Source organism: Rhodonellum sp., assembly GCF_030656585.1.
Taxonomy (GTDB): domain Bacteria; phylum Bacteroidota; class Bacteroidia; order Cytophagales; family Cyclobacteriaceae; genus Rhodonellum; species Rhodonellum psychrophilum.
In genome coordinates this window covers 1-56,587 of sequence record NZ_JAUSPP010000074.1, presented here as the reverse complement: position 1 = coordinate 56,587, position 56,587 = coordinate 1, and the positions used below count along the sequence as shown (strand labels likewise).

63 protein-coding genes (1 of these 63 cut by a window edge) are annotated in these 56,587 nt (G+C 42.5%); 35 read left to right on the top strand and 28 right to left on the bottom strand.

Annotation, left to right across the window (positions count from 1 at the left end):
* From Q7J63_RS18800 to Q7J63_RS18760, 9 genes are all read left to right on the top strand, one after another.
* On the top strand, positions 1-363 hold the 3' portion of the coding sequence (locus Q7J63_RS18800; protein WP_304888425.1) for a hypothetical protein. The gene continues 249 nt to the left of window position 1, outside the view; the window shows 363 of its 612 coding nt (coding positions 250-612); its start codon lies off the left edge, out of view; the stop codon is at positions 361-363.
* Positions 360-602 carry a hypothetical protein gene (locus tag Q7J63_RS18795; RefSeq protein WP_304888423.1) on the top strand — a complete coding sequence of 81 codons (243 nt, stop codon included), beginning with the start codon at positions 360-362 and terminating at the stop codon, positions 600-602. Before Q7J63_RS18800 ends, Q7J63_RS18795 begins: the two co-directional genes overlap by 4 nt.
* 57 nt (positions 603-659) lie before the next feature.
* Positions 660-1,025: a hypothetical protein gene (locus Q7J63_RS18790; protein WP_304888422.1), complete on the top strand. Its 366-nt coding sequence runs from the start codon at positions 660-662 to the stop codon at positions 1,023-1,025.
* Positions 1,026-1,094: 69 nt separating this feature from the next.
* Positions 1,095-1,313: a hypothetical protein gene (locus tag Q7J63_RS18785; protein ID WP_304888420.1), complete on the top strand. Its 219-nt coding sequence runs from the start codon at positions 1,095-1,097 to the stop codon at positions 1,311-1,313.
* Between the two features lie 179 nt (positions 1,314-1,492).
* Positions 1,493-1,759, top strand: a complete 267-nt coding sequence (locus tag Q7J63_RS18780) for a hypothetical protein (RefSeq protein ID WP_304888418.1) — start codon at positions 1,493-1,495, stop codon at positions 1,757-1,759.
* Positions 1,760-1,951, top strand: coding sequence for a hypothetical protein (locus tag Q7J63_RS18775; RefSeq protein WP_304888416.1), 192 nt, complete (start codon positions 1,760-1,762; stop codon positions 1,949-1,951).
* 207 nt (positions 1,952-2,158) lie between these two features.
* Positions 2,159-2,569 (top strand): hypothetical protein, encoded by a 411-nt coding sequence (locus Q7J63_RS18770; RefSeq protein WP_304888415.1) that lies wholly within the window; start codon positions 2,159-2,161, stop codon positions 2,567-2,569.
* A gap of 262 nt (positions 2,570-2,831) precedes the next feature.
* The gene (locus Q7J63_RS18765; RefSeq protein ID WP_304888413.1) at positions 2,832-3,209 is read left to right on the top strand and encodes a hypothetical protein; all 378 of its coding nucleotides are present in this window, start codon (positions 2,832-2,834) and stop codon (positions 3,207-3,209) included.
* Between the two features lie 301 nt (positions 3,210-3,510).
* Entirely contained in the window at positions 3,511-3,750 is a 240-nt protein-coding gene (locus Q7J63_RS18760; protein ID WP_304888411.1) for a hypothetical protein, read from the top strand.
* A 90-nt stretch (positions 3,751-3,840) separates the two neighbouring features.
* On the opposite strand, the gene Q7J63_RS18755 is transcribed toward Q7J63_RS18760, so the two are convergent.
* From Q7J63_RS18755 to Q7J63_RS18725, 7 genes are read right to left on the bottom strand one after another with little or no spacing between them, the layout of a single operon-like run.
* Positions 3,841-4,278: a hypothetical protein gene (locus tag Q7J63_RS18755; protein ID WP_304888409.1), complete on the bottom strand. Its 438-nt coding sequence runs from the start codon at positions 4,276-4,278 to the stop codon at positions 3,841-3,843.
* A gap of 2 nt (positions 4,279-4,280) precedes the next feature.
* Complete coding sequence (locus Q7J63_RS18750) at positions 4,281-4,823, bottom strand: phage virion morphogenesis protein (protein ID WP_304888407.1); 543 nt, start codon at positions 4,821-4,823, stop codon at positions 4,281-4,283.
* Complete coding sequence (locus Q7J63_RS18745) at positions 4,823-7,378, bottom strand: DUF935 family protein (protein ID WP_304888405.1); 2,556 nt, start codon at positions 7,376-7,378, stop codon at positions 4,823-4,825. Before Q7J63_RS18745 ends, Q7J63_RS18750 begins: the two co-directional genes overlap by 1 nt.
* A gap of 5 nt (positions 7,379-7,383) precedes the next feature.
* Entirely contained in the window at positions 7,384-7,797 is a 414-nt protein-coding gene (locus Q7J63_RS18740; protein WP_304888403.1) for a hypothetical protein, read from the bottom strand.
* Between the two features lie 28 nt (positions 7,798-7,825).
* Positions 7,826-7,969, bottom strand: a complete 144-nt coding sequence (locus Q7J63_RS18735) for a hypothetical protein (protein WP_304888401.1) — start codon at positions 7,967-7,969, stop codon at positions 7,826-7,828.
* Between the two features lie 43 nt (positions 7,970-8,012).
* On the bottom strand, positions 8,013-9,587 hold the full coding sequence (gene terL / locus Q7J63_RS18730; RefSeq protein ID WP_304888399.1) for a phage terminase large subunit: 1,575 nt from the start codon (positions 9,585-9,587) through the stop codon (positions 8,013-8,015).
* Complete coding sequence (locus Q7J63_RS18725) at positions 9,584-10,081, bottom strand: hypothetical protein (RefSeq protein WP_304888398.1); 498 nt, start codon at positions 10,079-10,081, stop codon at positions 9,584-9,586. The genes terL and Q7J63_RS18725 overlap by 4 nt, the downstream gene beginning before the upstream one ends.
* Positions 10,082-10,149: 68 nt before the next feature.
* On the opposite strand from Q7J63_RS18725, the gene Q7J63_RS18720 reads away from it, so the two are divergent.
* From Q7J63_RS18720 to Q7J63_RS18640, 17 genes are all read left to right on the top strand, one after another.
* Positions 10,150-11,133, top strand: coding sequence for a hypothetical protein (locus Q7J63_RS18720; RefSeq protein ID WP_304888397.1), 984 nt, complete (start codon positions 10,150-10,152; stop codon positions 11,131-11,133).
* A 72-nt stretch (positions 11,134-11,205) separates the two neighbouring features.
* The gene (locus tag Q7J63_RS18715) at positions 11,206-12,141 is read left to right on the top strand and encodes a hypothetical protein (RefSeq protein ID WP_304888396.1); all 936 of its coding nucleotides are present in this window, start codon (positions 11,206-11,208) and stop codon (positions 12,139-12,141) included.
* Between the two features lie 8 nt (positions 12,142-12,149).
* Entirely contained in the window at positions 12,150-12,707 is a 558-nt protein-coding gene (locus Q7J63_RS18710) for a phage holin family protein (protein ID WP_304888394.1), read from the top strand.
* Positions 12,704-13,075: a D-Ala-D-Ala carboxypeptidase family metallohydrolase gene (locus Q7J63_RS18705; RefSeq protein ID WP_304888393.1), complete on the top strand. Its 372-nt coding sequence runs from the start codon at positions 12,704-12,706 to the stop codon at positions 13,073-13,075. Before Q7J63_RS18710 ends, Q7J63_RS18705 begins: the two co-directional genes overlap by 4 nt.
* 33 nt (positions 13,076-13,108) lie before the next feature.
* Positions 13,109-13,513 (top strand): hypothetical protein, encoded by a 405-nt coding sequence (locus Q7J63_RS18700; RefSeq protein ID WP_304888391.1) that lies wholly within the window; start codon positions 13,109-13,111, stop codon positions 13,511-13,513.
* Complete coding sequence (locus Q7J63_RS18695) at positions 13,514-14,017, top strand: hypothetical protein (protein WP_304888390.1); 504 nt, start codon at positions 13,514-13,516, stop codon at positions 14,015-14,017. It begins immediately after the preceding gene.
* Positions 14,014-14,400: a hypothetical protein gene (locus tag Q7J63_RS18690; RefSeq protein ID WP_304888389.1), complete on the top strand. Its 387-nt coding sequence runs from the start codon at positions 14,014-14,016 to the stop codon at positions 14,398-14,400. Before Q7J63_RS18695 ends, Q7J63_RS18690 begins: the two co-directional genes overlap by 4 nt.
* Before the next feature lie 3 nt (positions 14,401-14,403).
* A complete protein-coding gene (locus Q7J63_RS18685) occupies positions 14,404-14,916 on the top strand; it encodes a hypothetical protein (protein WP_304888387.1) in 513 nt (170 codons plus the stop codon).
* A gap of 8 nt (positions 14,917-14,924) precedes the next feature.
* Entirely contained in the window at positions 14,925-15,404 is a 480-nt protein-coding gene (locus Q7J63_RS18680; RefSeq protein ID WP_304888385.1) for a hypothetical protein, read from the top strand.
* Positions 15,405-15,617: 213 nt separating this feature from the next.
* A complete protein-coding gene (locus tag Q7J63_RS18675) occupies positions 15,618-19,598 on the top strand; it encodes a hypothetical protein (protein WP_304888384.1) in 3,981 nt (1,326 codons plus the stop codon).
* A complete protein-coding gene (locus Q7J63_RS18670) occupies positions 19,598-20,548 on the top strand; it encodes a hypothetical protein (RefSeq protein WP_304888382.1) in 951 nt (316 codons plus the stop codon). Before Q7J63_RS18675 ends, Q7J63_RS18670 begins: the two co-directional genes overlap by 1 nt.
* Complete coding sequence (locus tag Q7J63_RS18665; protein WP_304888380.1) at positions 20,545-22,746, top strand: hypothetical protein; 2,202 nt, start codon at positions 20,545-20,547, stop codon at positions 22,744-22,746. Before Q7J63_RS18670 ends, Q7J63_RS18665 begins: the two co-directional genes overlap by 4 nt.
* Positions 22,747-22,749: 3 nt before the next feature.
* On the top strand, positions 22,750-23,073 hold the full coding sequence (locus tag Q7J63_RS18660) for a hypothetical protein (protein WP_304888378.1): 324 nt from the start codon (positions 22,750-22,752) through the stop codon (positions 23,071-23,073).
* A gap of 1 nt (position 23,074) precedes the next feature.
* The gene (locus Q7J63_RS18655) at positions 23,075-23,263 is read left to right on the top strand and encodes a hypothetical protein (RefSeq protein ID WP_304888376.1); all 189 of its coding nucleotides are present in this window, start codon (positions 23,075-23,077) and stop codon (positions 23,261-23,263) included.
* A 1-nt stretch (position 23,264) separates the two neighbouring features.
* A complete protein-coding gene (locus Q7J63_RS18650) occupies positions 23,265-26,090 on the top strand; it encodes a hypothetical protein (RefSeq protein WP_304888374.1) in 2,826 nt (941 codons plus the stop codon).
* Between the two features lie 179 nt (positions 26,091-26,269).
* Positions 26,270-26,599, top strand: a complete 330-nt coding sequence (locus tag Q7J63_RS18645; RefSeq protein WP_304888372.1) for a hypothetical protein — start codon at positions 26,270-26,272, stop codon at positions 26,597-26,599.
* Between the two features lie 40 nt (positions 26,600-26,639).
* Entirely contained in the window at positions 26,640-27,095 is a 456-nt protein-coding gene (locus tag Q7J63_RS18640; RefSeq protein ID WP_304888370.1) for a hypothetical protein, read from the top strand.
* Between the two features lie 238 nt (positions 27,096-27,333).
* On the opposite strand, the gene Q7J63_RS18635 is transcribed toward Q7J63_RS18640, so the two are convergent.
* The 7 genes from Q7J63_RS18635 to Q7J63_RS18605 all read right to left on the bottom strand — a co-directional run bounded on the left by Q7J63_RS18635 (position 27,334) and on the right by Q7J63_RS18605 (position 32,044).
* The gene (locus Q7J63_RS18635; protein WP_019599261.1) at positions 27,334-27,540 is read right to left on the bottom strand and encodes a DUF2892 domain-containing protein; all 207 of its coding nucleotides are present in this window, start codon (positions 27,538-27,540) and stop codon (positions 27,334-27,336) included.
* A gap of 162 nt (positions 27,541-27,702) precedes the next feature.
* Positions 27,703-28,635 carry an L-histidine N(alpha)-methyltransferase gene (egtD, locus tag Q7J63_RS18630; protein WP_304888367.1) on the bottom strand — a complete coding sequence of 311 codons (933 nt, stop codon included), beginning with the start codon at positions 28,633-28,635 and terminating at the stop codon, positions 27,703-27,705.
* 5 nt (positions 28,636-28,640) lie between these two features.
* A complete protein-coding gene (egtB, locus tag Q7J63_RS18625; protein WP_304888365.1) occupies positions 28,641-29,801 on the bottom strand; it encodes an ergothioneine biosynthesis protein EgtB in 1,161 nt (386 codons plus the stop codon).
* Entirely contained in the window at positions 29,798-31,285 is a 1,488-nt protein-coding gene (locus Q7J63_RS18620; RefSeq protein WP_304888363.1) for a BCCT family transporter, read from the bottom strand. Before Q7J63_RS18620 ends, egtB begins: the two co-directional genes overlap by 4 nt.
* Positions 31,286-31,331: 46 nt before the next feature.
* Positions 31,332-31,613, bottom strand: a complete 282-nt coding sequence (locus Q7J63_RS18615; protein ID WP_019599257.1) for a DUF427 domain-containing protein — start codon at positions 31,611-31,613, stop codon at positions 31,332-31,334.
* 93 nt (positions 31,614-31,706) lie between these two features.
* Positions 31,707-31,853, bottom strand: coding sequence for a hypothetical protein (locus Q7J63_RS18610; RefSeq protein ID WP_304888361.1), 147 nt, complete (start codon positions 31,851-31,853; stop codon positions 31,707-31,709).
* 65 nt (positions 31,854-31,918) lie between these two features.
* Positions 31,919-32,044, bottom strand: a complete 126-nt coding sequence (locus Q7J63_RS18605; RefSeq protein ID WP_304888359.1) for a hypothetical protein — start codon at positions 32,042-32,044, stop codon at positions 31,919-31,921.
* A gap of 364 nt (positions 32,045-32,408) precedes the next feature.
* Here Q7J63_RS18605 and Q7J63_RS18600 point away from each other — a divergent pair, with 364 nt between their 5' ends.
* From Q7J63_RS18600 to Q7J63_RS18580, 5 genes are all read left to right on the top strand, one after another.
* Entirely contained in the window at positions 32,409-32,924 is a 516-nt protein-coding gene (locus Q7J63_RS18600) for a DinB family protein (RefSeq protein ID WP_304888357.1), read from the top strand.
* Positions 32,925-33,301: 377 nt separating this feature from the next.
* Positions 33,302-33,976 (top strand): haloacid dehalogenase type II, encoded by a 675-nt coding sequence (locus Q7J63_RS18595; protein WP_304888355.1) that lies wholly within the window; start codon positions 33,302-33,304, stop codon positions 33,974-33,976.
* A gap of 17 nt (positions 33,977-33,993) precedes the next feature.
* Positions 33,994-35,133: a hypothetical protein gene (locus Q7J63_RS18590; RefSeq protein WP_304888353.1), complete on the top strand. Its 1,140-nt coding sequence runs from the start codon at positions 33,994-33,996 to the stop codon at positions 35,131-35,133.
* Positions 35,134-35,684: 551 nt separating this feature from the next.
* Positions 35,685-36,233, top strand: coding sequence for a carboxymuconolactone decarboxylase family protein (locus tag Q7J63_RS18585; protein WP_304888352.1), 549 nt, complete (start codon positions 35,685-35,687; stop codon positions 36,231-36,233).
* Positions 36,234-36,305: 72 nt separating this feature from the next.
* Entirely contained in the window at positions 36,306-37,160 is an 855-nt protein-coding gene (locus Q7J63_RS18580) for an AraC family transcriptional regulator (protein ID WP_304888350.1), read from the top strand.
* Between the two features lie 8 nt (positions 37,161-37,168).
* On the opposite strand, the gene Q7J63_RS18575 is transcribed toward Q7J63_RS18580, so the two are convergent.
* A complete protein-coding gene (locus Q7J63_RS18575; protein ID WP_304888348.1) occupies positions 37,169-37,375 on the bottom strand; it encodes a GDCCVxC domain-containing (seleno)protein in 207 nt (68 codons plus the stop codon).
* An 8-nt stretch (positions 37,376-37,383) separates the two neighbouring features.
* Complete coding sequence (locus Q7J63_RS18570; protein WP_304888500.1) at positions 37,384-37,680, bottom strand: heavy-metal-associated domain-containing protein; 297 nt, start codon at positions 37,678-37,680, stop codon at positions 37,384-37,386.
* Between the two features lie 462 nt (positions 37,681-38,142).
* Here Q7J63_RS18570 and Q7J63_RS18565 point away from each other — a divergent pair, with 462 nt between their 5' ends.
* Positions 38,143-38,838: a DoxX family membrane protein gene (locus Q7J63_RS18565; RefSeq protein ID WP_304888346.1), complete on the top strand. Its 696-nt coding sequence runs from the start codon at positions 38,143-38,145 to the stop codon at positions 38,836-38,838.
* Here the strand turns inward: Q7J63_RS18565 and Q7J63_RS18560 are convergent.
* The 7 genes from Q7J63_RS18560 to Q7J63_RS18530 form a co-directional block, all read right to left on the bottom strand.
* Positions 38,835-39,872: a hypothetical protein gene (locus tag Q7J63_RS18560; RefSeq protein WP_304888344.1), complete on the bottom strand. Its 1,038-nt coding sequence runs from the start codon at positions 39,870-39,872 to the stop codon at positions 38,835-38,837. The genes Q7J63_RS18565 and Q7J63_RS18560 overlap by 4 nt on opposite strands.
* A gap of 5 nt (positions 39,873-39,877) precedes the next feature.
* Complete coding sequence (locus Q7J63_RS18555) at positions 39,878-40,618, bottom strand: DUF6503 family protein (RefSeq protein ID WP_304888342.1); 741 nt, start codon at positions 40,616-40,618, stop codon at positions 39,878-39,880.
* Between the two features lie 113 nt (positions 40,619-40,731).
* Positions 40,732-41,472, bottom strand: coding sequence for a hypothetical protein (locus Q7J63_RS18550; protein WP_304888340.1), 741 nt, complete (start codon positions 41,470-41,472; stop codon positions 40,732-40,734).
* Positions 41,473-41,475: 3 nt separating this feature from the next.
* Positions 41,476-42,789, bottom strand: coding sequence for a carotene biosynthesis protein (locus Q7J63_RS18545; RefSeq protein ID WP_304888339.1), 1,314 nt, complete (start codon positions 42,787-42,789; stop codon positions 41,476-41,478).
* A gap of 131 nt (positions 42,790-42,920) precedes the next feature.
* A complete protein-coding gene (locus Q7J63_RS18540; RefSeq protein ID WP_304888337.1) occupies positions 42,921-43,808 on the bottom strand; it encodes a hypothetical protein in 888 nt (295 codons plus the stop codon).
* Positions 43,809-43,824: 16 nt separating this feature from the next.
* A complete protein-coding gene (locus Q7J63_RS18535) occupies positions 43,825-44,934 on the bottom strand; it encodes a Gfo/Idh/MocA family protein (RefSeq protein WP_370691934.1) in 1,110 nt (369 codons plus the stop codon).
* Positions 44,935-45,244: 310 nt separating this feature from the next.
* Positions 45,245-46,636 (bottom strand): exopolysaccharide biosynthesis polyprenyl glycosylphosphotransferase, encoded by a 1,392-nt coding sequence (locus Q7J63_RS18530; RefSeq protein ID WP_304888333.1) that lies wholly within the window; start codon positions 46,634-46,636, stop codon positions 45,245-45,247.
* A gap of 405 nt (positions 46,637-47,041) precedes the next feature.
* On the opposite strand from Q7J63_RS18530, the gene Q7J63_RS18525 reads away from it, so the two are divergent.
* From Q7J63_RS18525 to Q7J63_RS18515, 3 genes are all read left to right on the top strand, one after another.
* Positions 47,042-47,944: a polysaccharide lyase gene (locus Q7J63_RS18525; RefSeq protein ID WP_019599237.1), complete on the top strand. Its 903-nt coding sequence runs from the start codon at positions 47,042-47,044 to the stop codon at positions 47,942-47,944.
* Between the two features lie 571 nt (positions 47,945-48,515).
* Positions 48,516-49,634 (top strand): glycosyltransferase family 4 protein, encoded by a 1,119-nt coding sequence (locus tag Q7J63_RS18520; RefSeq protein ID WP_019599236.1) that lies wholly within the window; start codon positions 48,516-48,518, stop codon positions 49,632-49,634.
* Between the two features lie 18 nt (positions 49,635-49,652).
* Positions 49,653-50,777 (top strand): glycosyltransferase, encoded by a 1,125-nt coding sequence (locus Q7J63_RS18515; RefSeq protein ID WP_304888330.1) that lies wholly within the window; start codon positions 49,653-49,655, stop codon positions 50,775-50,777.
* Positions 50,778-50,944: 167 nt separating this feature from the next.
* Here the strand turns inward: Q7J63_RS18515 and Q7J63_RS18510 are convergent, their stop codons facing one another.
* From Q7J63_RS18510 to Q7J63_RS18490, 5 genes are all read right to left on the bottom strand, one after another.
* Complete coding sequence (locus Q7J63_RS18510; RefSeq protein WP_304888328.1) at positions 50,945-51,856, bottom strand: polysaccharide deacetylase family protein; 912 nt, start codon at positions 51,854-51,856, stop codon at positions 50,945-50,947.
* A 373-nt stretch (positions 51,857-52,229) separates the two neighbouring features.
* Positions 52,230-53,264 carry a DUF354 domain-containing protein gene (locus Q7J63_RS18505; RefSeq protein ID WP_019599231.1) on the bottom strand — a complete coding sequence of 345 codons (1,035 nt, stop codon included), beginning with the start codon at positions 53,262-53,264 and terminating at the stop codon, positions 52,230-52,232.
* A 90-nt stretch (positions 53,265-53,354) separates the two neighbouring features.
* Positions 53,355-54,290, bottom strand: a complete 936-nt coding sequence (locus Q7J63_RS18500; RefSeq protein WP_304888326.1) for a glycosyltransferase family 4 protein — start codon at positions 54,288-54,290, stop codon at positions 53,355-53,357.
* A gap of 82 nt (positions 54,291-54,372) precedes the next feature.
* Positions 54,373-55,644, bottom strand: coding sequence for a hypothetical protein (locus tag Q7J63_RS18495; RefSeq protein ID WP_304888324.1), 1,272 nt, complete (start codon positions 55,642-55,644; stop codon positions 54,373-54,375).
* A 21-nt stretch (positions 55,645-55,665) separates the two neighbouring features.
* Positions 55,666-56,587 (bottom strand): lipopolysaccharide biosynthesis protein (locus Q7J63_RS18490; protein ID WP_370691932.1); only part of this gene is annotated, 922 nt, incomplete at its 5' end.

The window sequence follows — 56,587 nt, the reverse complement described above, 5'->3', positions numbered from 1 at the left end:
GAAAAGATCGCACTCTTTTGTAAAATCTACGAAAAGCATGTGGGGATCAAGTACAAGGTAAGCGCTTCGGATTCGGGTAAGATCAAGACGGTACAGGTGGATGATGCATTGCTGGGGCATTACTTCAGGAGTGAAAATTTCCTGTGGAAAGGCAAGTACAGCATCGGCAATCTGGTGAAGTATTACAATGAGCTGCGGGCGGACATGAATACCGGAGGAAAGCCAAGGCATCCTGACGAATGGGACAAGGCCTATTTCGCCAAGCTCAAGGGAGAGCAGGTCTCGGAATACTACAGGCATCTGAAGAGCCTGGGCATGAATGCAATCAAAAATCAAACAGGATCTATAATCGACTGGAAATGAAAAAGGGAATTCTTTTACTATTTATTTTCCTCAGTCTTGCGGCATGCAAGACTGAGAAGCTACTCACCGATCACAAAGGGATCGTGCTGATCGTAGAAGGGAATGCTGTATTTGTGGCCTTTGAGGTCATCTCGGAGAGTGAAAAAACGATTGCCACCAACTGGTTTAACCACAAGGATGGACACAGTTACAAAAAAGGAGATGCGTATCCGGATCCGAGTAAGGAGAAAATACCCTGATCATGGTATTTTTGAGGAACTTAAATTTTCATACATTGCAACCTAAATTCTTTCAACATGAAAAATCTGATTCTATTATTACTCTTCTCCCTTTTTATCAGCTGCACAGAAAAGGAGGAGCCTATTCCAGTTAATGAAATGAAAAACACAACTTGGGAAGCTACAGACCCAATAGCTGATATGGTCGTAGGCGGCACCAATGTGCAGCAGTATGAATTTACCTCAGACACCGAGGTGCAGTTCATCAAGATCAGAAACGGGGGCGTGAGGAGTTCCGAAAAAGGAACATACAGCTGGAACAAACCTACCCTGACGATCATGATGGGCAATGATCAGCGGGCATTTGAAATAAGCGGTAGCCTGATGATCTCCGGGACACAGCGAACGCCAAGCGGTGGTTATCTCACTTTTCAGAAAAAGTAAATCATAAAAAGCTTAAAACTATCTTAAAACTTTCTTTACCCTGCCAGATTGGCAGGGTATTTTTGTTTTATGCCTTATGTACGTGACAATTACATCAAGAAAGCCCAGCACATTAGAGAAGTGTATTTGGCTGTCAAAGAAGAGGATATTCCTGATACCAGGATCGTCCGCCAAGTTTTTCCAAAGTTTCACATTTTTATTTCTTACCGGCAATGGATGAATGTAAAAAATATGAAAGTCAACCGCTCCGAAACCGTGGATACTTCCCAGATGATTTTGTTCGGATAGCCTGGTAAAAGTGCTTAAATGCCCAATCAAAGCCCCTTCAGAAACGTCGGGGCTTTTTTCGTTTGTTGTCTTGAAATATTTCTAATAAATTTATTATAAAAAGTATTGCTTTCTAATAAATTTATTATAAATTTGTTTATACCAAAAGAGAAATGGATCTCTTTTTAAAGAAAACGAAAATGGAAAAATACAAAATGACAATCGCAAAAAAATTAATTAATGGTTTCTGGGTTTTAAATTCTACCCGAGAATATGCACAAATAAGTAAAATTTCTGAGGCTGTAGATTATGCCTGGAATAACTGGGATGAAGCAGTTTTGAAAACATATTATGAAGGGGAAAAGCCTGAGCAACCAACAGAGGAATTCATTAATCATTGGATTGAAAATGAAGATTTTGAAGCAGACGGATATGATGTTGATGCCCTAAAGGAAATTTTTGCCTAAATGACTGAACACGAGAAATTTGAATCCCTGCTTAACAAAGCTGGGATTTCAAGACAGGAGCTGGCCAGGCGGATGGGCATGCAATACACATCTGTCACCAACCAGCTGGCTCCTGCCAAGCCACTCCCGAAGTGGGCAAAGTCTATTCTGATCTTTGTCGAGCTGCTGGAAGAAAAACAAAAGGAAAAGTAAAATTGATCTGTGGGGACACAGGCCACGCAATGACAATAAGCCCGCTGCAACGGGTATTTTAAACAATCAAACAATTCACATCTAAACAATCACATCATGAAAATCACATTAGAAAATGTTCTCGTAGTAGTAGGTTTCGCTATTTTCTTCACGGCTTGGATCGCTGTCACCGTCAAAATGATAATGGTACAGCCGATCATTTAAAATATGGAAATCCATAAAATAATATATGATTCGACCAGAGAGATTTTAAATGTCGAAGATAAATTGAGGATTGCTACCGTTTTTATTTTTTGTGAACAAATCGGCATTGAAAAAATGAGCGAATTACTTTATTCAAAAAACCATGCTAAATTTATAGAGGATTTGAACAATGAGTATTTAGAATACGAAGTTGATTTCACTGTAAACTTAAATGACCTAAATGTTAGGAATTCATTTTTCAAAACACTTGAAAAGGTAAAAAAGAAAGTTGATTCTGATGGGTTCTTAAAAGCGTTGTTTGAAGGAGATGAGTATGCATTGGCTATTTGTGGGATAGTAAATTTCAAATTTGATAAATTTGAGTTTAGGAAAATCACAAAAAAAATAGCTGATCAATTGTCCCTTTGGAATTGAATGATAATACGAGTATAGGCGTTCGGTTGGCGTGTAAAAGCGGTGCTTTGGGTTTGGAGATTACCAAAGATGAAACACGAAGGCAACAGTTGACCGACATAGCACAATTGACGTTTATACTTTAGTTATCAGTCGTTTTCCCCTCCTAAAAAACAAGCCCCGGACCACCTGCAAGCGGTCACGGGGCTTTACTCACATCGGAACAATCACGATCCGATGGTGGAAAGTTAAGTAAAAATTCAAATTATTAAATCACAGTCCAATGGAGAAAGAATATTACACGAAACTTGGGGAGGTTGCCTTTGATGCTTTTCATGATGCAAGGATTAATTATTTTGGAACAACTCATGTCCCTTTGGGACAAGCAAGATGCTACGTACATCCAGAAATATTAAAAGCAATACTAGTCTATTTGGATCAGAAACAGTTTATTGTTTTTAAAAACAGAAAGCCTTCTGATCCAATATATATGGCAGAAGTGGAAATTGTTCCCGGCTATGAGCTACCCTTGGTATTCACTTCAAAATTTGAAAACCTGCGAGCTGCTTCATTGATCAGAAGATATTATATTAATGGTCTGGGTCTTGAGCCAATTGAAGAGTATGTTTTTGAATTTAAAACTACTGACAAACCCTTGTGATATGAGAAAAATATCAGCTAAGCTATTGACAAAAGCAATTCAATCACTTCCTGATTGCTCTACATACCCTGATTCTAGGATAATCATTCCTGCTCACGAAATGATTGTTGTTTTGCGGAAATATCAATATCCAGAGTCTTACGGATTTAGAATCACGTTTGAGAAAAATATTAAAAACAACGAGTAGGATTTAGTTGACATCAATTGAAATAGTCGTTTTAATAACGTCCGACATCTTGGTGAGGTGTGGGAGTAGAAAGAAATTACAATCGAATTTTAAAAAATCTAAATTATAGAAATTATGTCAGAATTAGAGAAAGTGTCCACATCTCATCAAGATGGTGTTAGCAAAAGTTTTAATCCTGTGGTTAAAACAGAGTTTATTTACGACACATTAAAAATAAAAGAGGTTTATTTTATTTATAACTCTTTTGGCGCATCAATTCATATTGATGGTTTTAATTATAAGATAAAAGAAGTAGCAGATTTTTTTGAAGGGGAGAATTTCACAAGAAAAATAAAAGTTAGCAAACTTTCTTAATTTTTGCTAACATTCCACTTTACGCAATGCGTACAGCATGCTCATAGAACGGTAACCGCCATCAAAGACAAACTTTAATGGCGGTTTTTTTTATCTGGCGGAATCATCCACAAATACGGTTTCGAAAGTCATCTGGAGGATCTTGATGCGGTCGGGTCTGGCGCTTTCGATTTGGGAGGTGCGCTTCATGGGGCTTGTGCCGATGCGTTGACCTTGTAATTTTTTGTAGACGCTTTTCACAATCGGATAATAAGAAAGCGCTCTGATCCGGGTGTTTGGCGGTGCCTTTACGGAGGTTTCTCCCTGGTAATCAAAACAGAGCTTTACATTGATCAGGACCTTGGGTTTTTGGACGTTATTGCCCAGGTCGCTGATCTGTGGAAAGTCGATGCTGATCAGTGCGCAGGGATATCCCACGGGCGGACGCTGATCGCTGTCCATCTGCCCAAAGTCCATATCGATCCACTTGATGTCTGTCACCTCTCCGATCATGTCGGTGATGCCTAAGAATAATTCATCTATTTCCATGGTTATTTGAATTTGTATGCGTCCTTGAATCTTTGTATAATCTTCTCGTTCAGCGATGCGGCATAGCCCATAAACTGCCGCTTGGGTATGCTGATGGTGTAAGCCTTGAATGACAATCCCTTTCCGGGTTCCACGCCCTTCCTGAACAATCCCATGCCGCCAAAGGCCTTAGATTTGGGTCCTTTTTTGTATCGGTTTCTCACGAAGGTTTCGGAGCGTGCCCCTCGGGTGATGGTGCCGCCTTCGTTGTGGATCTTGGCATAAGGGACCTTGCTGTTCCCAGCGCTGATGACTACTTTGGTCTGGGTGGTCTGGGTGTCCCGAATCGAATTCATGAGCTTGGAACTTCTTACCATGAGTGATCCACGCTTTGGCTTGTAGGTTTTGGAGATTTCGGGCCATGCGTTTCCATCCCAGTTTTTTTCGGTGAAACGTGCCTTGTAATATTCCACCGCAGTCTTGGCAATGATAGCCGGTGCCTGTTTGTCAAAGAACCTTTTGTGTTCTTGGAAAAAGGCTTCAATTTCCTGTTTGTTTTTGCCCATTACTTTTTGATTAGGATCCCTTTCCTATTGGGCTCGATGCTGTCGGGACTGATTTTGGAATAAGAAAGGATGCGCATTTGTTTTTCCTTCATTTCTGCCTGTACCTTGAAAGCCTGCCCATCGAAATAATGGAGATACTCGATCTTGTATTTGTCCTTGATCCCGATGGTCATCCATACTTCGTCTGGATTGGAAAGGGTCTCTTTGAGCGCATCCAATATGGCTGTCTCCTTGGGTGTGGAATTAGGGAATACCAAAGGCCGTTTGTTGTAATCGGTCAGCACAGGCAGGCCGTTTAGCCTTTCCAGGGCTGCAAGGAAATCAGGCTTTGTCCCTTCGTAAACAGGCATTGGCTTATTGGCTGCTTGCATTGCTTCAGCTGCTGTGCGCAATTCGTAATCGGAGGCATTGAGCGCATTGAGGGCCTTGTTTGTCTGCACCAGATTCTTGCCTGTGATATACTGCTGATTGGCGGTGAATACTTCTCCTGTCTTGCCCCTGTTGACTCCAAAACCAGCCTTGACGGCATTGTCAAAATCAGTGGTGCCGAAGTAGTCGGCTGCCTTTTCCCGCATGGCTGCAAAGTCCACTCCTTCCACTTCCTTGGCGGTCCTTGCCACTACATAGCATCGGCAGTTCCAGCCGTTTGGCGGGAATAGGATATCCCAAAGGGGATCATCTGCCGGAAGGATAAGACCATGCAGGAGCATGTGAGCATCCCTTACATTCTCGTCCCCTACGGTCTTGTATTCCCAGAATGGAAAGGTTTCGATATCCCTCATGAGGGAATGGTAAGTGGCTGCACTTTCGGATACCAGGATGGCGGTGTCGTATTCTGTTTGAAGCCATGCTTTGTTGAATACATCTCCAATTCGGTTGGCATTGATCTCGAAGGTTCTGAAATCAGGAGCATTCTTGAATGCCTGATTTAGTGCCTGTACCTGTGCCAAGGTCTTGCCTGCGCTGAACCTAAACAGGTTCATTTCGTAGGATGCGAGCAAATGCGGATCGTCTATGCCGTATGCGAAGGATGATCCTGCCGAAAGGGTTCCGGTCTGTGTTCCGGTCTGTGTCCCGGTCTGTGTTCCGGTCTGTGAGGACACAGACCGGGGATTGCTGACTGACAGTTTGATCTTTCTCCCATCCAGTTTCTTGTTAAAGCCCTGGGTAAGGACTTTGACAGTAGCGGAAAAGGTTTCTGGATCAAAGGTCAGCTCTCCTTTTGCTTCCGCTATCCTGCTGATCAGCCCTTCACTTTTTGGAGCCGACTTTGGGAGTGCCAGTGTGATGGGGTGATTTCCACAGCATGCCCCGTCCTGCGGGGCTGGGAGAAAAAAACCCTGTTCCTCTAATTCCTTTATAGCTCCTATTGAACCAGCTTTTGTCATTAGTTGAAGAGTCTCATTAATGGTTCCTTCTTTTGCTTTTGGCCCTTTAATTAATACCCCAAATTTTTCATTAAGCCATTCATGATCTATCTCGTAAAATGGCAAGAGTCCCTGGACAAATTTCCAGAGCTCGCCTGTATCCTCAGCTTGCTCAAACTCGAAGGTCAGCTCTCCCTTCAGCACACCATGCTTCACCAATGCCGGAATAATGATACTGTTCCAGGCTTCTTCCAGCATGGCCATATCCGATTGGACGAGGAGCCAAAGTACTTCGAAAGAAACTTCATCCTTGCTCCTGCTACCGTTTTGGGTGTCCTGACCGATCAGACCTCCTGAGATGAGCATGCAGATTTTGTTCACGCATCGGCTCACAAGGTTTTTGTACACATCGCCATTGGTGCTGACACCCTTGGCAAATTCGAACTCCTCTGTTTCGTCAATGATGAACCAAGAAGCGGAACCCATGTCTCGCATCATCTTTTCGGCACGGCTAAGTGCGGCAGCATCCTGAGTGTTGGTCTTCATGACCCTTGGAGGAATGCCGTATATCTCGCACAGCTCCGACCAGCAGGCTTCGGCAAATCGCATAAACAAAGCTGGAGAAACGAGCTTGTTCATCAATCCAAGTTCGCCGGTATTGAATTCAAGGATCCAAGTTCCGAACTCGGCCAATTCCCGGTACTCAATGAACTTGCTGGTGTCGTTGTAATCCTTATAGAAACGGCCTGTCTGCGGCACGATATTGTACCGAGGGACCAATTCAGGAACCAAGGTCATGACGCCGTTTACAGGCTTCATGCTCAGCTCCACGACGTTGTATCCAAAATAGAGGCTGTCCAATACGGCTTTGTTCATAAAGCGGTAAATCGGAAGTTTCTTCAACAGCTTGGTTTGCTCCTCATCGATGTCACCGTTTGGTTTCTTCAATGAAAAATCGGAGCTGTTGATTTGGTTGGAGCGGTTGTTTTTCTGGGCAGTGACATCTGCATCCAAATCAACCTCATCAAAGAGGAGTTGGAGTTTCCAGTTTTGAGGATCCTCAGCCGTCCGGGCAAGGTTCAAGGCTTGATTCCAGCCCTTCATATCCTGTCGGGTCCTTGATACTGATTTTGGCAACCAGGGAAGGTGTCTTTTACCGATTCTGCTCTTGGTGTCTTTCGTTTCCATAATTTTTAGAAGCCTTCGTGGTTAAATTTGGTATTGGATCCGGATCGGAAAGGGCGGTCAAAATCTGACTCCAAGAGCGGCCATCCAGCCATCGTTGTTTTGGAGATCATGATGAGGCCTTTGATTGCTTTTTCGTATCGGACCTGTGCAAGCTCAAGGTCTACGCTGACATTGGCGACTGCTATAAAATGCCACTTGGCAATGTCCTTGATGTAGGTGATGAGCATGGCGTATGGTTTCTTTTCATCCCCTGTGCTTTCATAAATCATTTCGGTATTGTATCGGGTAAGATACATGGAAGCCTCGGTGATGGCCCCGTCTATTGCCTCTTGTACAATGTTGTCATCTTCCCGGCTGATGGCGGCCATTCCTTCAGGGTAGATGTGTGTGGAGAGGTCTTCTATGGTTATGATTGGCATAATGGCATGAGGTGTTTAGTATTGAGCATCAAGAGACAAGAGAGGTGACGTATATCCATCTTCTCCCATTTTTGGGATTGGAGAGCAGAAGTCCTTTTTGGTCGGCTTCTTCTACCTGCTTAGGATCGGCAAAGTCGGCATCGATGATCATTCCTCCTTTTGATTGGATCATCAAGCATATTTTTTGAATGATTCTTTTGTTCATGGTCTCGCTATTAAAAATGGTTGTCGACTTTTGCGCCAAAGGCGTAAGTACTGCTCTTCTGATGCGTGCGCTTATTGACGACCGAAAATCCACCATGACAGGCATCGGGTCCATCATCGTGTGCCTGGCTTCCTTTTTCGAAAGCAAGGAACTGATCTATGAGTGTCTGCTGATCGACTGTCTTGTAATCGGCATTGAAAAAGACAGTGTGTTTTTCGAAGAAACCCGCAAGTGATTCAATTCGCTGAAACTTGTCAATCTTGGTTCCTTTGTCTGCCCTGACGGCAATGTGGTATCCCCTGCTGTCTCCTTCCGCATCAAAATCATTTGTAAACTCATCCATGGCGAATAGGCCCTCTATGAGGTATTTGATATTGAGCTTGTCCAGCTGAAACTTCTCATAGGTATCATAGAGCCAATTGGCAATATCTGCCCGGCTCTTTTGCCTGAGATACACGAGGAGAATGTGAAACTCCCTGCCTTTCTTCCCGATCAGGACCATGGCCTTGTAATCGCCATTTGCCTTGTAAGACAAATCACCATAGAAGCACAAAGCCTCGTATTCTTTGAGCCAATAAGGACTTTTGAAAAGAATGTCTTTGTGCTTGAATATTTTGCCCTCTTCGATATGGACGTGCATGTACTCCCGCATGAAGGAGCGGTAAGGCATGTTGTCATATCTGTCCTGCCAAAATTCCTTGCCACCTCTTTCCGGCCACTCGGGCTCGAACGTGGTGAGGTCTTTTACTGCGCATACCCGAAATACATTGAATAAAGTGAAGGACTTCCTTCCCGATTCCTTTTGCTTCTTCAGCTGCTCCAAAAAGTAATTTCGCAGCCTGTTGGTGATGCCATTTCTATGGAAGTTGTTATTGGCAAATATGAATCTGTTGGTCGCATCGGCATCCGAATCAAAGCAACCCCATACGTCCTCTGTGATAAAGTCCAAGGCTTCACCCATCATGCGGTCATTGTTCACATGCTTTTTGGTGTCGACATCATCGATGACGATGTAGCTTGGCCGCTCGGCATCTTCTCTGGACCCTCGGGGATCCTGCCCGAAACCCAAGCTAGTGAACCTCACACCATCCGTGGTGACAAAATCCCCATCCGACCAATTGCCATGCTGGTGCTTTTCGCCATAGTCATTTTTCAGCCTGTTGTTGTGGGTAAGTTGGGACTGGATGCCAGAGAGGAGTTTGTTTGCTTTCTCGGCAGTCTGCCCCATGAGCAGCATGTATTTCATGTCGTTCTTTACCAGATACAGGTATAAGGGCAGACCCATATCGATGTGGACGGACTTGGCGGCGCCCCGGTACCACTCAGCCAGGAGCCGGATGGATTTGTTTGCCACGACCTTTTCGGCCAGCTCACGGTGAAACCATGCGGACTTCTTTTTTGCGAAGTTGGGGAAGTAGTATTCAAACCAGTGGATGTAATCCTTTTCCAGCCGCTGTACACGCTTGCTCTTGTTTTCGGCAGTTTCGTGTATGTCGATGGATGTGGACTTGCTTATGCGTGCGCAGTGCTTGTCATAGTCTGCCAGGAGCTTGAGATATTTCCTGTTGTCTATATCGCTGCTCATGATTCGAGATTGATCCGGTGAATAAGGAATTGCTTGTGAAAGTGGACGCACTTCACAGAGAAGGCCGGATCTACTTCAGAGATGAAGTTGTCGAGGTCTTTTAGGATTTTGGAAACGACGATAGGGTCTGCTTTCTTTTCGAGTCGGTCGAGCGCGGACATGAGCTTTGCAATAGAGTCTGCTGGCAGTAAAGCCTTATTGCCCTGGACGACACTGAGCAGTTCCTTTTGGATGAACTGTTTGATCTTGACAGGGCTGGAATGATAGTCTAACCTCTTGCCTTCCCACTCATCCGCATTTGACCAGGTGCCGATCGTCTTTTCGGTAACTGAAAATAGGGAAGCGATCTCCTTCTGTGTTGCGTCGATATTTTCAACATAATAGTCTTGCGCCTGCTGCCTTATTTTGTCCTTTTTCCCAGCCATATCCCTTTTTTCTTCCAAAAGTGCGGCAAAACAGGGCTGATTGAAAATAAGAGCGCAAGCATTGCACAACTATTTCATGTTGAGATAATTACCCTCAATATTTGGGTTCTCTAAGGCAAAAAAAGGACAGCGACCGTATGGCAACTTGGGTATTAAATGATGAAACGAAAATCAATAGCTACGGCTTCCGGCTGCTCAATGCAGGCCTAGACCTGGAAAGGTTCAAGGAAAATCCGATGATGCTGGCGATGCACAAAGATTGGGACCTAAACAGTGTCATCGGTCGCTGGACTAATATCAGAATTGAGGGAAATCTTTTGTTGGCGGACGATGAGTTCGACATGGAAGATCCAGAGGCTAAGAAAATAGCCGGCAAGGCAGCAAGGGGATTCCTTAAAGCGTGTAGTCTGGGTTTTTTATTCCTTCAGGAAAACTTCATTAAGGCGATCGACGGTGTATTTGATCTTGTAAAATCCGAGGCTTATGAAGCCAGTGTGGTAGTCGTAGGATCCAATGCAAATGCCGCCAGGCTTTATGCTTCACCGGGTGTCTTGATGAATTCCGATCAGATCAAGCTATGTATAGCCGACCTTAAAAAAGCAACCCTTTCTGTTGACACAAAACAAAAACCAAATTCAAATAAAATGGAAAAATTCACTTTGAGCGGTGCTGCACTATCTGTGCTCCTTACCACAGGATTGAACAATCAGGATGATGCGGGAGCTGTAAACTCCTCGATCGCAAAATTGGGAGCTGACCTGAAACAAGCGCAGGACGATCTTGCCTTGGCGAAAACCAGTATCCAGACGATGAAAGATGCCCAGTTGGCATTGGCTAAAAAAAATGCAACCGATTTGGTGGACAGTGCGATCACTGCTGGTAAGCTGACGGTGGATAAGAAGGAGCAGTTTGTCAACCTTGCCTTGAATGACTTTGATCTTGCGATCAGTATCCTTGGCAACATGCCAGGCAAGCAGGGGCTATCTGTGACTGGAGGCAATCCACATGGCCACTCCGATGATCCAAAGGATCTGGAGGCATTCACCAAACTGCCTGTTTCCAAGCAGCTGGCTTTCAAGGAGAGCAACCCCGAAGGATATCAGTCGCTTTTTGCGAAGTAACCGGAAGTTTTGAAAGAGACCCTGCCCAGGATTTTAATCAAGCTTTAAACACAATTTAAATTCAAATAAGATATGCCAAATAATTTTCCTGAGGTATGGTTGAACAGGGTTGAGACCAACTTAAGAGCGACAGACGAAGCCCCTTGGTTGGATGGTGTCGAAGAAATGGACACTGCTGTCCTGGAAGTAGGTAGCGGCTCAGCAAGTGAGCAAAATATCATCCACATTCCGACATCGGAATTTGAGCCTGATGTATTGATCAATAACACCACGTATCCCATAGCGCTACAGATCTATGATGATGACAAGGTGACGATCTCTCTTGATAAGTATCAGACCAAGGTCACGACTTTGAGTGATGATCAGATCATGGGTGCTGCCTATCCACGCATAGACAATGCGACAAGGACGCACACGTCCTCGCTTTTGAAATCGAAATATGGGAAGGCAATCCACGCCATCGCCCCTGCTGGAAATACTGCCAATACCCCAGTGGTATTGACTACCGGAGCGGTAGAAGGTGGCGCTGCTACAGGTCGTAAGACCCTGAAGTATGAGGATCTCGTGGCGATGAAGAAAGCATTTGATGTGCTTCAGATGCCAATGGTAGGGAGAAGGCTTGTGCTTTCGACTGATCACTGGAATGATTTGCTTTTGGACCGTGAGCGCTTCGGGGACAATTTCTCGAACTACCGTACAGGTGCTGCGGCTCCGATGATTGCGGGATTTGAAGTGTACCAGTATGTGGCCAACCCTTATTACACTGCTACAGTGAAAAAGGCTTATGGTTCTGTGCCAGTGGCTAATGAGGATTTCCAAGCTTCCATTGCTTTCTATGTGCCTAACATCGCAAAGAAGACAGGCTTGACAAAGCAGTACTTCGCCCTTGCGAGCGCTGATCCAGAGAATCAGACCAATAAAATCAATTATCGCCATTATTTCATTGCGATTCCTAAGCGGGCAATGTACATCGGTGCAATCGCATCAGGGGTAGTCACTGGCGTCTAAGGTTGATCATGTCTGGGATTTTGAAATACTTCCTTACGGTCCTTTCTGGGATTTTGAAATACTTCCTTACGGTCCTTCACGGATTTGGATATAAAAGTGTAGGGGCCTTGACTGACAGTCTGGCCCCCTCACTTAAGTATTCTAACATAACAGTAACAGCGATAACCGTGAGTGGAATGGGAGCGACAATCATTCGTGTGTTTGGGATGGACAGTGTAGCCTTCCTGGTATTGCTTCTCATCTTCATTTGCGAACTGGTATCCGGACTGATGCGGGCAAATTTTGTAAAGGAGGAGATCACATCGGCAAGGCTCAGTAGATTTTCATTTAAGGTTTTCTATTACCTACTGCTGATAGCGATCAGCTACCTTCTTTCCCAGAGTTTTTTTGGGAGGGGAAAAGATACCGCAGCGATCATATTCGACTGGATGCACTTATTCTTTGTGGTGCAGATAGTCCTGGAGAATGTGGTCAGCATCTCTGAAAACATGGCAGTACTGGAAGGAAAACCAAAATCACACTGGATCACTGCATTGCAGGAGAAAATTAACGGGATATTCAAATGAGACTCAAGCATTTTAAAATATCTGAATTCGATTCAAAGGATGCGGACGGTAGCGGCAAAGGTACTGGAAGTAAAATGCAGCCATGCACCTTGATCATGTTGGACAGGGCAAGGGAAATCGCTGATATCCCCTTTGCTGTCGCCTCTGGATACAGAACCCCCAGCCATAATAAAAAAGTGGGTGGAGTGAGTAATTCCGCACACACACTAGGCTATGCTGTAGACATCCGGACAACTCCGGCAACACAACAAAAAGTAATAAACGCCTTAAGAGAGGCAGGATTTAAGCGAATTGGGATCTATAGGACTTTTGTCCACGCAGACAATGACCCAAGCAAGCCAAGCCCTGCAACTTGGAAAGGCAAATGATTTTAAATTTTCATAACCAAAACCCCTACTCAAATGAAAAATTATGTTTTTGCCCTCTTGATGGGCTTGTTTCTGACAATCGGTTTTACTGCACAGGCAGTGGAGAAGATTGAACCCGTATCCACTTATCTGGACAACTCCGATCACATGGGCATCATGGAATTGGCAGCGCTTAAAGTGGCTATTTACTCCATCCCGATTGAGAACCGGATTATCCTGGTGAAGGATCCCAAAAATTTTATCATCAGTGCGAAAAGGCACGGCATGGAATACATCATGGTGAAGCCGTCAGATAAAGGGGATTACTGGGAATTGTTGCCATTGTTCTACACAGAAAAGTCATTTTCCCTTAAGCCAAATTCGGATGATGATCCCGATAAGGAAGGGGAAGAAAAGACATACACGGTATTGGTAAAAGATTTCCTCCGCTATAATTAGATGAATATCAGAAGGGATTGGGTCACTGGGTTGGGAATAGTGGTGATTGTCCTTGCGTCCTCATGCGGATCAGTTCGGAGGTTGAAAGCTTCGAAATCAGATCATCAGAAGGAAACAGCAAAGTCATCGGAAAGGAAGACGATCAGTGAGCTGAAAAGCTTCACTTTCGGAGACACGCTGGCGGGGATGGTCCCACTACCTTTCAAGCTGAACAGGCCCTTTGTCATCCCTGTGGAGAGTGCGGGGATCAAACTCGAACTTACCCTCACAGACAGTACGATCAGCTACACGGCAGTGGCAAAACCCGTGGCGAGATCTACGCTCTCATACCGGGAGGATGTGAAGGAAACGGAGACACACAAGGAGCGTGTGACTGAAGAAACCACTTCTGAAGTGATCAAAAAGAGGGCTTTAATTCCCTGGTGGTTCTGGATCCTTATTGCCTTGATATTGGCAGGATGGATACTGCTGAAGACAACAAAACTTAAAATTCCATTTCTATGAATTTAGCAATAAAAGCAAGACAAGTATTCGGGATACGTCCTAAAGAAAAGAGTTTTCACTTCACCTCGGATGGTCAGGCCTTTACGCTAGTAAGCGATGCTAGGAATCATGCCAAAACGCTTGAAGACAAGAGTGTGGTGTTGGTGACAAGAGAGCAGGCAGCCTCTGGCGATATCAAAGCGCCAAAAGCGGCTAAAATCTCAAAAACAATTTTGGGCGGTGCTCAAAATGAATTCCAGGCGAAAGGTTCAAAATCTGAAACTGGATTAGGAGCTGACGATTCGACTCATGAGGCGAATGCGGCAATGGAAGCAAAAGCAGCTGAGGAGGCGAAGGCCAAAGAAGCAGCTGAAAAAGAAATCGAAAACCAAAAATCTAAATAAATTATGGCAGCAGTAACCTATGGTGCATCAAAAATAGAGTTGGGCGTATTCTCAGCTGTAGATGGCAGTGCTTCGGGATTTGTCGAAATCCCTGTGTACAAAGACACCTTCACGATGACTGAAGCAGAGCCTAACAAGACTCAGCACTATCAGCAAGGAAGATCCAATCCGAGATTGGAAAGATTCAATGCCAATCCTTTGGACATTGCATTCCAGATCATGGACACAGATCCAGACGTATTGCTCCAGTTTCTTGGCGGCACGGTGGCAACGGTGAATACCAAGAAGGTTTGGAGATCACCGAAGACAAAGTCAGAGCAGGTAAAAGCTTTGCGGATCACCTGCGATGATGGAAGTATCATCGTTATCCCAAAATTCAATTTTTATGCCCGACCTAATCTGACGATTACGGATGCGAATATCAACTTGATTGATATATCAGGATCCGTGAATGACACAGGATTTGTCGAGGTGCCGGACATCACGTGGGGTGAGGCAGGATATGACACTGTCTAATCAGGCCTATGAACACTGAGCTGCACGCAGCCAATGCGATTTTAGAAAGAGGGGTCAGGGCAAAAGTTCGAGCCCCTTTTTTTTGTCGCTGGATTGGCATTAAGAATATCAACCTGACTCTCAAAAAGCTGTATGCCGGGACATTGTTCAGGATATCTGCCTACTATGTCCAGACTGGAATTACTGAAGAGCAGCTAAAGGAAGTGACGGCACATGAAGCAATATTGCTGATGGCAACTCACGGTGTGACGATCAGCAAGGCGGTTGCCTGTGGGATCATCAACAGTCAGTTTCGTGGATGGATGTTTACCAGGCTATTGGCTTGGTATATCCGGGAGAATATGCCCAATTCTAAGATATTGATGCTGTATGAAATCTGTCTCCTTCACAACGGCACATCGGATTTTATGACTATTACCAGATACGTTCGGATGCTAAAGATAACGGATCCGACCGGACTGGGTCAAAAGGCAAAGAAGGGGAGTTAAAGCCGAAAGGCTTACATAGCCCTGCCGGTATCATCATGCACCTGTGCGAAAAAACAGGTTGGAGCTGGAAATATGTGTTGTGGGGAGTGCCGTGGGGAGTTCTCATGTGGGGGCTTTCGGATTCACCAGGCTTCGTGAATGAAAAGGATGCAGCGCCAGTAATGGGCAAAGCAGAAGAGGGCAGAAAATCAATTCAAAATCGCAAAAGATAAAATGGAAACTCTAGGACCCATAAACGTTGAATTCCTTTTAAACTCAGCTGAGTTTAAGTCCGACTCCAAAAAGGTGCAGGATGAAATCAACGGCATCGGTGACACCGCTGAAGCGATGAGCAGCAAAGCAGCGGCGAGGATGAAAATCATTTTTTCGGACAGCGCAAAGGAGATTGCAGATTATCAGAATCAGATCAATGATGCATCCAACCGCACAGGTCCCCTTGTAGAATCAAAGGGAATAGAGGAAGTAAGAAGACAGCTTGAAGCCCTTGTGTCAGCGAAAGCACAGGTGGAAGATTTTTTTGCGAGTGGTAGAATCAGCGCTGAGCAATACGAAGAGGCTTTGCAAAAAGTGCGGGTATCTGAAGAGCAGCTTCGCAAAGCGATGAACGATGAGACACCCGTAAGTCAGGGCGCCAGCCAGGAGACCGTCGTGCTGGATGAGAAAGTCAAAAAGCTGATGGCTGTATCCGATGAATATCGTGGTGTGTTGGAATCGGGAATGATGGCTTATGAAAAATTGGGTCCAGCTTCTAAAAGGCTAGTCCTTCAGCTTACGGATATGGATCAGGAGATCAGAGTCGTGGGACAAGCACAGGCCGATCTGAATAAGCGATTTGAAGAAGGGACAGTCGATGCAATCGCCTATGGCAATGCAATGGCCGCACTGAATCTAAGAGAAGCAGAGCTGAAAGGGAATATCAAAGAAGCGACACAAGGCCTGAAGGATCAAAGTGCAAACTTTGACAAGATGGACAAAGGTCTTCAGAAGGTCAACCGTAATTTTTCAAGTTTCACCTATAGCGCACAGCAGGGACTTTCGGGATTGGCAAATAATCTACCAAATCTGGTGGAAGAAGTCATCCGCATGGATGCAGCCACAAAGCAGCTGAATGCTCAGGGGCAAAAAACACCGAGTGTATTCAAGCAGATAGTTTCGGGCGTGCTGAACTGGCAGACCGCTCTGGTGGTAGGCATCGGCATCATTATCTCCTATAGGAAAGAAATAGCAGAATGGGTGAAGGGTTTGTTTTCTGCAAAGAAGCCAATCGAAGATTTCGTAAAATCCCAGAATGCAATCAATGAGGCCTTCAAAGGGTCTGAGGTAAAAGGTGCGATAAAGGAAATCATTGATTTGAAATCCAGTCTTGACCTTGCGAAAAAGGGAATGATCGATCAGAAGACGGTCATCGATCAGTACAATGAATCTATCGGATCGGCAGGTAAGGAAGCCAAAACACTTGCTGATGTAGAGCAGGGAATGATAGACAATGCGGATAAATATGTAAAGGCCACGCTCTTCAAAGCAGCGGCATTGGCCGCACAGGAAGAAATCGTCAAGGAGATGCTCGAACTCGCTAAGGAGCAGCAACGCATTGAGGATGATCTTACAAAACAACCTGAAAAAATATCAAGATCCTCTTCTTATGCAGGAGGCGGGATGGGCGCTCCAATTTTCTCTGATCGTCAAATAGCGATAGCAGAAGAAAAGGACTTGCAGAAAGAGCAAAAGGAAAACCTGAAGCTCCAGGATGAGAAAATCAAAAAGGGATCCGAGCTCGTGCAGAAGCTCAAAGAACAAAGCCTGGCAACTGGTCTTAATCTATTTGATGCCAAAGGAAAGAAAAACATATTGGATACCCGCGGCGATCTGCTTAAAAAAATAGCCGCACTGGATGCAGAATATAGCCGGAAATCATTCTCAAAAGACGAGGAGGAGTTACAGGCATTGCGAGACAAATTCTCTAAAGTCCGGAGCCTGGTAGATGCCTGGAATGCAGACCCAAAAAACCGAGCCAACCGAATTGATTTGGCGGGGCTTGACGGGGCAGAGGCAGGAGCCATCCGGGATCTTGCATACAGGCAGGAAACGGGAGCATTGAAATCAAGACTGAATGAGGAGAAGGAAATCTACAAAGAATTTGCGAGGGTAAAGGCAGATTTTGGGATAGAAGAAGCAGAGCGGAGGTATAAGGGAGAGCTGGACATTTCGAAAACCTATCTACAGCGGATCCAGGAAGAGTACAGCAAACTGAGCAGCATAGAACCTTCCCAGCTGACAGGCGGGCAGGGAGAGCGGTTGAAATTCCTACAGGATGAATTGGCAAAAGAAGAAGGACAGCAGCTGAAGCAGTATGATGCGCTGTTGAAGGGATTGAAAACATACAATGAAGAGCGATTGCTTACGATCGAGCAGTATGAGGAAAAGCGGCGTCAGCTGATTGCAAAAGGTGATGATGGTGCAGCGGCAGAGCTGGACAGATTGCACAAGATAGAAATGGACGATCTGGATGACAAGAACGTCGAGAAACTGGAAAGCTATAAGGAGCTACAAAAGGGAATAGAAGCCCTCAGCGTGAAAGCGGCACAAAGCCTGGTGCAGCGGGTAAAAAATATGCTGACAACTGAAGTGATGTCAGAGGAGCTTAGAGCCGAAATCGAAAGGCTGATCAGCGAATTTGAATCCGATATCAATCAGATCAAGCTGGAAAACATTTTCAAAATCAGTGGTGCCATAGGCGTACTGGGGGCATCTCTTCAGAATCTTGGGAAGCTGAGCGGAAAGAGCGGCCTTGAAGAAATCGGGGGATTGCTGGCAGGCATCGCCAATGGCTTGGAAGATGTATTTGTCTCCTTCGATAAGGACGCAAAGGATATCGACAAAGTAATAGCAGGTGTGAGCGGTCTGATCAAAATCATTGACATGCTTGGGAGTGCTGCGAGTCTGCGAAGGGAAAAAGAACAGGAATACTTCCTTTCGATGATAGGCTTGCAAAATCAGTATAATCTTAGCCTGAATGAGCAGATCAGGCTTCAGAGCATTTTGGGAGAATCGGTCTTTTTAAAAGACTTTGAAGGGCGAATTAAAGACGGTTTAAAATCGATCACCGTTGCGAATGACGAATACCAGAAAGCGATAGATTCACTTTCAAGCGGCATGGCCAAATCAGGTCAGCGGAATGCAATCGACTGGAAGAATGTCGGTCAGGCAGCGGGATCCGGAGCGGCAGTAGGTGCAGCGATCGGCTCTGTGGTTCCAGTCATCGGCAATGCCGTGGGCGCAGTGGTAGGCGGTATTGTGGGAGCGATTGCCGGGATATTTGGAGGCAAGAAGAAAGTGGATAATTTCCTACCGATCCTTGATGAGTATCCGGAATTGATTTCGCAGACAGAAAGCGGCATTGTGAAATTTAATAAAGCCTTGGCACAATCGCTTATTGCCAATAATCTTGTCAGCGAGGAGACAAAGCAAATTCTGAACAATATCATTGAATGGGAGGATGCCCTTGAAGCAGCTAGGGCACAGATCAAGGAAGTGATATCGGAGCTTGCGGGTGGATTGAGCAATGATCTTAGGAATGCGCTAGTGGATGCCTTTAAAAATGGAGAGAATGCCGCTATTAAAATGGGAGAGACAGTTGATAAGGTATTGGAAAACATCCTTTCCCAATTGATTTTCAACAGGATATTTTCAGATGCATTTGCAAAGCTAGAAGAAGAAATGGCCTCTAGTCTCGATGCGGGAGGAGACAATAACTGGATAGATGATTTTGAGCGATTCTTCAAGACCGCATCAGGCTTGAGTGATGACTTCAATAAGGCAATGGAGGAAGCGATGGCTGCGGCAGGAAATGCAGGTTTCAATATTTTTAAGCCAGAGGGAGACACAGAAAAGCAAAAGGGACTTACCGGAGCGATCAGGCGGGAGCTGACCGAGGCGACAGGATCAGAGTTGGCAGGCTTGTTTCGGGGTTTTTTCGATGTGAGCAAGAGAAGTTTTCAGGTGAGCGAGTCGATGTTGTCTGTTGAAAAGCAACATTATGAGGCGACGCTTGAGGGGTTGAATTATTGGGCATCGATCGATCGGAATACCCAAAATACAGTTGAAAAACTCGACGAGGCTGTGACTGAATTGAAATCAATTGTAAAAAATACGAAGCCGGGGCAATCGGGAAGAGATTTAGGACTTGACGGATAATGGAATACTATATCAACGATATCGCATTGTCAACATTTGGGATTATACCAGGTCAGGCAAAAACAAAAGGGAGCAATTTGGCGCTTTCCGGTCATTTGGATTTTCCAAAAAGGATCAATAAAACATCCCATTCCTGGGGTGATCGGGATGGTATAGAGCCTTATGTGAGTACAGAAGAAATGCAATTTGCAGGAAGGGATATCGACTTTCATTTCCTGCTGGAGGCTGATAGTGTGACTTCGGCTCATGCTAAGATATTTGGCCTCTATTCACTTATAGAAGGATTGACGGGACTGGCTACGCTGAGTTGTGATTTTGGGTCTTGGAGTGTTTTTGTAAGGGATGAAATCCAGATTACGGATCTTGGGAGAGGGGCGCTTTCGGGTGTTATTCCGTTTAAGGAGCCAGTTTGTGATTTGAGTGGATTGGTTCCCACAGAGCCCAATCCGGATTTGATAGAAGGAATAGACGGTGTGAGTTGGAGTAGTTTGGGATTTGCCCTTGTGGATTTTAGACAGCTTGGAATTTCTTCTTCTTCTATCGAAGGTATGCTGAACAGGCCAAAGCCAAAATCGGGAGAATTTAACAGTTATGCGACAGAAGGATTTCAGATCACCAAGACAGGAGCAAGAAAATACAAATTGATAGGTGGAATCGAGGCAGTCGATTATGAGACATTGAAGACAATCATCAGCGGTTTGTATGCACTGTTTGGATCCGCAGGAACCCGGGTATTGTACCTATCGGGTGATTTGATCAGGATTGTGTATTGTGAAGAAGGGTTTGAAATCGATCAGGTGGTATTGGATTATAAGGCAACAGCAAGAATCACTATAAATTTCACAGAAGCAACCGAATATGTGAGTTCTGAAAACTGGCAGTTTTTGGGAGATACGGTTGGTAATTATGTAGGCACTACAGAAGGTCAAAAAATACTGATAAGGATATGAGCGGGATAGTAAGTTTTGATGATTTATTTCCACTGAAGGCCATTCCAACGGCATCGGATCGTGTGTTTGGATTTGATAATGGGGATGGAAAGAGCAGGGGCTTTACGCTTCAGTCGATCTTGGATCTTATCGATTCTAATCCTGTTCAGTGGTCGGAGATTTCAGGTAAACCCGTCACCTTCCCTTCAGCACCGCACTCCTTTGGGTCACATTCGAATGTGTCTGCTGGCGTGGATAGTGCGGCTGACGGTGTATATCTAAAGAAAATCGGCGGAGTGTGGACGGCTGTGGCTGTGGATTTCTATGGAGTGAGCAATCCGCCACCTCCCGATGCGACTGTGCCTGATGCGCTAAGACTGATTACTGAAGGTAAGATAGCGAGTTGGGATCAGGCATTCGGCTGGGGCAATCATGCCGGGCAGTATAGGCCAGTGGCTTGGGTGCCTACTTGGGCTCAGGTGACTGGCAAGCCAGCGACATTTGCGCCAGCTGGACATACACTGGGATCACATAGCGATGCGTCTGCTCTTGCGGCCGCTACGAATGGCCAGCTGGTGAGAAGGGGTGCTGTGGGCTTTGAGGCTTTCACAGCGGACTATTACAGTCCATTCAATCCGCCTCCGGTGGATGCGAGTATCCCGGATTTCCTAAGACTAATCACGATCGGAGAAATCGGTTCGTGGAATGCGAAGGTCACGGAATATGCGGACTTTCCAAGTGGCTCACTTCCCCTGGTGAAAGATGGGGCAGTGGTTCCGAGCGGTATTACTGCGACCTACACAGAAGATCCCGACCCGGAAGGAGCCCCGGACTTTGTGCCAGTGGTGGATTATTTTTCGATCAATGCGAGATTGAAGGGGGTTGAAGGCGTTGAGGATGATGATTATGTGGTGAAGGGGCAGTTGGGGGTTGGCGGTGGAATCCCAGACGCTCCATCAAACGACATTATCCACGGGCGGAAAAACGCTGCTTGGGTAGATTCAAAACCTCTAAATAAGCCTCCTTACGCAGATCAGGCGACCATGCTTGCGGATCAAGCGAGTCAGGTTGCTGGTTTTTTGTACAATGATGGAGTCTCCACTTGGGCGAAGTTGGCAGGCTCTACGGGTGTGATAGGTGATTATGTGAAGGTTGGGGATGTTGCTGCTGGTGCTGGTGGCGGAGCGGATGTGAATGCGGTGCATTATAATGGGGCGGACGGGAAAAATGCAATCGAAAGACAGCAGGCACGATCTAATCTTTTTTTGGAAACGGGGGCGCCTCAAATCATATCCTTAAGTACCACAAACACAGCAGTTCCAATACGAACATCAAACTTGATTGTGTTTACGGATGGAGTTGGGAATTTCAATCTTGGTAACGTTGAAGGAGGGTCTGATATGGAGGTTCTGTTAATAGTAAATAGGACTATTTACAATTGTCAGGTTCTAAATGAAAATGGGACTCCATTTTCATTTAGATTTTCAATCGGGGGTCCTCAAATATTGACGCCAGGGGGGATTTTTAGGTTTGTTTACGATGGAGCAATTAGTCGATGGGTCCTTGATATATCCATTCCTCGGGTCGGGGCAGCAACCAAAATCGGGCCTTTAACATTAGCGGGAAGTTTGTTTTGGCCTACTGGTTCGGCACCAGGATTTAATCAATTTCTATGGAATTCTGCCTTAGGAATTTCTTTCAGGTTAGCGTTTAATGGGGCCGAATATTTTCAAGCTGTTACTAATGGTATTTATTCAACAAGAAATTACGAGGTGTTTTCTGGGGGAAATCTAGGATCTTCGGGAGCTTCAGGTTTAACCTTGCAATTTAGAGCATCAACCAACGGCACTGTTTTTCATGCAAGGTCTGGGGCATCTACGCAATCTATTCGAAGAGACGAGCAAAGACTATATTATTTAACTGTTGTAACAACGGTGGGATCAATTAACGATCAATCCTTAACAGACGGAATATTTAATTACCGATTCACATCCGCAACCTCAATTTCAGGCTTCGCAAACGGGGAAATAGGCCGAAAAATCACAATCCAAAACGACAACACTCTCCCATTAGATATTACACATCAAGACACGGGGTCAATAGCTGCAAACAGAGTGCTTCAAATTTCTGGATCAGCATTAAGTATCCCACCAAAAGGAAAAATTGAAATCATATATTGCACTTTCTCAAGATGGGAATTGGCATCAAAAAACTTTTAAAATATGGCGCTAAAAACAAGTACAGGATACGTCCGTTTCGCTATTTCAACAGGGATGGACGAAAAAACATTAACAGTCAATTGGTTGACTTTTCACAACGATAATTGGAGAGAAAACAACCCAAGAAGGGTCTGGCAGGGTATTGTTGAAAACGGAAGTCACACCTTTGATCTTGCTATTAAGGAAAAGCATATCAACAGCGAAGGCCAAGAGGAGGAAATCATTTTGGGATATTTGCCCCAATCTATGGATCAAGCACATGAACTGCTTAGAAACCTAAGCGGTAAGGATTGCAATTTTAAGAGTATAAATTTTCAAATCGTGTAGTATGAAAACCCCAACCCCAAACACCCAAAAAGCCATCATAATGTCCGAGGCCGATTGGCAGAAAAACAAGGCATGGCTGATGCAGTTTCCAGCCACTTTTTGTATGCCCGTGATCGAGCAGATGGAAAGGTATATGATCACGATACCTGTAGAAGCAGAAAAAGAAGAACTTACCGATTTAAAAAAGTAAAATGGATATCCTAGAGATAAAGCGTGATGGAGTAGTGTTGCATAGTGTCAAGATCGGAATCGACACCGTCCTGACCAATCAACTTATGGGGCAGCACAAGGTGGATGCCCGATGGGCGAGTGCGACCTATCTGGACCTTACTCTGGGAGACTATATAGAAGTAGGAGCAGAGAAGTTCTATCTAAACAAAGCGCCGAATTTCGAGAAAAAGAACAACTTCACTTATGCCTATGAGGTGTCTTTCGAAGGTGAAGCCTATAAGCTCTTCAATAAAATCATGATGGATGAGGGAGCTGCGGAGTTTGGTTACTTCGGAGATCTGCATGATTTTATGCTATTGATCCAGCTTAATATCAATTCGATAGATGCAGGCTGGACGATTGATGTGCCTGAAGGCGGAGAGCGCAGGAATATTGACTTTTCGGAGGAGAGTTGCAGACAGGCACTTAATAAAATCTGCGAGGAATTCGGTGTTGAATACCGCCTTGTTCAGCGAGAAATCATCGTGAGGCCCGATGTGGGATTTACGAGCCTTTATACCTTCGAATATGGGAGGGGAAAGGGATTGTACAGCCTTCAAAGAGATTCCGTAGAAGAAAAAGGGGTAGTGACCAGGCTGTATGGTTTTGGGGCCCAAAAGAACTTGGCGTTCGATTATCGGGATGGAGCCAGACGACTTGTTTTTCAAACAGGAGATCCAGCGGTTAGGTATATCGAAGCGAATACCGAGCTGTACGGAATCAAGGAAGGCACGGTGACCTTTGAGGATATCTATCCAAGACGGACAGGCTCAGTGACGGCATCGACGGCCATCAATAGTTTTTCGGATGATTCTATTGACTTCGATCTAAATGCACAGCTACTGGAAGGTACAGTTGCCAAGGTCGTATTCAAGAGCGGAGCACTGAACGGATATCAGTTCGATATCAGGAGCTATAATCATACCACCAAGACTGTTGTATTCAATGACTTCTCTGAGGTGAATGATTATGTGTTGCCCAACGATCTTAATTTTCCAGAGCCTGGCGATCAGTACACCTTTGTCGACATCAAGATGCCCCAATCCTATATCGATGCCGCAGAGTTGGAATTGCTCGAAGCTACCCAAGAACACCATATCCCGCTAAAATCACCCCGGGTAAACTACACCCTTACCATAGATGAAAAATATATACGGACAGGTGGGGTAGAAATTGCCTGCGGGATGAAAGTCAGCGTGAATGATTCGGCTATCGGACTGAATGAAATGATCCGTATTTATTCGATCACCTACCCGATAGTCAAGCCCTCAGCGATCGTGGCCCAGATAGCGGATAATATTCCCTACACCGTTCGTGAGCGGATCACACGGGATCTCGGAAAGCTGAAGGGAGAATATATCACGATAGACAGGACACGTGAGGAAAACTACCGGGATGCGGTCAGAAGGCTTAGGAAGCTGAGTGAATTGATTTATGATCCGGACGGATATTTCAACATTGAGAACATACGTCCCGGCAGTATAGAAACGCTGAGCTTGACAGTTGGCGCAAATAGCCAGAATTTTGGGTTGAATGGTGTGGAAATCGAGGCGAACTATGAAGGAGACCCGAATAGCATCAGGATATCGGGAGGTCAGCTTGTGCATTTTGAGATAGAGATACCAGGGCTTGGATATGTATGGGAAATGGACCCATCTATCATTAACGACCTTGTGCCAGCATCTTCTTACTACCTGTATGCGAGATGTAACAGAAATGCGCTATCCGGCACATGGAAGATCAGCACAGTGCCGATTCGCAGTGAAGAGGAGCCGGGATTTTATAATTTTTGGGTTGGAATATTGTATCCTGTCGAGAATGGGAGAAGATATTTTATGTTTACCAAGGGCATGACCTTCATTGTGGGAGATACGATCACCACAGGCACAATTAAGAGCCTTGACGGCCTTAATTACTTTAACCTTAATCAGAGCACCTTTAACATCGGAAGTCCAGAGCAGGGCCTTGATTGGAACGTCAGCAACGAAAATGCGCTTACCATCAGAGGAGCTGTGATCACCAATGCTATTTTTGCAAATGATGGTGTGATCCAGAACTTAAGAGTATCCAGCCTCAAGACAGCAAACGAAGGCAAGCGGCTAGAGATACTGGCAGATGACGGAGGCGATCCCGCCACGCCTTTGCATAATCTGAAATTTTATGATGCGGACGGAAACCTTTCAGTCACGCTAGACACCGCAGTCGACTCCTCCAATGCAGCCAACCCATCCGCAGGTCTGAAGATCGAAAAAAATGGGAGTTCCAGGCAGGCCCTTGTCACCCAAAACGGGATCATGTCGAGTGGTTCTTATTTGACGGATTCGGCATTACCTACCAGCCAGCATTTAGGCTCAATCTTGGGTATATTGAGAGAAAAGTTTGCCAGCGCCTTCGGTATCCGTGCCGGGGTGATCGGGTTTGACTCCACAGACCCAGCGGTTGGAAATCCAAGTTATGGAGGTTGGTTCAATACCCTGTTTGCAGGCGGTCTCAATATCGGAGTCAAGCAAGTGACAGCCAACTACACCGCCACCTTAGGCGATACACTGATCAGCTGCTACAACTCCACAGCCATCACCATCAGCCTTCCAGCATCACCCAAGCCCGGAAAAGTGATCTACGCCCGCACCAACATGAACCAGCCTACTCAAATCAATGGGAATGGGAATGTTATCTATGTAAAAGGTCCGGTGGCTTCGATTGCTGTAGGAGGTACGAACTATAGTAGGTATGGCAGGATGCACCAATTGATTTGGGATGGTACGTATTGGTTGTATAATGCGATAGTGGCAGTTGGGGGGGATTGATTCGTATATTAAAGGGGCTTTAAAATTCATTTAATTGGGTTAAATATCTTTTAAGTATTAGGCTGTTTTGTTTGTAATAAACAAACTTTTTTGTATCTTTGTTATGTCATCAAAGGGATGACAGTTCTTTGAAAATCAAACCTCCAAGGCTGGGAGCTAAAAAACAAGCCAAACCGATTATGGAAGACTTGATATTGAAAATTAAGAGAATCGCAAAGGAGAATCCAGAAGGGTTCACGATCTCAATCAAAGATCTAAGCCACATCAAAAAAGGTTGGATAGTCGCTCTTAAAGAGACTCAAAACAGCTTCGGAGATAAAGGCTTAAGAAAAGTAATCGAAACATCATTAAAGACCACTTACATGGTCGGAGGATGGAAAGAAGAAAAGCTCTTCTATTTCGACACTGTTCAGATCTTCAATACAGAGGCCGAAGCCATACAGGCCGGGATTGAAAACGATCAAATAAGCATCTACAATCTCGAAAGTGGTAAATTAATCTACCTTTAACAGAAAGGGCCTCCGGGCCCTTTCTTTAACCAAATATGTTATGACAATCAAAAACCTCAGACTTATCAATGATCTACTTACAGTTGATCAATTGATCAAACTGGAACATGGTGCTTTGCAGCATCAGAAGTACAGCCGTATTGAATTCAAGGTTTTGGAGGTGAAGGATAATGCCATCACCATCCGAGTATCCCAAGAGCAGAGCCCCAAGGAAAATTATTTGACATCTAAAGATCTTTCAGATAGGACAAAGGAGCTATTTGGGTTGTTTTTACCAGGGTTTACCATTCATGCGAGGGCCCTTGCGTACGTTCCGCCCAAGGTTGATGCGGTGACACCTGGTTGGGTCCAGACCCAAATGCAAAGGAAAGGAATGGAACAAAAGGATATCCTCGAAACGACTGGATTGGATAAAACCAACCTATCAGCATGGATATCAGGTAAGCGATCAATGTCACAGCCCGTTAAGGCTATGTTTTATTATATGCTGAAGTAGGTTCAAGAGCCAGTAACAGTTAAATGAAAGACCCGAAGGTGTAAACCTTCGGGTCTTTTTAATTATGGCTTAAACAGCATTTAAAAGCCTTTTACTATATTTGCTTTTGACAAATATCAGAGGACATTTTGATTTGAATGTCTGGACGGTTGGTTTTGCCGATTATACATGCGGTTAATCAACGCCTAAACCTCAAGCATAAAATGAAAAGGTTTAATACCTGCAAATAAATAAAGTATTATCTCTTTGTTGGGCAAGTTTTGATCCCTACAAGCGTGTAAAGTGGGCAAAAACTGACCAAGCTGGTCAAAAGGAAAATAACCGCAACCACCAGGAGCACAATACCCAAAGGCCCGGACACAACGCCTGCAAAATATAAGTATGCCGCAATCAGGGCAATAATGGTACGGATGGTTCTATCCGCAGTTCCCATGTTCTTTTTCATGATTTGAGTATAAAAGCGTGTGTGTTTAGGAATGAAATAAAAAAACCAACCCAAAAATCACAGAAAGGCAAATCGCACAAACGGCTATCAATTTTAAGAAGGCTTTCATTGGATTAAATTTAAACCAATTTTTGGTTATTTCAGTATGACTTTTGTCACATATCACTTCCGAAACAGACTCAAAGAATAATACCCTTTGCTGTCCGTAAAATGCCTATCCCAGGAAAATCCGGTTTTGACAGCCATTTGATCAAGCTCCTTTAAGCTGTATTTTTGGGAAATCTCTGTGTGAATGGTTTCATATTTTTCAAAGTGAAACTGTTGACCGTCGATGTGGACGTCCTGATCCTCCAAACTAACCAAAAAACTCAAGGCTGCTCCATCCAAGGGATTGTACACTCCGTAATGCTCAAATGCCTCCAACTCAAAATCACCACCCAATACCCGGTTGACCCTTTCCAGTAAGTTTAGATTGAACCGCTTCGTCACTCCTCCTTCATCATTATATGCCGCCCTGATCACATGTGGGTTTTTCTTAAGGTCCACTCCCATCAGAAAAAAATCTCCTGGTTTTAGAAATTCATTGATAAAACGAATGAATTCAATGGATTTTTCCCCTTGAAAATTCCCAATATTGCTTCCCATAAACAGGACCAACCTCGGCTTCTCCCTATTTTTCAGCTCCTTGATCGTGACAAAATAATCTCCTGCCATTGGGACCACTGGCAAGTCTCCAAGCCTTTCCTTAACATGCTGCTGATTGGCCTCCAGAATATCCCCTGAAATATCCATAGGGACATAGGTAAGCCGTTTTCCCATCTGTATGGCTTTTTCCAAAAAAACCACGGTTTTGCTTCCATCACCGGCACCCAATTCTATCACATCAAGTTCATCAAAAGGAATTTGTCTGAGGATTTCCCCCGATTGTTGGACAAGGATCTCCGTCTCGCATTCCGGGAGGTAATATTCTTCCAATTGCATGATTTCTTGAAAAATCCTTGACCCTTTGTCATCATAAAAGTATTTTGAAGACAAATATTTTTGTTCTGCGCTCAAACCCTGGAACACATCTTTTTTGAAACTATTGTTATCCATAAGTATTATTTTGCCAATCTAATTCCTGAAAAAAGCCATCTTGAAGAGGCTGGAAAGAAGTTTCTGTATGTTTTTCTGCTGTGTCCCTTTGGAGTCGCCACCGAAGCCCCCCGCAGCACATTCTGATTGATCATAAATTTACCATTGTATTCTCCCAATGCCCCGGGGGCTTTTTTGAACCCCGGATAGGGATGATAAGCACTGTAAGTCCATTCCCAGAGCTGCCCCCAATTGAGATGATCTGCTGCCACCTCCCATTCAAATTCGGTTGGCAACCTCATCCCCTTCCACGTCGCAAACGCCAAGGCTTCATAAAAACTCAAATGCGCGACGGGCAATTCCTTTTCAACTTCCCGAAACCCCTGAAAAGTATACTGAAACCATTTCTCATCTTGCTGATGCCAGTAAAATGGAGCTTGGATTTTTTCCTTCAGAATATAATCCCAACCCTCTGCGAGCCAAAGGTTAAAATCCCCATAACCACCCGCAGCCATGAATTCCATGTATTCACCATTGGTCACCAAAGTGTCCGCAATCTGAAAATCGTGCAAAAACACCTTATGTTGGCCACATTCATTGTCAAAACAAAAATCATCTTCCGAAGCCCCGATCGCGTAAATCCCTTCCTTGAATTGGATAAAGGTGCGTTCCGTTTTTTCTTTTTGTAGGGAAAATGAATCCCCATAAATGGGAAAGGTGGGTTGATTGCCCAAGATATATTTGATGTCATAGACGAGCAATTCCTGATGCTGTTGTTCATGGTTGACGCCAAGGGTGATCACTGCTAAAATTTCAGGGGAAAGATCACTTTTGTCCATGAATTTAAGGAGTGCCTCGGTGACATATTGGCGATAAGCGATCACCTCCCTTACCGGGGGACGGCTCATCAAGCCCCTATTGGGACGAAGCACCCTGTCTCCTGCATTGTTATAATAGCTATTGAACAGATAGGCGAAATCGGGAGAGAAAATACGGTAATCCGGATCATTGGGAACCAATACAAATTGCTCGAAAAACCATGTTGAATGTGCCAAATGCCATTTGGGTGGCGAAACGTCTTCCATGGGCTGGGGGACATAATCTTCCACTTCCAAAGGGGCGCAGATTTCTTCTGTGGCTTTTCTGGTTTTCAGCAGTAGATTTTTCAAAGCTTCTATCTTGTTCATGTTGTCTTCGTGGTCGTGTAAAGTTTATAAACGAAATAAATCACCATTCCTGTAAAGAGAAAAGTGAAGGGTAAGGCAAAAAGAATCATCAATTGACTTACCGCTTCCAACAATTGATCCTTTCCGATCAGGATCACTGCAATGGTAAACAATGCTATTGTCAATCCCCAAAACAGCCGATACCTCCTTTTTGGTTCGGTGCGACCTTCATCACTGAACATACTCAAGACAAAAATCGCAGAATCCACAGAGGTAATCAAAAAGGTAAACACCAATACCGTGGCGATGGCATTGCTCCAAGTGGAAAGAGGAAACAAGTCAAAGAAATTGAAAATGGCGCTATAAATGGAATCAAATTTAGAGGAGTGAACTTCACTTGCCTCGATCAAACTAAAGGCATTTGCACCAAAAACCGTAAACCAAAGAAAAGTCCCCAAAGCGGGAATGATCAGGGTTCCCAAGATAAATTGTCGGATGGTTCTCCCTTTGGATATCCTGGCAATAAAAACACCCGTAAACGGCGTCCAGGCAAGCCAAAATGCCCAGTAAAAAAATGTCCAATCGGTAAGAAATGCATTGGAAACTTTTTGACTACCCGCATTGATGCTCATAGGGATAAATTCAAGGAGATAAGCCCCCATTGATTTCAACAAAACACCAAGCACAAGCCACTCAGAACCTACGATCCATACAAAGACCAGCAGCAATAAAGCCATCCCAATATTCAAGTTGGAAATAAACCGAATGCCTTTGTTTACACCCATAAAGGCCGAAATCGTAGCCAGTACACAGACCAAAAGCACCAAAAAAACCGTTTGACCGGAAGCCAGGTTTTCTGCTCCGGTCCAATAGGAAATAGAACCCAGCAACTGCCGGCTCCCCAAACCCACGGCAGCAACCACTCCCAGAAGAGTGCAAATTATGGTGAGCACATCGATCAAAGTTGCTGAGATGGTTTTTCGGTAATTTTCGTTTAAAATTGATGAACTCAGGATCGTGCCATTTTTCTCATAAAGATTATAGGCGATCACCAAACCAAACAATCCATAAAAAGCCCAAGGCGTCAATCCCCAGTGGAAAAAAGTGTACTGCAGCGCGAACTCACCTGAAGAAAGGGACGATTCCCTTGGAGGATTCTCGTAATAATAGACTGGTTCCTGAACTGCTCTCAAAAGCAATCCTGCCCCCATTCCTGTACTGTACAACATTGCAATCCATGAAAACCATCGGTATTCGGGTTTCTCTTTACCCAGCCTTTTTTTGCCCACAGAAGAAAATGCAATGATGAAGAGCAATAAAACCGAAGCCAATCCCAGAAACAAATAAAACCCGCCAAAAACCTCCAAGATTTCATGGGTCCACTCACCCAGTTTGGTTTTGAAAAAACCGGGAAACAGAAAAGCAATGCACAAAAACAAAACACAGAAAGCACCCGATGTATAAAGGGTGCTTTTCTGTGTGTCTATTTTTTTGGATAAAAACATCAATGAAAAGGTAAGTTAGCAGTTTTTGGATAAATCACACCCAAGATTACCGCTCAACTTTAACCCCTTTCCAAAATGCAACATGACCTTTTATCTCTCTAGCCGCAGGTTTTGTGTCGGGATAAAACCAAGCAGCATCTTTGTTGATTTCTCCATTTACCTCAAGGGAATAATAGGAGGCGACCCCTTTCCAAGGACATACGGTATTGGTGTTGGAGGATTTAAAGTATTCCATGTGGATCGTGTCTGCGGGGAAATAATGATTTCCTTCCACTTGTACGGTGATATCACTTTCGGCAATTACGGTATTGTTCCAGATAGCTTTCATTTTTTGCTGGTTTGCTTGTTTATTTTTTATTTATTTTTTCATTTGTTGAAGGAGAAGGATTTCTTCTCTTTGGTCTGAACGGAAGAGATTCAATTACCTTGCCATCACCAAACCTTCCAACCAAGTCGGGATCAGTTCCGGGACGGCCAGGTGAATTTGTACAGAATCCATAATGCCGGCATAAGGAACATCTGCATACCTGACATTCAGGACAACACTGATGATTCGATCACCTCCCACTCACAAAACAACTAGACCCGTATTTTGTTGGAATCTGCGTCCACAATGGTCCACATAAAGCCGGATTATGCATTAGATTTCGTGAGGTGGACTCTTTCAATAAAAGCTACTTTTTCCCCAAATTCGGCCAGCTTAAAGACCAGGGGCATGCCTGTATGTCCTGAACCGATCGCAGTTGCGTCATATTCCATATTCATCATTTATGTTCAAAAATCGAAAGGTTTTAGATGAAGATATTTTATTCTTCTGGGTAAGGAGTATCGAAGTTTAAACCTTCATGCTTAAAGCCCAAAAAACCCAATTCTCATTTTGTTATTCCCACTTCGAATTCCTGAATGGGCTTAAATCTATCAAGCAAAGCCAACATGTACTGTCGGATAATTGGCATTTCTGGCCTTTTCAGACCTCATGGAATATAACTGTCAGAAAATTAGGTCATATTTGACAACAATATTTCTGCCATAGCAGCCATGGATGGATGCTCAGACAGAGAGGAAAGCCTCCCTATATTCCAGAAAGTTTTCCTGTAATCATTTCCCCTTAAATACAATTTCGATGAAATCATTAGTCATTGCCTTTTTTTTCCTATGCACAATCCCCCATCTTCAGGCTCAGCAATATTTCGAAGCGCAATACCCAAAAGTGTGGGAAAGAGCCGCTGCCTACACCCATGCCGTAGCCGAACAGATGCCGGAAGATCAATATGGTTTCAGGTCTGCAGCAGGGGCCATGAGTTTCGGAGAACAGCTTTTGCACATTGTGGACAACATCAGCTTTTTGGCAGGAAGAATTTCCGGGGAAACCAGACTTTTTTACAACAAAGCTGACAGAGAAAATCTCAGCAAAGCCCAAATCATCGACATCCTTGAAACCGCTAACCAGCATGTAGCAGAGCTGATTTCCGGGATTTCAAGTGATGAACTTCATACATCTACCACATTCAAAGACGTTGAAATGACTCATGAAAACCTTTTTTACCTGCTTCGTGACCATCAGGTACATCATCGGGGGCAGTGCTTGGTTTACATGAGAATGGTAGAAGTAAATGCCCCTCCCTATGTTGGTTGGTAAGAATATTTTATTCCCAATGATTCAATGTATACACCCAAGTAATTTTTGAAGTTTCGCAATACTTCAACTTTAAATCTAATTTTGCAGATCCGTCATTAGTGATGCAACCCGAAAAATGCATTCCGTTTCTTAATGGGGTTGAAACTGGAAGAAAATCAGACCATTGGGAGAAGAGTTCATCTTGGCGATATGCAGAGGTCAAAAATTTCATATAACAAACTGATTATTAAGTAATATCAGGTTGGAATAGAAATGGCAATGCATAATAAGGGTTCAAAAATGTGATCCATAAATCTGTGTGAAACCTTATTGATTTTATGGCTTCAAATTTTGGGCACAACAATTTCGATGAATATCAATAGACCAAACAATACTTCATGAATAAAAAAATCAATCTCCTGATTTTCGATGTCAACGAGACACTGCTTGATCTTAGGCCTTTGAAAACAGCAATCAACCGTGGATTTCAAAATGATACAGCCTTTGACCAATGGTTCTCATTGTTGCTTCAATATTCATGGGTGGAAACAATCACGGAAGAATTCAGAGGTTTTGGTGAAATCGGAAAAGCAGTGTTGGAAATGCTGGCTGAAAAGCAAAACAAAAAGTTTTCGGCAGGCGAAATCGAGAATATTCTGGGTTGGATCAGGAAATTGCCTCCACACCCGGATGTTGTAGAAGGACTGGAAATGCTCAAAAAGGAAGGGTTCAGGATGGTTGTTCTGACCAACGGCACTTTGGAAGTAGCCAAAGAACAATTAAAATATTCAGGATTGGATGCGTATTTTGAAGACATCTTCAGTGTGGAAAGCGTCAAAAACTATAAGCCACATGGCATGAATTATCAGAAAGTCCTAGGTCAGATGAATGTATCAGCCACGGAAGCCATGATGGTAGCCTGCCATGCATGGGATATCACAGGAGCACAAAGGGCCGGATTGCAGGGCTGTTTTATTGCCAGACCTGGGATGGTTTGGTATCCATTGGAAAATCGCCCTATGATTTTAGAAAACACCCTAAGCCAAGCAGCAGCAAAAATCATTGAACTTTGAATTTCCAGAAACAACCTATGAAAGTCGATACCATCAATTATCCAGCAAACAAAGAAGCCTTGATACAAAAAATTGAGTCTTGCGACAATCCTTATTTGTTATTTCAAATTGAGAAACTTTTAGATAGAAAAAACACCGTAGCCCCCATAGGGAAGTTGGTGGGCGAATACCCTTGGTTGATTAAAGAAGGTGTGCCTCGTGATATGGAGGTCCGGACAAAACTTGAACCTCCCATTCATTCCACCATAGCCAGGTACGATTCCAAGATGGCACCCTACCTTTATTACATAGGTTTATTTATGCTGGTCTTGGCTGCCGCACTGATCAATCTGATGTCCAATGAAGGCGAAAATATTGGAGTGGCCTTATTCCAAAGTAAAGTTGCCTTGATATTTGGATTGCTTTGGATTGTATTCTTGGTTGACTTTCTGATAGTTTATTTCCTGTATCTGAAATCAGAAAGCAAGCCTCCCAAAATAACGCTTTATCTCAGAGCTTTTGTTTTGTTATTTCCTCCCCTTAGAATTGGTGCACAGCATTTAGAAGATCCCTCCCTTCAGTGGATTCCTTTTATGGGATGGTCTTTTAGGAATGAAGGGCTGCTGAAAGATGTAAAGGAAAAATTCTCCATTCCGATGATTGTTATCGCATTGCTTATTATTCCCGTACTGGTTATAGAATGGAAATTTTACGAACCCTTGGAAGCATTTCTAAAGACGGACTTGTCCTTTGTGCTGGACATGACCCAGGCTTTCATCTGGTTGGCTTTTGCTTTTGAATTCATCATGATGATCACTATCAGTAGGGAGAAAATGGCCTACGCACAACGAAATTGGATAGATTTATTGATCATTTTCCTCCCCTTTATCGCATTTATCCGGACCATGCGGGTCATCAAGATAGCACGCCTTTCACATCTTTCACGCGGCTACAAACTTCGGGGTTTGTTCATGAAAGCCAGACAGGGACTTTTATTGGCCGGGTTTCTTTATAAGATTGTCAGTTTGAAAGAATTCCAAATCAAAAGTTTAAAAAAGAAGCTTGACGATAACAGAAAAGAACGTGAAATTATAGAAGAGGAGCTTGTGACTTTGTATCAAACGGCAAAAAAGAAAAACAAGAAAATGTGGCGTAAGAGTACTTCACAGTCAAAATGAATGCCTTCATCCGATTCAAAAATTAGCGCTTTTGAGGTTTTTTGCATGAAACACCCACTATAAACTAAACATCCGTTCTCCACATACCGGCATTCGGATGATTTAATTTGGCATAGTAAAAGATCTCTTTTCACCATTCTTTCCTCTATTCAGAGTAAAAGATCAGTGGATTTTCCCTCATCAGTTTATGAGGGCTGAAAAAATTGATATTGTGCTTACTTTTCCCCCTTTCCAACCCATCCTGATTTCACCGTGGGAACCTGATCAGGCATTTAGCAAACCACTTGGTACTGAATTCCAGAGTACTTCTATTGGGTTTTGAACACCTGTTAGGCATTACCATCGTTTCAGGATATGTTATCGATTCGTCGGCAACAAGACAACTCTCCTATGTCAATAATATTAGGTTTGAATTGTTGATAGACTTCTAAAGGAAATTTTAAGCTCAATCATCCCCCAAAGGAAAAATTGACATGTCATCGGGCAGTTTTGCCATTTAGGCACAGACCAATTTGCCCCAACTTTGTAGCATCAATTTAAATAAAAATAACATGAGCACAGAGACATTGAATTTTGAAGTCCCAACATTGGACCAAGTATCAGAAAAAAACAAAGGCATATTGACGGCTATCAAAAACCAGGTAGGATTTGTTCCAAATATCTATGCCACCTACGCATACTCTGAAAATGCACTGGAAAGGTACACTTCCTTTGCCAATGGCAAAACCACTTTCAACAACAAAGAAAAAGAGGTCATCAATCTGGTGGTTTCACAGGTAAACGGCTGTTCCTATTGCCAGGCTGCCCACACCGCTATCGGTAAAATGAATGGTTTTACAGAAGAGCAGATCACCTCCCTTAGAAAAGGTGAAGCCCCTTTCAATGAAAAGTATGATGCCTTGGTCAAAACAGCCAAAGCCATCACGCTCAACAAAGGGAAAATTGAAGATGCTGTATTGGAGATTTTTTTCAACTCAGGGTACAACAAAGAAAATCTAGTTGATCTTATCGTCGCAATAGGTGAAAAGACAACAACCAATCTGCTTCACAATGTGACAGGAGTTGAAATCGACTTTCCAAAAGCCGTAGAATTGAGTTAATTGTTTGGTTTATGCATATTTTCACGAAGCCGTTTCCTATGAAAACGGCTTCGTGAAAATTTACCCCTTCTTATGATACAGCGTTTTCAACATCCTGCCATTGCCTCCACATTTATTCTCGCTGACCAAGAGGACATCTCTTCGGCGATCCTTTTTGCAGACAGGCATCTGAAATTTATCTGGAACCAAGATGAAAAAGAACTTTCCCTGACCGTTGATGGCCTTTCTCTGACGCTTTTGCAAAACCAGATCCTCTGTTGCACCTACAACCAAGATATACAGATTCCCAATGGTGACAATGCGCTTGTGGTCTTGTTTTTCAACAAAGAATTTTACTGCATACATACCTTTGATCAGGAAGTTTCTTGTAACGGACTTTTGTTTTTTGGTTCAGACTTCACCCCAGTCATTCAATTGGACGATGAGGAGACCCAAAGCCTTGGGTTTTTGGTGGAAGTATTGAAAAAGGAATTCAAGACAGTTGACAACAACCAAGAAGAAATGCTTAGGATCTTACTCAAAAGATTTATTATCCTAGTTACCCGCCTAGCCAGAAAGCAACTTTTAAAAGTAAGTACAAATCCTCGGGAAATAGATGTTCTCCGGCAATTCAACTCCCTCGTTGAAGAACATTTCAAAACCAAAAAAAATGTGGGGGAATATGCCGACCTGATGAATAGGTCCCCAAAAACCATTGCCAATATTTTCACCAAATTGAGTAAAAAGTCTCCTCTGCAAGTAATCCATGATAGGGTTTCAATGGAGGCCAAAAGGCTCTTGCTCTATACGGATGTCCCCATCAAATCCATCGGGTATGAACTGGGTTACGAAGACTACGCCCAATTCAGTAAGTTTTTCAAAAAAAACACTGGGACAAATCCGCAGGAATTCAGGATTAAAAACCCGGGTTTGGCAAAGACCCTTTGACCCATTCTTCAACAACAGTTTTCATTGCGCTGCACAGAGGGACATTTGACCGAGCCAAAGCTGCAAAACACACAACAGTCACCTGAGTGTGGTTTTAAAACAGCATGACAATTCACGCATTCATAGAAAAACTGGCAGGCATCTACAGGCATTTCTTCCATTTTTTTAAAGCCACAATTTGGGCAAGTGAAAAGAGAATTTAGAATGGTTTCCATATTTGAATTTATTTGATTGCTCTGATTTTATATCCTGAATGGTTGATGGCTTCTTTGATTTGAGCCAAACTGACTTTGATTTGATTAAAATCTACTTTTGCCGTCGCTTCTTCGTAACTGACATTTATGGAAACAATTCCTGGCAATTTATTCACGTCATTTTCAACGTGGGAAGCACAGCCATTACAGGTCATTCCCTTTATATCAGATAAAACTGTTTGAATGTCTAAAGCATTTATAACAATAACTTCCTTTTGGTTCTTGGAAGGCTGGAAGAGGTGAGCATAATTTGTGAACGTCAGCATCAAGATAGCAGATATTAGAACTACACCCAAAAATCTTTTGATCTGAACAAAGGGCTTTTTATCCTACTCGACACAGTCAGAATGGAATTCTTCTTGACTAAAAAGCTTTCGGGACGGGTTCAGATTTTGATACCAGGCAAAAGACAATCCCAAAATCGTAATTCCGATCAAGTAGGGTCGGGCAGGCCATTTTGAGAAAAAAAAACCGACATCCATGTATTGAAATCAAAAACAGAAACCATCTGACTAATTGCTGTGCATTTACAGTCCATAATTGGATTGGCACTGATAAACACTTGTTAAAAAGCTATTTATCTTTTCTATCTATTGCTGAAGTTTGAATTTCGGGTTTAAAATCAAATATATTTGATATACAAATTAAGATTAGAATGAAACATAGTTACTGGAACATTTCCTAAATTGTATGGCACTGATTTAAACAAATTTTCCATCAATGATACTGTGACGAATAACACAACTCCAGCGGACACCTTTTTGCTGTACTATTCCGAAAAGGCAAGACAAAATACTTGGCTGTACAGAGGGACACTTGGCCTCAGGTTTCTCTTATCTATGGCTTTTATTCCTACAGGTTTGGTGAAACTTTTAGGCTTGCCTTTTTCAAATTTAGGAAGCACAAGTCCCATAGGTATGTTTTTTGACATGCTGCTCTCTACAGGAGTTTATTGGCAGTTTCTTGGAGGAATACAGATTCTGGCAGGCGTACTGGTCATGCTCAACAGAACGTTGGCAATTGGCAGTATCTTTTTCACCGGAATCATGTTGAATATTTTATTCATTACTATTGGGTTAGGTTTTGGCAATACTGCCTACTTGGCTTTTATGATGGTATTGGGATGCCTTTGGCTTTGTTTTTGGGAATGGGGGAAATTGAGGACCTTATTTTTTGAGCAAATTTCTGTTGTTTCTCAAACAGCACAATTCAGGTCAAAGTCAGTGGAATTAACGGCTGCTGAAAAAATAGTATATGGCATTGGTTATGGCTGTGGTCTATTATTTTTTGGGATGACAAGGGGGCTTCAATTGCCTTTGGGAACAGAAATCCTATTGTTGGGCGTTGGCTTTTTCTGTTTAATTCTTGCTTTCATCTATGGATTTAGAGTCAATCGGAGAGACCAGAATCATAGCCCTACCTAGTTCTCCCCAGCATAAAAACTTCTCATCACTTCCTGCGCCAATTTGTTTTGAGGGGTAAAATCCGGCTGCCTGTCCCGTGGCTGTGGATACCATTTCCAAAAATAAGCACCTGCCAACCAATCCATTTTCCAGGCGGTTTCAAAAAATGCCTGATAACACAATGCCTGCATCTCCTCCGACAAGGCCACGTCCTTGCGCTCGTTCGGCCAAACCCAGGGTTCGACCGATGCATCTATCGTGTTGCAATAGCCGATTTCGGTAAAAAGAACCGGTTTCTGAAAACGCTTTTGGACTTTCTCGATTTCCTTGATTTTTTTGTTCCAGCTTTTGACCAAGGTTTGCAGATTGGGATTGGATTTTTCCGATAAAGGAAAATAAGCCTGAATCCCAATATAATCGAGCGCATCCCAAAATTCAATTTGTTCATATTCCGTGAAATTGGCGGCATAGGTAATTTCACCCTTATACACGGCTCTGATTTCGGAGATAATTTTTCGCCAATCCGCCTCCCTTTTTGAGGTAAGTTCCAATTCAGTTCCGATGCACAAAACGGGAATCTGATGCTCTTGGGCATACTTTGCATAGTACATGATGAATTCGGAGTATTCTCCAAACCAAGTGGCCCAATCCTCCTCGGACTGCATGCTGATGGCACCGGGCCATTGCCCCCGCACCCATAAATGTGGCTTGAGGATACTTTCAACACCCTTTTCCCGACCCAAATCCGTGGTTACTTTTACACCTTCGAGGGATTCTCCCCACCACATCTTCTCGGAATCCCGCTCCCAACGAATTCCAGGGCTTTTTGGATCTGATTGCCAGCCGAATGGCGTCTGGGAAATATGAGTGATGCCCAAGTGTCTGAGTGAATCCAGTTCCCAGCCTTCTAAAGGCCTAGGACTTCCTACCCAGCAAATGCCTTTTTGTTTGTCGGTGATTTTTATTGTATTGATCCCTTCCGCAACCTGATATTGATATGCCCAAAACCCAAAGAAGAGAAGGACAATAGGAAGTAGCAAGAGGGCCTTTTTCATCGGGATTATTTTAGGATTTCCACTTTGATGTTTTCCAAAAGAATTTCGGAAAGCAATTCCAATTTACCTTCCTTGAAGAGGGCTTCCATTTCCTCTACTGGTGTATCTTTCATTGCGGGTTTGTAATTCTCATAATCCAGGAAAACCAATCCTCCCACTTCATGTGTTTTGATCGCCCGACGGAAGCGTACCCCTCCCCCATCGGTATGATAAGAATAAGCCACGTATCCGATTCTAAAGGTTTCCTTATCGAACCAATAAATGAACTCGTCGTCAAAATCCTCTCCTCCACCCACTTCCGAAAAAGTCACTTTTATCAGTTGATATGCTTTTCCCTCCAATTCGGATTCGCCAAGATATTCCTTGTAAACCGAGGCATCATTGAGCCCGTAAGGCAAAAAAGCGAAGTAGGCAACGGAATTGACCGAATTGGTAAATGCCTTTGTTTGCTTTTCCTCCAAGGTTACTTCCTGTCCATTTACAGTCCTAACGAAGCCTGAATTGTTCAGTACATCCCGCACCAGCCCCGTGGAATCGGTAAACTCGCGGACATATTCAAAAGCGTTTGGCGATTTGAAAATTTCATAATGCCGCTCCCTAAAATCAAACTCGATTTTCGCTTTTTCAAACAAAATGCCTCCATGGGCTTCGATGGCTTTGTCCACGATCTTTCCTGCCTCTGTCCTTGAAGTACAAGAGGAGATCATGCTAGTCAATAAAATTACAAGGGGAAGTAGATGGCGCATTTTATTTTTTTTGGTAAAATCCACCATAACCAATGGATTTGGGGTTAATGAATTTAATTTTAATCAGAATTTCAGCGGTATTTCAAAGGGCATAAAACCCCGATTTTTCATTATCAATTGATGATGCTATATTTTCTATAGGCATAAGTGGCCCTAAGATACAAATGATTGCCTAGGCTGTCAACGCGATAACTCTCTCTACTGGATGGAAAAAGGATTTCCGTGGATGTATCCCAATCCAAGTTGTAAACTTGGCTGTAATGTCCCGAAGTTTTTGCCCTGTACGCGACAATTCGGGATGTTTCGGGATGAAAATAATACCACCAAATATCGATATTTGGATCCTTGGGATCTCCATCAATCACCCGCACTGTTTCCAATTCCCTGCCATCCTGTAATTTGGTAATGCCTTCATGGAGTAGTGTTTTGCCTTCATCAAGGAGATCAAAGGGTTTTGTCAACACATAGTAGGCAGCGTCAAGATCCTTCTTTTTTGCCTGAAGAAAACCTTCATTCTGGATTTCGTTTTTCCCCATCCAATATTGGGTTTTGAGACCATCGAAAATGACTTTATGGATTATGCTGTCTTTTCCCCAAGTCATCTTGGCCTCAAAATATGGTTTGAACCTGAATTCCTGTTGCTGGACAGTATGGGTTTCAATTTCCCCGTTCTCCAAATAAAGCCTAGTCTCCTTTTCGAAAGAAAAAATTCGGATATTCCCCCAGCTTTCTTGACCACCATGCGCCTCAATCGATTTTTCGATGAGGGCAATGGCTTTTTTGTCCTGTGAGCTGGAGCAAGAAAAAACAAAAAAGAGAACAATCAGTAATTTAAGGTTCGGGAAATCAAGCATTTTTTACACTTTTTTGGATGAAACAAATCTCCTCAAATAATTCCAATAAATGAAAGCCAATAATGCCCCATATTCAAAAAGCAACAAATAGGGATTTTCCACAAAATCACGATTTCCATATGCGGAATAGGACAGGAAAACCAAGCAGGACCAAACCAGGAAAATCCTGTTTTTGGTAAGCACGCTTAACCCAACAGCCGGAATCAAATACCATGGATGCACTACAGTCTGGAAAAGAAGATAAATCAGCAATATCCAAACCATCCCTTCAGCCAGGGATTCCTTTTTTTCGATTTTCCAAAAAAAAGAAAAAACCAATATCCCCAAGGCAAGCAACAGATTCAATATCGGGCCCAAAGTCCCAATGGGATTGTATCCTAAAAAGAAAGAAAACACTTCCCTTAGGAGATAATACAAAGAGGCATTGAATTCGAAGCTGCTTTGGTACAGGCGTATGCTCTGCCAGAAACCTTTTCCACTATCGCCTATTGCCAGTGGCGCAACGAAAAACCCTATGGCAATCGCTGCAAGAAGCAGGAAAACGAACCCTTTTTTCCTGGGCCAAGCCATCAACCAAATTGGCCCAAACATCAAAGGACTGAGTTTGATCCCTACCGCCCAACTCCAGCCGAAAGCAGAAAGCCCGGCTTTCATTTTGCCCCAGCCATATACTGCCAGCAGCAATCCGGTCAACACGATTCCTTCAAAATGAAGGTTTCCGGTGCATTCCATAATCACCAGGGGATTGAATGCATACAGCCAAATCCTGGTTGTGGGCAACTTCCAGTCTTGAAGAATCCTCAAAATCAGGAAAATATTCAATCCTTCAAAAATGAGGATCAAGCCACGTAAGACCAACACATTCCAAATCAGGTTTTCTCCCGGCAATGCTGCCCACCAAAAAAACAACTGATGCAAGGGAGGATAAACTGAATAGTATTGGCTGGAATTCATTTGCTCCAGCAAGGATTGCCAATAGCCGTTGGCCGGAATCCCCAACAAACCGAAAGCCTCTTCCGGTAGATTGAGATAGGGGTTTACACCCAGTTTCAGCAATTGCCCGTCAAAAACAAAACGGTAAAAATCATCGGACAATTCAGGCGTCGCGCCAAAGAGCAAAAGACGCAAAACCAAGGCCATCGCAATTCCAAAACCAATGGAAAACCCTTCGTTTTTGGCACTTTTGCAAATCAAATAATACATCCCAAAAGCCAATCCATACATCCCTGCCAGCCCTCCGAAATTTTCTCTTGGCAAAAAATAGCCCATTATGACAATCGCCAAGGCATAAAGAAACAGGTAAAGGGATGTTCTCAAAATTGATGGTTATGGAAAATTTGATTGGGATCGGAATGGGAGGATGAATTTGGTTTTACACCTTGTGGGAAGGATGGAAAAATCGATTTTCTTCCCAAAATCTTTTTTTCTGTTCCAGATCAATTCAATTCCTATTTCAACTTCAACTCCTCCCTCAAAAACGCATCCTCTAATTTATTTTTTTTCCAATAGTCCAGCATCTTCAAACCTTTTCTAACGGCCTTTGTGATTTCCTGTTTGCCGTCCTCTTTGGTTTCTAATTCTTCCCATCCCATGATTTGAAATGGAAATTCCTTTTCAAAGTCTATTCTTAAGGTTCGCTTTCCGGAACCGTAAGTAAGCTCCAATTGCCTTCTTTGTGTACTGATATCCTGAATTCTGATAAAAGCCTCCTCAGACTTCATTTCCTGATGGCTCAATCGCTGATAGATCAAGGATGGAAAAACCTGGACTCCCCCGAGTGGTATTTCATTGGGGTTGATTCGGATCAAATTCCAAAGGTCATCTTCGGCCAATCCTGAGAAGGAAAAGGAATGATCCCCTTCCGATTCAAAGTAAGAGAAAATCTGTCCACTATAATTCTCTCCTTTCTTGAGATTGACTTGGGTAAAAGTATGTCCGCACCATTCCTGAGAGGAAGCCGTGAATTTCAATCCCCGTGAATTTTCTTTGGTAGGAGTAAATGCAGAAAGCATCATGTTGTACGGATAAATGCCGGTGTTAAAATTCCGAGTCTGATTCATTTTCAAAACAGATACCTTATCTTTTTTTGAGGCTTCAGGGTCATCCAATTTCACCTGATTTTTTCTTGAAAAATCCTCCGTCACGAAAATGAGGACCGCTTCCCCTTCTCTTGGCTCTCCATAGCGGTACTGGGTCAAGTCAAAACTACTGATCTCGGCCTGTCCCTGAAACCAATATTTCCCCCATTCTTCAAAATCAATATTTTCCCTTTGGGGTTGAGAGCAAGAGGCAAGCAGAAGCATTATGCCAAAAACGGCAATCCAATTTTTCTTCATTTTAGTGTTTTTTGACCTATTCAAAATAAACTGTTTTTCCTGTTGCTGCTGATTTTTTTGCAGCATCCAATATTTTCACGACCATCATATTGTTTTCAAGACTGTACAGGCCAAATGGTTCGGGCTGAATTTTTCCTGAAATCACCTCTACAAAATAAGCAAATGGATTGACATAAACCCCAGTTTCCTCCTGTGAAACTAGAACAGTCTCTTCCTTACCAGAATCTGCATATCGGAATTTCATTGTGTTTTTATCCGCCGCGATCACATAGCCCCTTTCCCCGTAGATTTCCATGTCTTTTCGATCGAAAGGCCAATTCCATGATCCTTGAATAATGGCCTGGGCATTGGGATAAGTCACGATTATCGTCGCCTCGTCCTCTACCAAGGGATAAATTTCCGGCTTGTGTGTTTGCGTCACTGCCGTGACCGAAATCGGCTCCACTCCATGCGTCAATGTAGTCATGATATTGGCACCATAGCAGCCAAAGTCAACCAATGCGCCTCCACCATTCTGTTCGGGGTCTGTCAACCAACTCAAAAACTCGGCACCAACACCTATTTCCTTTGGCCCTTTATGCCCGTGGTGAAAGACCGCTTTCCTAAGCTGACCAAAATTCTCATTTCCCTGACGGCCAATTTGAATGGACTTCATGGTGCTGGGGTACCATGAAGTTTCAAAATTTGTGAGCAATTGAATCTTGTTTTCTTCTGCCAATTTTTTCATTTCTTGGGCTTGCTCCATATTGATTGCCAGTGGTTTTTCCACCATCACATGAATCCCCCGAGGAGCTGCCGCTTGGACAACACTTAAATGCTCGGATATCGGTCCAAAAGCCAACAAACCGTCAGGCTTTTGATCGTCTAGCATCTTGGTCAAATCGGTGTAGAAAAGGTCTTTTTGGAGTTTATACCGGTCGATGAATTCATTGATCAAAGCTGTATCCGTTTCAAAAACCCCAACCAAATTAAAATCTCCCTGAAAGTGATTTTGAAAAATCCATCCTGAATGTCCGTGGGACAGTCCTGCCATCGCTATCTTAATCGGCTTTTCCAGGCTTGCTTCCGAAAAAGCGACGGTGGAAAAGAAGCAGTTGAAAAACACAAACAGGATGACGGTTTTCATGGGCTTATGGGGAATGAATGGTAAGTAGGTCCAAAACAAAAATACACAATCTGCCACTAAAAAATGGTTTGTCTCCATCTAATCTTGCTACACACTCAAAATCAAAAAACTCCTGAATCAGATTTCCTCATTTTATGATCTCTCGTAAAAATAAAAAAGTAAACTACAGACGACAGACTTCTTTTGCCCACTGGGATTCAAAATTCCGGGAAAGACGTCTGCAGATAATAATATGGAATCAAAAAATGGGTGAGCTATAATTTGGTTTGAATATATTTCCCCCCGATTCCAGGTATTGGTTCAAAAGACCCTAAAATGCGCTTTTATGTGTTTTGGCACTAAATATGGTTTTGTAAATGATCCTGAGATCTAACCAAAAAGACCAATTGTTGAGGTACCACAGGTCATGTTGGGTCCGCTGTTTTTTCTGCTCACAGGTCTCCAAAGGCCCCCTCCAACCATTTACTTGTGCCCAGCCGGTGATGCCGGGCCTGTAATAATGCCTGACCATATAATTTTCTTCAGAAGCCTGCATGAGTTGATTCAGGTAGGTTCTATGGGGCCGGGGGCCAATCACACTCATCTCTCCAGTGAGTACATTCATAAATTGAGGGAGCTCATCCAGACTGTATTTTCGCAAAAATTTACCAACTCTGGTGATTCTTGGATCATCTTTTACCGTGGACATCGTTCCCCCTTGGCTATTGTCATTTTGAAACATTGTCCTAAACTTGAACACCTTAAATGGCTTTCCTCCTTTGCCAATCCGTTGGGGACAATAGAAAACCGGCCCTTTGGATTCCATTTTAATCAATGTTGCAATAAGCAGAAATAACGGCGAAAGAAACAAAAGGGCAAAGGTCGAGAAAACAATATCGAAAGAGGTTTTTTGAAGGTTTGGGAACCACTCATCCAAGGGAAGTTGGCGCACATTGACCATTTCCAGATCGCCAAAATGATAAGACTTGAAACTCCCCCCAAAAATACTTTCGTAGTCGGGAACAAACCTCACTCTGGCACCATGGTAATCCGCAACTTTGACGATGGATTTAATACTGTCAATCTCACGGAAAGATAAGGCGATGATGATCTCACTCACATAGTTTTTATTGAGATAGTCGTTCAGATTTTCCAGAGTAGTGACGACTCTGTCTTTCTTGATCAAACTGTTCTCGGCATTGCACAGGACAAATCCCTGCAAGGAATCGCCTTCAAACGGATTGGAAAGCATAAAGTCCTCCACTTTTTTTGCCAAGTAGCCCTCTCCTGCAATCAAGGTGGATTTGAATTTATTCTTCTTTTCCTGAAGTGGCCTGTAAACTTTGACCATGATCAGGTTGGTGATGGACCCCAAAATAGGGAATCCCACCAACAAGGCTAAAATCAGGTTCCTTATTTCCGTAGGGAAAGAAAAAATCATGTAGATCATCCCAATAATCCCAGCCAAGATAAAATAGGCCTTGAGATATTTCCCCATCCTTACTGTCAATATATTCTCCCCTCTGCCTTCTGCATACAACCTATTGCTATATCCAATGATCAACCATAAAAATATCAACGACCCTAAAATCAAGGTTTCCGATCCTTGAAAATCCACATCTTTTACCTTATAAAAATACACCGAAATGTAAAATGCCAAGCAAAGATTGATAATATCACCAAAAACAAACAGTGAGTTACTGGTTCTCTGAAAGTTGGACATAATCTTGAAAAATTTAAAAGTTAAAAATTACTTAAATATCTAAGGGTTCATCGGCTATCCAATCGCGGCATAAGACAATGAAGAAGGAAACATCACTACATCAAAAACCTAAACTTTTTCTTGTTATTTTTATTACTAATTAAATTTTTACTATAACTTTAATTGTTTTTATGTATTTAATATTAACAAATTACATTATAATTAACCTTTTAATTAGATTTTAAATTTACTGAATTGAAAGCATTTAATAAAATAAAATGCATTAAATTTAATCTGAAAAGCAATTATTTATTTTCAAAAAATCCAGAATCGCTCAAGAAGCACTCTTCAATGCAGATAAAAAATCTGAAACAGTGCCATAGCCTTTGAAGGAAACGGATTATCCATGTTTTTAAAAAAGCAAAAATGAACAAAGAACTTTTCATTTTTATCCTTCCCATATCCTTCGCTGTATTTGGTCTGCTATTGCTTTTTCCCGGTGAAACGCCGGACACCGGCCAGGATTCCAATCCAAAAGAACCAGATTCTCATTTACTCTATGAAGAAACATTCGAGGGTCCCGATCCCTTTGATTTTGTTTGGAAACAATTTCCCGAAAACCACTCCTTCCAAGTTTCAAACAGTCCGGTTTTTCAGGGAAAAAAATCCGGAAAATTCGAACTCCGGCACGGTGACCGCATCGTGACCAAAACTGGCGTAAGGTCAGAAGTCCTGTTTCCAGAGCAATTCCATCGTGAAAGATGGTATTCATTTGCTGTATATTTTCCGTCTGATGGCTATCCTGTTGACAATGACGCGGAAATCATCACCCAATGGCACCAAGAACAGATGGGGAGCCCCAGCACCTCACTTTTTGTAGAAAATGACCATTTGATAATTGTGGTGCGAAATGATCCTGTTTTCAACGGAGAAAAAAGAGAAAAACACGATCTCGGACAGGTGCCCAAAGACCAATGGCAAGAGTTCGTTTTTCATTTCATTCATTCAAATGATGGGGATGGCTTGTTGGAGATATGGAGGAATGGCGATAAAATTTTGACCCGATCAGGACCCAACATTTATCCTGGAATCCTACCCAAATGGAAAATCGGGATCTACAAATGGACCTGGGAAAAAACCAAAACCAGCGTAAACAAACGAATTGTATATTTTGACAATGTCCGGATGGGGAACGAAAAGGCCACATTGGAGGACTTGATGTCCATAAACTCGGTTTCAGCCAATAACGCCGCTCTCGCCAAATCTGGTCGAGCGTACCATGCTTTCCCTCCAACTGGAAAGGATACAATTGATTGCCCTGGTAGATAAAGAGTTACACGACTCCATGACTTGCCCCAAGTAAACTACTCTGCTGATGTCCTGGGTTTAAAATCAAGTTCAACCCTATAATACCGCTTTGATGGTAAAAAAAAATTCACCTCCTCCATAAAGCTAGGGCTCCTAGGGAAACCCCCTCCAAAATCTTATTCAAATCACACATAATCACTGTATAATTTTATTTTCTCTTTAAATCTATGGATTAAAAGATTTAATAATTTTATTGGCTATATTTCTATAACTAAAGACAAAGCGGAATTGAGCGCGTGCCTTTGGAAAAAAATCTACCTTTTTCTTTTTCGAAAACCTAAAAAGACATTCTATTGGGAAAACTCGATTCATTCAACAAACATCCATATTAAACCTGTAATTAAACACCCTACGAATTTGGAAAATCACTAAGAAACTTTCCTCATGTTCTGATATTACGCCGACTCCTTTTTACAATGGTTCCCGAGCAAAAAAACCAAAAATTTCCAAATTGATACTTTTCTTTTTGTGAAAATTAAATGTTTTGAATTTCAAATGATTTCACTGTTTCGTCCAAATAACTGACAATCATATGTCCAAATTTTTATTCAATGATACCGATATTATTGACCTGATCGTGAAAAATGAAAGCCCATCGGGAGGCGCTGCGGTACAATCCTTTGTTTGGGTTCGGGCACTCATCAAACTTGGCCATGAAGTAGTGATTTTGAAAGACCCGGCAGACAGCAGATCGATAAAAGCAGAATGGAATGAACTGGATGTAGTCCCTACATACGATTCCCGCAAAGGACTGAAATGGTTCAGGTGGATATATTATCGTTTTCCAAGCATTTACCAATTGTTGAAAAGAGAGAAGCCCGACTTTCTCTATGAAAGCAATCCAAGCTGGATTTCCTTTTATACCGCCTGGATGTGCAAAAAACTTAAAATCAAGTACATTGCCCGTATCCCATTGGACGCACAACTCGACCATCGCTATCGAGAAACGCACTCGAGGTCACATGTCTTTTTTATGAACAAGGGTTTGGGCATGGCCAGCATTATCCTATGTCAAAACGATTATCAAATACAATTGGTCCAACAAAAATTCCCTGGAAAAAAGGTATTGAAAATACACAACCCATTCATTTTCAATACCCACGATTTAAAACAGGACAGTCAACCAAAGAAACTTTATATCGCATGGGTAGCCAATTTCAGATTCCAAAAAAACCTGAAATTACTCTACGAAATCGCTGAGCGATTGAAAGAAGAACAATTTAGAATAGTGGGAAGTACTAGCCAAATGACGGATAACGAAAGTGCTGTGTATCTGAAAAAACTCAAAAAACTCCCAAATGTGCAGATTGAGGGTTTTTTTGAAAGAGAAAAAATAATGGGTTTCTTAAGAGATGCCAAATTTTTACTGAACACTTCCAGGTTTGAAGGATTTAGCAACACTTTTTTGGAAACCATGCATGTGGGAACTCCTATACTCACCACCCATAATGTGAATCCCGACAAAATAATTGGGGACCATCAATTGGGTCTTTTATACGGGGATGTGGAGGATTTGGAGACTCAATTGAGGCAATTAAGCACCGAAACGTATCATCAACTTTCCCAAAACTGTCAAAAATATGTAAGGGAAAACCATGACTATTTATGTTTGACAAAAAAATTGTTAAACACCCTGAAGGAATTGGATTAATCACTAAAGGAATAAAAAATGAAAATCATTCAAATAATATTCACGTTGAACCAAGGAGGAGCCGAAAGATTTGTACTGGATTTATCGAATGAACTGGCTCAGAAACATGACGTCCATTTGTTTATCGTTCGAAACGAGGAGGAAAAAAACGATTTTTTCAAAAACGAACTTGATGACAAAGTAAAATACAGAAGTCTGGGATTCCAATATGGATTTAAACCCTTTGATTACCTAAAAATATACAAGCTCATCAAGGAGGAAAATCCAGATGTAGTTCATTGTCACATGAATACGATCTTGCTTGTTTTGCTCCCCTCAATTTTTCTCAAAGAAATCAAGTTTTTCCATACCGTACACAATGATGCAAAGAAAGAAGCAAAAAACCTTTTGTTTTCAGGTCTAAGGAAATTTTTCTATCAGAAATCACTGATTCACCCCATCACCATTTCCCAAGAAAGCAAGGATTCGTTTTTGAGATTTTATGGATTTGACAATTCCACCTTGATCTATAACGGAAGAAAATTCCCTGAAAAAACGGGAAATTTTTTGAAGGTGAAATCAGAAATAGAATCCCTTAAAGAAGCCCCTACTGATTTGGTTTTTCTTCACGTCGCAAGGTTCAATGAACAAAAAAATCAATTCATGTTGATTCGGGTTTTTAACCAATTGATCAGGGAAAATAATGGAATTATCTTGTTAATTGTGGGGATGGGTTTTGATTTTGAGGAAGCCGAAGAATTGGTGGCCACTGCTGGAAAAGGGATTTACTTTTTGGGCGAGAAAACCAATGTTGCCGATTATTACCATTCGGCGGATGCCTTTTGCCTCAGTTCGCATTTTGAAGGGATGCCAATTTCCATCATTGAAGCATTTGCATGTGGCTGTGTTCCCATTTGTACTCCCGTGGGAGGGATCACCAATGTAGTGAAAAACGGAACCACTGGTTTTTTGTCAAAGGATACCAGTGAAGCATCTTACTATCTGTCTGTTAAGGAATTTTTGAAAAATCCGGATTCCATAGATCGGAATGGATTGAAAGTCTATTTTGAAAAGAATTTCTCGATCAAAAAATGCGCTGAACTTTATGAGAAAACATTTCAAAAGGGAATGAAAAAAACCACGAAATTATTGGAAAGTGTTTGAGCAGAATGACCAATTCTATCCCAACCTAAAACTGCTTTATAATCGGTCTATGTGTACTGTTTTTGATTTCCCCCTATCGATTCCCCGCCTGATTTTCCCGTAGCCTGATTTTCTTTCGGTTTTAAAAACCATTAGGAAACCTCATGCATATTAAGGGTTTAAGTCCCTTAAAATTTTTTCTTGAAGATCTTTATAGAGTTCGAATGCCAAATACCCATGATTCTACAAATGTTTTCGGCTTGTGAAGCCCCTTCCAAAAACCCTATCCTTGGGACAGCATACATGTCCTGCAAATTTTCTCGGGTGATATATTGCGGATTGTTTGCAAAACCAATCATGTAATCAAAATCATCGAGCATTTTTTTCTCCCGATCACCAAAATCACCATTTGGATAAGCAAAGGAAATAACCTCCTTCCCCACCCAATCCTCAAGTTTTTGAGCACAAATCCTGAGTTCAGATTTTAATTGGCTGTCGGTACATTGGTTCAGAATTGGATGGGTGTGACTATGCGCTCCAATGGTGACATAAGGAGACATGGAGATCCTTTGGACTTGTTCTACGGTCATTGCCTCTCTGGCAAGGGTAAGTTTTTCTTTAATTTTGTTTACGATGGACAATCTTTCCTCATTTGGGAGCCTCTTTAAGGCCTCGGTAGAAGGATAGCCGAGCTTGAGACGCCCAGCTTTTTTTGAATAGGAAAACCAAAAATTACCCTCCTCCACCGGCTCCGTCGTTACAAAAATCGCAATGGGAACTTTGTATTTATTCGCCAGTTCCACCATGTTTGTCTCATTGGAGGCCCAACCATCATCCACGGTTAAGAGTGCAGCCCCTTTTGGGAACGCCATCTCTTCATTATGGATTTTACGCAAATCATCTATACTGATGAAATGGAAACCGTTATTGATCAACCAATTCAATGTGAATTCAAACTCTTTCTTCGACGGGTTGTGAAAATAAATAGAGAGAATAAATTCACCCGACTGGGCTTTTTCTTTGGCTTTTTTGACTACCCCAGAAATTCTAAGGAATTGTGCATAAAAATATGCAATCGTGTTTCTTAGGTTTAATTTCATCTTGTCTATCAATTTTGAAATGGGAGAAACAATTTTTATTCTATAAAAAAATTCATAAAGGCTTTGGAAAAGAGAAAAGCGTCTGCAAAAAAAGCGTTACCATGTCCCTTGAATTCTGGGCTTTGGGAGACGGTACCCCGTGGACAATCCTCTAACAATCTCTCCCTCGCAAACAGGAAATCTTGATCCTCCATTGCCAAAAAAAACCGTTTCCCCTAAGAATTTCGATTGACAGTTTCTCTTTTGTGATTTCTGAATTTTCAATGGATTCCACATTCATAAATCAAAAATTTAACTTTGACAGACTGTGTTTCTGGGAATTTAAATTGACAGGTTATCTTAACAGGATTCATTACCCAACTTACCAGTTGCTTTATTCGTGCTTCAAAACCTCCTTGACCATAAATGAAGTTGTGTCTATGCATTGGGCCAATAAATTTTCCCTTTTTGCTTGGAAAATAGCTTCGCTTTCTTGGTCTTTTAGAATTTCCACAGCCTTTCCAATAGCGCTTTTTTGATCAATTTCAGAAATCCCATAATTGAATACGAGGCCAAACTCCTTTTCTTGCTCTTCCAAATAACCAAGTTTTAGACTACTGATAAAAAAGGCAGGAGTACCCAAAACAGCAGCTTCGGAGGACATGGTACCACTTTCGCCAAAGATCATGGAACTGTAATACAAGGCATCATGGATACGATCGTAAGGGATCTTGATCCGGTACTTTTCAAGATTTTCGGGGAGTTTTCCTTCCGAGGAAATGAAAACCCTCGCATATTTTGACAATTCCTGAACAGCATGGATTTTGTTTTGGAGCGACATTCCGGTCATGCCAAAATCATGGGCTGCTCCCCAGGAAACGAATCTAACTATCACAAACTTCTCTTTTTCGTGGACACCAAGTATTTCGAAGATTTCTGGATTTGGTGTGAAATAGGCTGGATGGAGGTAGGACAATTCCATATAACTTTTAAACCGTATCTGTTTTTTGCCCAAATCAGTCAGGTAACATGCAGGAGTGTAAATCGTCGAAGCAAAGGGTACGGTCAGTTGATGGTGCAATTTTGCATGCTCGGAATCGCTGAAAACCAACGATGGTTTGGACAGGTAGCTAGCCACTTGGGAAGGATAAGGATGCAGAAAATTCAGAAAAAGATCTGGTCGGAATTTTCTTGCAACGGAATGCAATTTCCAATTCGCGTATGCCATATACATGAACTTCCCTATTTTCCCATCCTTCCCTTTTCCACGGTCAATAAAAGGGATTTTATAATGGTTCAATAGTTTTTGGGCCATTTCTTTGTCCCGCGAAACAAACAATGTCTGGTGGCCAATTTCCCTCATTATCTCAGAAAAATTCCTGAAATAATGAACATGCGCAGGATGATTGATATCTATTAGTATGTTCATTGGAAAGTTATGAATATGGTACAAAAAGAGAGCAAAAAATCAATTCTATCGGATAAAAAAAGAAAATCTATCCCTATCACGACACCAACGTCAGTTCAATACATTTTTATAGATTTTGAAAATATCATCGACGATCAGTCTGTTATCAAATTTTTTCAACACACTTTCGGGGTTGGTTATCCTTGCTGAAGATTTTGAGATTTCTGAAAGCACATTGACATATTTGTCGATATCCTTCTCAATAACGAAACAGTGATCCACTCCACTACAAATTTCCTCTACCTCGCCCACGTCATTCGACACAACCGGTAGGCGATTGATGATGGACTCTTTGATCACTTGGGGGCTTCCCTCTGACTTGCTACACATGAGCATCACGTCAGCAGCCTGCATCAAGTGATTGGCTTCCTGCCTGTCATACCCTTTCAATTCAATAAATTTGACATTGCTTGAAGAGGATTTGGAAAGCTTTTCGATAACCGCAAAGGCAAATTCCGGATCCTTTACCTTTTTATCAAATCCGGAAGAAAACAACACCACAAAGTCTTCTTTTGACCAGCCAAATTTCTCCCTGGTGATTTCTCTAAATCCCAATTCCACATCTGTATCGATACCACAGGGGATAATGGAATAATTGGTCTTCACGTACTTCTCCATTTTACTGGAAACCAATATATTATGAGCCGAAAATTTGGATGCTGTAATAGAGAAAATCCTTTCGGAAATTTTATTGATATCCGTTCCATGAAATGTAATCACTACGTTAATTCTTTTTTTGGAAAAAATCTTGGCAAAGATTACGGCAAAACTTGAGAGCCCATTGTGCACATGGATGATATCGTATTCTCCCGAATCCCAAATAGCCGCGATCTCTTTGCTTGCATGGTAATACCCAAAAACACCCCCCTTTTGGATTAAATAATGATCTACCAATACTTGGGGATTCAATTCCAAAGCGAGGGCTTGTTCCCTTACAAAAGGATTGACTTTCGCTTCTTTTGGCCTACTAACGAATAATATTTTCACTGTCCCAAAGATTAAAAATTACAATAAGAGTATTTGCACGGAAACATTTCTAACCAAATCCCGATGGGGAATCAAGGAAAAACTAAGCATTCAAGGGTTCTAAGGATTTCACTTTTCTTGAACGGATTACTTTTTGAAATAAAACTTCAGGCTTGGAAACCGGAAGAAATAAAACCAAATAGAAAAAAATCGAGCTGCTAAGCGTTGTATATCGACCTGTAATGGTGAATATCACAAATGCGATACTACAGAAAGCAAAATGATAATACTGACTCTTGGAATACGTTTTTAGCCAAGCTTGCCGAAATGCAAGGCTAACCATCATCAAATACAAAAACAATCCCAAAAACCCACTGCTGTGCACAATATTGGTCAAATCAGTATGAAGGGTTCTGGTGCCAAAAACCCCTTTCCCATAATTGCCACCGCTTTGAAACAATTCATAGCCAAACCAGGGGCTGTAGTCAAAAAACACAAACATATCCTTGTAAAGCAGATTGAATTCCATCATACGGTTTTCTTCATTCAGCGACCTATTCTCCAAACCTCTTTTCTCATATCTTTCCCAGAAAGCATTTAAAAACCCAGTATAAAAAACAACAACCAGGCTAATGCTCCCAATGATGACACCATAAGCAATGAACTTTTTAATGTTCTGAAAATCCAAAAGCTCAAAAATCACAACCAATGAACCCAGTACACTGAGAAGCATGACCGTCCTTCTCATAGACAATAGAATCAAGAACATCGCAACCAAATAGACCATCAAATACAGGTTTTTTTTATCTTTGATCGCCTTTTTAAGCACAATATAAGTGGCAAAAACCAAAACATTAAAATCGGTAAAAGTCACATTGCCAAATAGAATCCCAGAATTGATCCCATACATTTCTACCGGTACGTAGGCGAATTTTGTGGATAGAACCGTATTCACGATAAATACAGTCAAAATCAAAAAAGCACATTTGCTGAGTTCCTCCATGATCTCGTTTCTTGAGAATTTTTGAAAGATCTCTGGGATAATGGGAATCAGAAGAAACAGCCATATCACAAAAAATAATGCCGGCCTGATCGAGATGATGTCTGTGGAGTTGGTCAACAATATTAAAATGTACAATATGGAAAATACAGCAAATACGTTTTTGATTACAAAAGGAAGATTGAAAACTGCAAAGTATAAAATAGCCGATGATATCACGACGTAATAAAAAAAGTAGGGCAAAGCGGGTACATACACTGTATTGCTAAAAAACAGGAATGGCAAATACACAATTGAGAGTTGCTTTTTGAACATGACTGCATACCCCATAAACAATAGGGTGGAAAATTCTAAAAGGAGAAAAAAAACATTCATAAATATTTGAAATACAATATTTTACCTATCATTAATTTTAAAAATTTTTATTTTACTCAGATTCGTCAAAAGAATCCTTCTTTGGTTATGCGTGAACCCAAGCACCCAAAACAATGGCATCAGAACCGCCACCGTCAATGCACCCCAAGAAATCAGTCCCAGCCAGGAATTGACCATTACCAATTCCTGCAAATAAGAGGCAGCGATCAAAGCAATTGAAGTGATGAGTAAAGGCCGGATATTCTCCATTGTGAAAAAGGAGGACTGGTCGTTTATTTTCTTTTTTAGGATCAAAGGAAATCCGAAGGTCAATACCATCCGACCCGCCAAAACACTGACACAAAGCCCTAAAATCTCAAAATCCTGCACCAGTAGAAATGCCAAGCCAATAGAAATCAGCGCTGAAAAGCCCGTCAAAAGAACCTTTGTTTTTAGATCCAGAGTCACATTGATAAAACTGCCCGCAGCACCGAAGAAAATATATTGCAATGCAATCAACAGGATAAACAAATTCTCTAAGTACCCCGCATAGTTGCCTTCCCCTACCCAGAGGTTTAAAAAAGACTGGTTGAACAATAAAATACCGGTTCCTATGGAAAAAGTAAACCACCAGATAATGGATTGTATCAGATTTTTGGAAATCAGTATTTTCTCAAATTCACCTTTTCCAAAAAAATTACCGATACCAGGCACTACCCCTGAAATCACGGCATTGATCAAGCCCCCCATCGCTGAGCTGGCAAACAAGGTCAACACATAAATGGTCACCATCTCCGGACCGACCAAATATCCCAGAATGATTTTTTCACTATTGAAAAGAATCATGCTGAAAATCATCGTCGCCATAAACCAGCCACTTAGTTTTGCATAGGAGCGGATTTTGCCCATGTCTGTCCTGCCAAAACCAAACCATGGAATGTTTTTTTTGACCAACCAATAAAAA

Bases quoted from the DNA above. Each gene is read 5' to 3' on its own strand.
- Q7J63_RS18785 (WP_304888420.1), top strand. From the start codon at position 1,095: ATGCCTTATGTACGTGACAATTACATCAAGAAAGCCCAGCACATTAGA.
- Q7J63_RS18710 (WP_304888394.1), top strand. From the start codon at position 12,150: ATGTCTGGGATTTTGAAATACTTCCTTACGGTCCTTTCTGGGATTTTG.
- Q7J63_RS18705 (WP_304888393.1), top strand. From the start codon at position 12,704: ATGAGACTCAAGCATTTTAAAATATCTGAATTCGATTCAAAGGATGCG.
- Q7J63_RS18530 (WP_304888333.1), bottom strand. From the start codon at position 46,636: ATGTCCAACTTTCAGAGAACCAGTAACTCACTGTTTGTTTTTGGTGAT.
- Q7J63_RS18780 (WP_304888418.1), top strand. From the start codon at position 1,493: ATGGAAAAATACAAAATGACAATCGCAAAAAAATTAATTAATGGTTTC.
- Q7J63_RS18595 (WP_304888355.1), top strand. From the start codon at position 33,302: ATGAATAAAAAAATCAATCTCCTGATTTTCGATGTCAACGAGACACTG.
- Q7J63_RS18755 (WP_304888409.1), bottom strand. From the start codon at position 4,278: ATGGAAATAGATGAATTATTCTTAGGCATCACCGACATGATCGGAGAG.
- terL (WP_304888399.1), bottom strand. From the start codon at position 9,587: ATGAGCAGCGATATAGACAACAGGAAATATCTCAAGCTCCTGGCAGAC.
- Q7J63_RS18635 (WP_019599261.1), bottom strand. From the start codon at position 27,540: ATGAAAAAGAACATGGGAACTGCGGATAGAACCATCCGTACCATTATT.
- Q7J63_RS18510 (WP_304888328.1), bottom strand. From the start codon at position 51,856: ATGAAATTAAACCTAAGAAACACGATTGCATATTTTTATGCACAATTC.
- Q7J63_RS18575 (WP_304888348.1), bottom strand. From the start codon at position 37,375: ATGGAAACCATTCTAAATTCTCTTTTCACTTGCCCAAATTGTGGCTTT.
- Q7J63_RS18650 (WP_304888374.1), top strand. From the start codon at position 23,265: ATGGATATCCTAGAGATAAAGCGTGATGGAGTAGTGTTGCATAGTGTC.
- Q7J63_RS18790 (WP_304888422.1), top strand. From the start codon at position 660: ATGAAAAATCTGATTCTATTATTACTCTTCTCCCTTTTTATCAGCTGC.
- Q7J63_RS18675 (WP_304888384.1), top strand. From the start codon at position 15,618: ATGGAAACTCTAGGACCCATAAACGTTGAATTCCTTTTAAACTCAGCT.
- Q7J63_RS18645 (WP_304888372.1), top strand. From the start codon at position 26,270: ATGGAAGACTTGATATTGAAAATTAAGAGAATCGCAAAGGAGAATCCA.
- Q7J63_RS18685 (WP_304888387.1), top strand. From the start codon at position 14,404: ATGGCAGCAGTAACCTATGGTGCATCAAAAATAGAGTTGGGCGTATTC.
- Q7J63_RS18655 (WP_304888376.1), top strand. From the start codon at position 23,075: ATGAAAACCCCAACCCCAAACACCCAAAAAGCCATCATAATGTCCGAG.
- Q7J63_RS18555 (WP_304888342.1), bottom strand. From the start codon at position 40,618: ATGCGCCATCTACTTCCCCTTGTAATTTTATTGACTAGCATGATCTCC.
- Q7J63_RS18750 (WP_304888407.1), bottom strand. From the start codon at position 4,823: ATGGGCAAAAACAAACAGGAAATTGAAGCCTTTTTCCAAGAACACAAA.
- Q7J63_RS18770 (WP_304888415.1), top strand. From the start codon at position 2,159: ATGGAAATCCATAAAATAATATATGATTCGACCAGAGAGATTTTAAAT.
- Q7J63_RS18550 (WP_304888340.1), bottom strand. From the start codon at position 41,472: ATGCTTGATTTCCCGAACCTTAAATTACTGATTGTTCTCTTTTTTGTT.
- Q7J63_RS18795 (WP_304888423.1), top strand. From the start codon at position 360: ATGAAAAAGGGAATTCTTTTACTATTTATTTTCCTCAGTCTTGCGGCA.
- Q7J63_RS18585 (WP_304888352.1), top strand. From the start codon at position 35,685: ATGAGCACAGAGACATTGAATTTTGAAGTCCCAACATTGGACCAAGTA.
- Q7J63_RS18690 (WP_304888389.1), top strand. From the start codon at position 14,014: ATGAATTTAGCAATAAAAGCAAGACAAGTATTCGGGATACGTCCTAAA.
- Q7J63_RS18620 (WP_304888363.1), bottom strand. From the start codon at position 31,285: ATGTTTTTATCCAAAAAAATAGACACACAGAAAAGCACCCTTTATACA.
- egtB (WP_304888365.1), bottom strand. From the start codon at position 29,801: ATGAACAAGATAGAAGCTTTGAAAAATCTACTGCTGAAAACCAGAAAA.
- Q7J63_RS18515 (WP_304888330.1), top strand. From the start codon at position 49,653: ATGAAAATCATTCAAATAATATTCACGTTGAACCAAGGAGGAGCCGAA.
- Q7J63_RS18665 (WP_304888380.1), top strand. From the start codon at position 20,545: ATGAGCGGGATAGTAAGTTTTGATGATTTATTTCCACTGAAGGCCATT.
- Q7J63_RS18660 (WP_304888378.1), top strand. From the start codon at position 22,750: ATGGCGCTAAAAACAAGTACAGGATACGTCCGTTTCGCTATTTCAACA.
- Q7J63_RS18605 (WP_304888359.1), bottom strand. From the start codon at position 32,044: ATGGAATATGACGCAACTGCGATCGGTTCAGGACATACAGGCATGCCC.
- Q7J63_RS18580 (WP_304888350.1), top strand. From the start codon at position 36,306: ATGATACAGCGTTTTCAACATCCTGCCATTGCCTCCACATTTATTCTC.
- Q7J63_RS18715 (WP_304888396.1), top strand. From the start codon at position 11,206: ATGCCAAATAATTTTCCTGAGGTATGGTTGAACAGGGTTGAGACCAAC.
- Q7J63_RS18570 (WP_304888500.1), bottom strand. From the start codon at position 37,680: ATGCTGACGTTCACAAATTATGCTCACCTCTTCCAGCCTTCCAAGAAC.
- Q7J63_RS18495 (WP_304888324.1), bottom strand. From the start codon at position 55,644: ATGAATGTTTTTTTTCTCCTTTTAGAATTTTCCACCCTATTGTTTATG.
- Q7J63_RS18680 (WP_304888385.1), top strand. From the start codon at position 14,925: ATGAACACTGAGCTGCACGCAGCCAATGCGATTTTAGAAAGAGGGGTC.
- Q7J63_RS18735 (WP_304888401.1), bottom strand. From the start codon at position 7,969: ATGATCCAATCAAAAGGAGGAATGATCATCGATGCCGACTTTGCCGAT.
- Q7J63_RS18525 (WP_019599237.1), top strand. From the start codon at position 47,042: ATGAACAAAGAACTTTTCATTTTTATCCTTCCCATATCCTTCGCTGTA.
- Q7J63_RS18505 (WP_019599231.1), bottom strand. From the start codon at position 53,264: ATGAACATACTAATAGATATCAATCATCCTGCGCATGTTCATTATTTC.
- Q7J63_RS18760 (WP_304888411.1), top strand. From the start codon at position 3,511: ATGTCAGAATTAGAGAAAGTGTCCACATCTCATCAAGATGGTGTTAGC.
- Q7J63_RS18740 (WP_304888403.1), bottom strand. From the start codon at position 7,797: ATGCCAATCATAACCATAGAAGACCTCTCCACACACATCTACCCTGAA.
- Q7J63_RS18560 (WP_304888344.1), bottom strand. From the start codon at position 39,872: ATGAAAAAGGCCCTCTTGCTACTTCCTATTGTCCTTCTCTTCTTTGGG.
- Q7J63_RS18700 (WP_304888391.1), top strand. From the start codon at position 13,109: ATGAAAAATTATGTTTTTGCCCTCTTGATGGGCTTGTTTCTGACAATC.
- Q7J63_RS18695 (WP_304888390.1), top strand. From the start codon at position 13,514: ATGAATATCAGAAGGGATTGGGTCACTGGGTTGGGAATAGTGGTGATT.
- Q7J63_RS18520 (WP_019599236.1), top strand. From the start codon at position 48,516: ATGTCCAAATTTTTATTCAATGATACCGATATTATTGACCTGATCGTG.
- Q7J63_RS18775 (WP_304888416.1), top strand. From the start codon at position 1,760: ATGACTGAACACGAGAAATTTGAATCCCTGCTTAACAAAGCTGGGATT.
- Q7J63_RS18765 (WP_304888413.1), top strand. From the start codon at position 2,832: ATGGAGAAAGAATATTACACGAAACTTGGGGAGGTTGCCTTTGATGCT.
- Q7J63_RS18640 (WP_304888370.1), top strand. From the start codon at position 26,640: ATGACAATCAAAAACCTCAGACTTATCAATGATCTACTTACAGTTGAT.
- Q7J63_RS18590 (WP_304888353.1), top strand. From the start codon at position 33,994: ATGAAAGTCGATACCATCAATTATCCAGCAAACAAAGAAGCCTTGATA.
- Q7J63_RS18540 (WP_304888337.1), bottom strand. From the start codon at position 43,808: ATGAAGAAAAATTGGATTGCCGTTTTTGGCATAATGCTTCTGCTTGCC.
- Q7J63_RS18670 (WP_304888382.1), top strand. From the start codon at position 19,598: ATGGAATACTATATCAACGATATCGCATTGTCAACATTTGGGATTATA.
- Q7J63_RS18745 (WP_304888405.1), bottom strand. From the start codon at position 7,378: ATGGAAACGAAAGACACCAAGAGCAGAATCGGTAAAAGACACCTTCCC.
- Q7J63_RS18615 (WP_019599257.1), bottom strand. From the start codon at position 31,613: ATGAAAGCTATCTGGAACAATACCGTAATTGCCGAAAGTGATATCACC.
- Q7J63_RS18720 (WP_304888397.1), top strand. From the start codon at position 10,150: ATGGCAACTTGGGTATTAAATGATGAAACGAAAATCAATAGCTACGGC.
- egtD (WP_304888367.1), bottom strand. From the start codon at position 28,635: ATGGATAACAATAGTTTCAAAAAAGATGTGTTCCAGGGTTTGAGCGCA.
- Q7J63_RS18600 (WP_304888357.1), top strand. From the start codon at position 32,409: ATGAAATCATTAGTCATTGCCTTTTTTTTCCTATGCACAATCCCCCAT.
- Q7J63_RS18535 (WP_370691934.1), bottom strand. From the start codon at position 44,934: ATGAAAACCGTCATCCTGTTTGTGTTTTTCAACTGCTTCTTTTCCACC.